A 57347-nucleotide genomic window follows, 5' to 3' on the forward strand; every position below is an offset into this window, starting at 1 on the left:
GACATGGGGCCCTTACGGGCACCCCAGGCAGGCCAAAGCCGGGCTGGCCTGGCGGAAAAAGCACCCGCCAGGCCTGCCCGGCTTCGTCCAGCCTATGGCACCCGAACCCATGTCAAATCGGGCCTCTGCGGAAGCCTTCGGGCCCGCCGCGCCCCATTTCCACCGACCCGCGCCCATCCCCCCTGCCACACCCCGGCCCACCGCCACACCCCGGCCCACCGCCACACCCCGGCCCACCGCCACACCCCCGCCCCCCTGCCACACCCCGCCCTCACCCGTCCACTTCACCGCCCTTCCCTAAATGAAGGGCTTCGTGTCATCCCGCCGACCTGGCGCAGCCCTACCGCACGTGTCAAGGGGGGCGCTGTTCACCGATGCCCGCACCGTCCACTGTTGCCGCCCCCCTTGATACGTGTGGTAGCCCTTGTGGAGGTCGGTGGGATGACACGAAACCCGCACCACAACGGACCCGCCGCCGAACCACCCACCCCGCCGTCATCCTGCTGATCTGCCCGTCCGGCGAGGACAGTCTTTAACGCTCTGAAACCCCAACACCTTCGATCGCCTAACCCAACACCTCCCGCAACAACCGCGCCGTCTCACTGGGCGTCTTCCCCACCCGAACCCCCACCGCCTCCAACGCTTCCTTCTTCGCCTGCGCCGTCCCTGTCGACCCGGACACGATCGCCCCCGCGTGCCCCATCGTCCGCCCCTCCGGCGCCGTGAACCCGGCCACGTACGCCACCACCGGCTTCGTCACGGACGACCTGATGTACTCGGCCGCGCGCTCCTCCGCGTCCCCGCCGATCTCACCGATCATCACGATCGCCGACGTCTCCGGATCCGCCTCGAACGCCGCCAGCACATCGATGTGCGTGGTCCCGATCACCGGATCGCCACCGATCCCCACCGCCGTCGTGAACCCGACGTCCCGCAGCTCGTACATCAACTGGTACGTCAACGTCCCCGACTTCGACACCAACCCGATCGGCCCGGGTCCACAGATGTCATCCGGGATGATCCCGGCGTTCGACTTGCCCGGACTGATCACCCCGGGGCAGTTCGGCCCGATGATCCGCGTCCGACCGCCCGACGCGACCGCGTGCGCCCAGAACGCCGCCGTGTCGTGCACCGGCACGCCCTCCGTGATCACGACCGCCAACCCGATCCCGGCGTCGACGGCCTCGATCACCGCGTTCTTCGTGAACGCGGGCGGCACGAACACCACCGTCGCGTCCGCGCCCGTCGCCGCCATCGCCTCCGCCACACCGCCGAACACCGGCAGCACGTGACCGTCGAAGTCGACGACCTCACCGGCCTTGCGGGGGTTCACCCCGCCGACGATCCGGGTGCCCGCCTTGAGCATCCGCTTGGTGTGCTTCGCGCCCTCCGCCCCGGTCATGCCCTGCACGATCACGCGAGTTCCCGACGTGATGAAGACGGCCACCTCACACCTCCGGCGCAGCGAGTTCGGCGGCCTTGTCGGCCGCGTCGTCCATCGTGTCCACCACGGTCACCAACGGGTGCGCGGCCTCGGCGAGGATCCGCCTGCCCTCCTCCACGTTGTTGCCGTCCAACCGCACCACCAACGGCTTGGTGGCCGCGTCGCCGAGCATCCCCAGCGCCGCCACGACCCCGTCCGCGACCGCGTCGCACGCCGTGATGCCGCCGAAGACGTTGACGAACACCGACCGCACGTCCGGGTCGTTCAGGACGATGTCGAGCCCGTCCGCCATGACCTGCGCGGACGCGCCGCCGCCGATGTCCAGGAAGTTCGCCGGCCGCACCCCTCCACGCCGCTCGCCCGCGTACGCGACGACGTCCAATGTGGACATCACCAGCCCGGCCCCGTTCCCGATCACGCCGACCTGGCCATCCAGCTTCACGTAGTTGAGCCCGCGCTCCCGCGCCGCCGCCTCCAGCGGATCTTCCCCGAACCCGTCCGCCAACCCCTCGTGCTCCGGGTGCCGGAACCCCGCGTTCGAGTCCAGCGTGATCTTCCCGTCCACCGCGAGCACGTCACCCGACCGAGTCCGCACCAGCGGGTTCACCTCGACCAACGTGGCGTCCTCCGCCACGAACGCCTCCCACAGCCTCACGATCACGTCCGCGACCCGATCGGCCACCTCCGGCGGGAACTTCGCCGCCGTCACGATCTCGTGCGCGACGGCCAGGTCCACCGACGTCACCGGCACCCGCGCCAACGCGTCCGGCCGCCGGGCCGCGACCTCCTCGATGTCCATGCCGCCCTCGACCGACGCCATCGCGAGGAACGTCCGGTTCGCCCGGTCCAGCAGGAACGAGAAGTAGTACTCCTCCGCGATGTCGCTCGCCTCGACCACGAGCACCTTCCGCACCACGTGCCCCTTGATCTCCATCCCGAGGATGTCGGACGCGGCCTCCCGCGCCTCCTCCGGCGTCCGGGCGAGCTTCACACCGCCCGCCTTGCCCCGGCCGCCGGTCTTCACCTGCGCCTTCACCACGACGGTCCCGCCGATCGACGTCGCCGCGGCGTGCGCCTCGTCCGGTGTCACGGCGAGCAGGCCGTGCGGCACCGGGACGGCGTGCGCCGCGAACAGGTCCCTGGCTTGGTGTTCGTGCAGATCCACGGCAGAAGGTCCTCTCCGCGCGGTGGGGCGCCGATGGCGGGCGCTGAAGGCCCGATCGTTGCGAGCTCTGGACATCGGCGCGAACAAGGCGTAACTATATGGGCTACCCCATACGGTATGCAATCTACAACCGGGCCGGTTCCAGGGTCGGGACCCCACCTCTGGAGAGGCGGGCCGACCGCGATCGAAGGAGTTGACCAGCACATGGCGCGGACAGCGACCGAGGCCGCCACGGGCAACAGCGCGGGGCCGGCGGGAGATGCCGACACGGGCCCGGAACTGATCTCCGGCGGGCACCTGGTGGCCAAGGCCCTCAAGGCCGAGGGCATCGACACGATCTTCACCCTGTGCGGCGGCCACGTCATCGACATCTACGACGGTTGCGTGGACGAGGGCATCGCGGTGATCGACGTGCGGCACGAGCAGGTGGCCGCGCACGCCGCCGACGCCTACGCCCGCGTCACGGGCAAGCCGGGCTGCGCCGTGGTGACCGCGGGTCCGGGCACGACCGACGCGGTCACCGGCGTGGCGAACGCGTTCCGCGCGGAGAGCCCGATGCTGCTGATCGGCGGCCAGGGCGCGTTGAGCCAGCACAAGATGGGCTCACTGCAGGACCTGCCGCACGTCGACATGATGACCCCGATCACGAAGTTCGCCGCGACCGTGCCGTCCACCGCGCGCATCGCCGACCTGGTGTCGATGGCGTTCCGCGAGGCGTTCAACGGCGCGCCGGGCCCGTCGTTCCTGGAGATCCCGCGCGACGTGCTGGACGCGTCGGTGCGCGTGGACCAGGCGCGGATCCCGGAGGCCGGCCGCTACCGCGCGTCCACCCGCAACGCGGGCGACCCGGCGGCGGTCGAGCGGCTGGCCGACCTGCTCGTGCACGCGAAGAAGCCGGTCGTCCTGTTCGGCAGCCAAGTGTGGACCACCCGCGCCACCGGTTCGGCGATCGAGCTCGTACGCGCGCTCAACATCCCCGCGTACATGAACGGCGCGGGCCGCGGCACGCTGCCGCCCGGCGACCCCCACCACTTCCAGCTGTCCCGCCGGTACGCGTTCGACAACGCCGACGTGATCGTCATCGTCGGCACGCCGTTCGACTTCCGGATGGGCTACGGCCGCCGCCTGTCCGCCAAGGCCACCGTCGTCCAGATCGACCTCGACTACCGCACCGTCGGCAAGAACCGCGACGTCGACCTGGGCATCGTGGGCGACGCGAACCTGGTCCTCGACGCGGTCACCCGGGCAGCCTCGGGCCGCACGGACAACGGCGCGGTGGCCCGCAAGCCGTGGCTGGAGGAACTCCAGGCCGTCGAGGAGAAGGCGCGCGAGAAGCGGCTGCCGCAGCTGCTCTCCGACGCGACCCCGATCCACCCCTACCGCCTGGTGCACGAGATCAACGAGTTCCTGACCGAGGACTCGATCTACATCGGCGACGGCGGCGACATCGTCACGTTCTCCGGCCAGGTGGTGCAGCCGAAGTCGCCCGGGCACTGGATGGACCCCGGTCCGCTGGGCACGCTCGGCGTCGGCGTGCCGTTCGTGCTGGCCACCAAGCTGGCCCGGCCGGACAAGGAGGTGGTGGCGCTGTTCGGCGACGGCGCGTTCAGCCTCACCGGCTGGGACTTCGAGACCCTGGTGCGCTACAACCTGCCGTTCGTCGGCATCGTCGGCAACAACTCGTCGATGAACCAGATCCGGTACGGCCAGGCGCAGAAGTACGGCGTGGCGCGCGAACGGGTCGGCAACACCCTCGGGGACGTCCGCTACGACGAGTTCGCCCGGATGCTCGGCGGTCACGGCGAAGAGGTCCGCGACCCCAAGGACATCGGGCCGGCCCTCCGACGCGCCCGCGAATCGGGCCTGCCGTCATTGATCAACGTCTGGGTGGACCCCGACGCCTACGCGCCCGGAACCATGAACCAGACCATGTACAAGTAACGCTCCCGTTATACGCCAAGGAGTTTGCTCGGGGAGCACTCCCTCTCAACCAACACACAGCCGGCCCACAGCACACACCAGCCAGCCGGCACACACCAGCCAGCCGGCACACACCAGCCAGCCAGCACGGAACAGCGAGCACACACCACAGTCAAAGGAGGACGTGCCATGGGCAAGGCTCTCGACGGCGTCCGGGTCCTGGACCTGACGCATGTCCAATCCGGACCGTCGGCGACGCAGATCCTCGCGTGGCTGGGCGCGGACGTGATCAAGGTGGAGGCGCCGGGCCGGGGCGACATCACCCGCGGCCAGCTCCGCGACCTGCCCGGTGTGGACAGCCTGTACTTCACCATGTTGAACGCGAACAAGCGCAGCATCACGCTGAACATGAAGAGCGACGAGGGCAAGGCCGTGTTCGGCCAGCTCGTCACCACCGCGGACGTGCTGGTGGAGAACTTCGGCCCCGGCGTGGTCGACCGGTTCGGGTTCACCTGGGACCGGCTCCAGGAGCTCAACCCCGGCCTGGTCTACGCGTCGATCAAGGGCTTCGGCGCGGGCCGGTACGCGCACTTCAAGGCCTACGAGGTCATCGCGCAGGCCATGGGCGGCTCGATGAGCACCACCGGCTTCGAGGACGGCCCGCCGCTGGCCACCGGAGCCCAGATCGGCGACTCGGGCACCGGCATCCACCTGGTCGCGGGCATCCTCGCCGCGCTCTACCAGCGCACGTCCACCGGCCGCGGCCAGCGCGTGCAGGTGGCCATGCAGGACGCGGTGCTCAACCTGTGCCGCGTGAAGCTGCGCGACCAGCAGCGGCTCGCGCACGGCCCGCTCGGCGAGTACCCGAACGAGACGTTCGCCGACGAGGTGCCGCGGTCGGGCAACGCCTCCGGCGGCGGGCAGCCGGGCTGGGCGGTGCGCTGCGCGCCCGGCGGTCCCAACGACTACATCTACGTGATCATCCAGCCGGTCGGCTGGCAGCCGATCACCGAGCTGATCGGCAAGCCCGAGCTCGCCGACGACCCCGCCTGGGCCACCCCGGAGGCCCGGCTGGACAAGCTGGACAAGGCGTTCGCGCTGATCGAGGAGTGGACCGAGCGGCACACCAAGTGGGAAGTGATGGACGCGCTCAACGCCCACGACATCCCGTGCGGCCCGATCCTGTCCACCCGCGAGCTGATCGAGGACGAGACGCTGGCCGAGCTCGGCACCGTGGTCGAGGTCGAGCACCCCGAGCGCGGCGCCTACAAGACCGTGGGCAGCCCGCTGAAGCTGTCCGACTCGCCGGTCGACGTCCAGCGCTCACCGCTTCTCGGCGAGCACAACGGCGAGGTGCTGGCCGAGCTCGGCTACCTGCCCGAGCAGCTGACCAAGCTCAAGGCGATGGGCGCGATCTGAGGTCGAGCCGCGCCCGCCACCCCACTCACCCGCACCCCCACACCCGCAATCCGGACGGGACCCGACCACCGACCGCGATCAACCCAAGGAGACGTCATGCCGGACTACGACCGGGCAGCGGTCGAACGGATCATCGCGGCGGTCACCGCCGAGGGCCGCGCCTCGCTGACCGCGCCCGAGGGCAGGCTGGTGTGCGAGGCCTACGGGATCACCACCCCCGCCGAGGGCCTGGCCGCCTCGCGGGACGAGGCCGTCGCGCTGGCCGCCGACATCGGCCTGCCGGTCGTGCTCAAGATCGTCTCACCGGACATCCTGCACAAGACCGAGGCGGGCGGCGTGCTCGTCGGCCTGGCCACGCCCGAGGAGGTGGCCGCGGGCTTCGACACGATCATCGCCAACGCCGTCGCTTACCAGGCCGACGCGGACATCGTCGGCGTGCAGGTGCAGCGGCTGATGACCTCCGGCCACGAGGTCATCGTCGGCGCGACGACGGACGAGACGTTCGGCAAGGTCGTCGCCTTCGGCCTGGGCGGCGTCCTGGTCGAGGTGCTCAAGGACGTCACGTTCCGCCTCGCCCCGACCACCGCCGCCGAGGCCGCGTCCATGGTGGACGGCATCGCCGCGGCCGAGATCCTGCGCGGTGTGCGCGGCGCGCCGCCGGCCGACCGCGACGCGCTCGCCGACCTGATCCGCCGGGTCGGCGACCTGGTCACGGACTTCCCGGCGCTGGCCGAGGTGGACCTCAACCCGGTGCTGGCCACACCGGACGGCGCCACCGCCGTCGACGTGCGGATCCTCGTCGACCACGAGGCCGCGCGCGAGCCGGTGCGGTTCAGCCAGGAGGACATCCTCGCCTCGATGAACCGGATCATGAAACCGGCCGCGGTCGCCGTGATCGGCGCGTCCAACGAGACCGGCAAGATCGGCAACTCGGTGATGCGCAACCTGGTCGACGGCGGCTACCGGGGCGAGATCTACCCGATCAACCCCAAAGCGGACGAAATCCTCGATCGCAAGGCCTACCGCAGCATCGCGGACGTGCCCGGCGACGTGGACGTGGCGGTGTTCGCGATCCCGGCGAAGTTCGTGCCCGCCGCGCTCGAGGAAGTCGGCGCGAAGGGCGTGGCGGGCGCGATCCTCATCCCGTCCGGCTTCGGCGAGACCGGCAACCACGAGTTGCAGGACGAGGTCGTGGCCATCGCGCGCAAGCACGGCGTGCGCATCCTCGGCCCGAACATCTACGGCTACTACTACACACCCGAAAACCTTTCAGCTACGTTTTGCACCCCGTACGACGTGAAGGGCGGGGTCGCCCTGTCCTCGCAGAGCGGGGGCATCGGCATGGCGATCCTCGGGTTCAGCCGCTCCGCCCGGATGGGCGTGTCCTCCATCGTCGGTGTCGGCAACAAGGCGGACATCGACGAGGACGACCTGCTCACGTTCTTCGAGCAGGACGAGAACACCCAGCTCATCGCCATGCACCTGGAAGACCTCAAGGACGGCCGCGCGTTCGCCGAGACCGCCAAGCGCGTGTCGGCGAAGAAGCCCGTCGTGGTCCTCAAAGCCGGCCGCACCGCCCAAGGCGCGAAAGCCGCCAGTTCGCACACGGGCGCACTGGCCGGTAACGACAAGGTCTACGACGACATCCTGCGGCAGAGCGGCGTCATCCGGGCGCCCGGCCTCAACGACATGCTGGAGTACGCGCGCGGCGTGCCCCTGCTGCCCGCGCCGAAGGGCGAGAACGTCGTCATCATCACCGGCGCGGGCGGCTCCGGCGTGCTGCTGTCCGACGCGTGCGTCGACAACGGGCTCTCCCTGATGGAGATCCCGTCCGACCTGGACGCGGCGTTCCGCGAGTTCATCCCGCCGTTCGGCGCGGCGGGCAACCCCGTCGACATCACCGGTGGCGAACCACCGTCCACCTACCGCAACACCATCGCGCTCGGCCTGGAGGACGAGCGCGTGCACGCCCTGATCCTCGGCTACTGGCACACCATCGTCACCCCGCCGATGGTGTTCGCCGAGCTCGTCGTCGAGGTCGTCCGGCACTACCGGGACCAGGGGATCCACAAGCCCGTCGTCGCCTCACTCTCCGGCGACGTGGAAGTCGAAGAAGCCAGTGAACACCTGTACCGGCACGGCATCGTCGCCTACCCGTACACCACGGAGAAGCCGGTCGCCGTGCTCGGCGCCAAGTACCGCTGGGCCCGCTCCGCCGGGCTGCTGTGAAGGGGGAGCCCCGCCTTTAGAACGCTGTAACTCACCGGGAGGTCCGTTGTGGATACACCCAACTCACCCGCCGAACCGCGGTCGGGCGCGGACGTCACCGCACCTCCGCCGGAGGAACGCGTGTGGCGGGCGGGGCGGCTGGAAGCGATGCCCATCAGGAAACTGCCCGACGCCCCGCCCTCCATCCACATCCTGGGCCCGACGGTGTTCCTCGTCGCGCTCGGCGTCGGCATGGGCGAGTCCTACATGTGGCCGCGGCTGGTGCTGCTGTTCGGCCCGGAGATCCGATGGCTGTTCCTCATCGGCGTGACGCTGCAGGCCGTGGTCATGCTGGAGATGGCCCGCTACGCGATGGCGACCGGTGAGAGCATCTTCTTCGGCGCGGCCCGCGTGTTCAAACCGATCATGTGGTTCTTCTTCACCGTCGCGATCCTGGTCTACATCTGGCCCGGTCACCTCTCCGCCGGGGCCGCCGCCCTGGAGGAGCTCACCGGCATACCGTGGACCGTGTCGGCGTGCGTCGGCCTGATCCTCGTCGGCGTCCTGTTCAGCATGGCCAAGGTGATCTACAACCTGCTGGAGAACGTGCTGTCCCTGCTCATCGGGCTGCTCGTGGTCGGCACCGCCGTAGTAGCCGCGATGGTGGGCACCTGGTCGGACGTGGTGTCCACCATCACCGGCATGTTCCACTTCGGCTACCTGCCGCCCGAGGCGCTCAGCGCGGCCTGGTTCCCGATCATCGTCGGCTCCATCGCGTTCGCCGGCCCGTCGGGCATGCAGCAGATGTGGTACACGTTGCACCTGCGCGACAGCGGCGCCGGGATGGGCGCCCACATCCCCCGCATCCGCGGCCTGCGCCACGCCGGCGAGGAAGAGGCCATGCCCGCGCGCGGGTTCATGTTCGACACCGACGACCCCGCCGAGATGGCGAAGTGGCGCGGGTGGCGGCGCTGGGTCACGTTCGACGCGCTGCTGCTGTTCTGGGGCGTCACGATGCTGGTCACCGTGTCGTTCACGGTGCTGGCGCAGGCCGCCAGCCGCACCAGCCCCGACGTCAAGGCGCTGCTGCACGCGGGGGAGCGGGAAGCCGCGCTCAACGCCATGTCCGACTCGTTCGCCGCGGCGGGCGGCCCCGTCCTCGGTGGCGTGTTCCTCGGGTTCATCGCGCTCATCGGCCTCAACGCCACGCTCGGCCTGTTCGACTCGTTCTCCCGCGGCCAGGCCGACATGACCTACCACTTCGTGCCCGGCGCGAAGCGGTTCCGCATGTCCCACCTCTACGCCGGGTTCCTGTGGGGCGTCATCGCGTTCGGCATCGTCATCCTGCTGTTCGGACCCGCCGACGGACCTGGCGCGATCCTCGACATCCTCGCGTTCCTGTCCACGTTCGCCATGGGCGCCTACTGCGTCGTCCTGCTGCTGGTGAACAACCGCATGCTGCCCAAACCCATCCGACCCAGGCTGCTCACCAACCTGATCATCGGGTTCGGCGCGGTGTTCTACCTCGGCATGCTGATCTACAGCCTGTTCCGGTTCGGCGTGGTGGTGGGGTGATGCGCGACCGGCTGGAGTTGGCGGTGCCGGGCGCCGTCGTCGGCGCGGTCGGCGGCCTGATCGCCGGGGCGCTGTCGGCGTTCGTCGGCCACCCCGCCGCCTGGGCGGCGGCCACCGCGCTGGCCATGGCCGTGCCGCTCGGGCTCCTCGGCGGCGGCTTCGGCCTGCTCGTCGGCGGCGGGCGGTTCCGGCTCGGCGTGTTCGCACCGGCCGCCCTGTACTGGCTGGTGGGGTTCCCGGCGGCCAGGCTGGTGGCGGAGACCTCGACGGGTTTCCTGCTCGGCGGCGGGTTCACCCCGCCCGACGACGTGCTCGGTTTCCTGGCCTACCAGGGCATCGTCAGCTTCGGCTGGGCCATCGGCTTCCTGTGGCTGCACGAGCGGATCGCACCGCACTGGCTCGACAAGGTGCGTGCGCGCAACCCGTTGGCGCAGCAGTGGTACGAGCGCTACGTGACGCACGCCCGCGTGCTGCGGGAGTCGTCGGCACGCGCCCGACGGAGGCGCGCCGACCGGGAGACGACGGCACGGACGAAGTGACCGCCTAGCGAAGGGCTCGCACAGATGGTTCTCCCCACCTGGGTCTGGATCGCGACGTTGATCGGGATCGCCGCGGTGATCGCGTTCGACTTCTACCTCGTGGCGCGCAACCCGCGCGACCCGTCGTTCTCCGAATCGCTGGTGTCGGTCTCGGTGTACGTCGGGCTGGCCGTGCTCTTCGGGCTCGGCGTGCTCGCGTTCGCGGGTCCTCGGTACGGCGGCGAGTTCTTCGCCGGGTGGATCACCGAGTACTCGCTCAGCGTGGACAACCTGTTCGTGTTCGTGCTGATCATGGGTCGGTTCGCGGTGCCGCGCGAGTACCGGCAGAAGGTCCTGATCGTCGGCGTGGTGCTGGCCCTGCTGCTGCGCGCGGTGTTCATCGCGCTCGGCGCCGGGGCGATCGCCCGGTTCGACTGGCTGTTCTACGTCTTCGGCGCGTTCCTGATCTTCACCGCCTGGAAGCTGCTGAAGGAAGGGCCGGGCGAGGACGAGGGCGAGTTCCACGAGAACGCGGCGCTGCGCGCGGTGCGCCGCGTGCTGCCGACGTCCCCGCGGTACGACGGCGCGGCGTTGACCACCCGCGTGGACGGGCGGCGGGTGGTCACGCCGATGCTCATCGTGATGGTCGCGGTCGGCACCACGGACCTGCTGTTCGCGGTGGACTCGATCCCGGCGATCTTCGGCCTGACCAAGGAGCCCTACCTGGTGCTCACCGCCAACGCGTTCGCGCTGATGGGGTTGCGCCAGCTGTTCTTCCTGGTCGGCGGCCTGCTCGACCGGTTGGTCCACCTCGGCAAGGGTCTCGCGGTGATCCTCGCGTTCATCGGGGTGAAGCTGATCCTCGAAGCACTGCACCACCACGGCGTCGACTGGGCGCCGGAGATCCCGATCCTGCTGTCCCTCGGGGTCATCGTCGTGGTGCTGCTGATCACGACCGCGGCGAGCCTGCTGGCGTCGCGCCAGGCCCGGGTGCGGGCCGAGCGGGACGTGCGGCGGGAGGGCGCAGCCGGGTCGTGAGCCGGGGCGCCGGGCGTTGCTGTGGGCTTCGTCCGGCTCCCTCGTCGGGCCTGACCACGGCCGTCAGGAGACGGTGGTGGTCTCTTCGCCCTTGCTGCGCCGGTCGTTCGCGTACTGCTCGATGTCCGCGACGGCGTGGTCGGTCTCCCGGCGCTGGGCGTCCATCGCGGTGTCCAGGCCGAGGCCGATGCGCCTGCCGTCGGCGGAGAACCCGGCGGGACGGGTCAGGGCGTTCTTGAGCTGCTGCCATCCGGGCATGCCTGTGCTCATCTGGTTCGAGTCCTTCCTTGCTCATTCTCGGGTTTGAGCGTTCCTCGGAGTCCGCCCGCGCCATCGCGGAGCGGCTCCACGATCCAGTAGACCGCACGTGCACCAGGTGTACCGGCCGGAGGTGCTACATCCAGAATACAGACTATCGTATACAAAACACTCAAAGCGTGAGGGCCGTCACCTGTACTCGATTCAGGTGGCCTGACCAGGGGTTGGGTGCTCCGAACCGGGGCCAGGGGTGGTGGGCCCCGTCACTCTCAGCGGCCCTCGCTGCCCTCGAGGTGCGCGCGGTAGGCCGTCCGGGTGCGCTCGGTGTGCTGGTTCATCACCCGGCCGGCGGCCTCGGCGTCGCCCTCGGCGATCGCCTTGATCAGCTCGGCGTGCTCGCTCCACGCGTCCTTGCCGCGGGTCAGCGCCAACGGCGCGTAGTACCAGCGGACCCGGCGGTCGACGGTGGCGATCATCTCCGCCAGCACGGCGTTGCCGGACAACCGGGTGATGCGCGCGTGCAGGGCGGCGTTGGCCGCGACGACCCGTTCCACGTCCTTCTGCTTGAGCGCCTCGACGCCCTCGCGCTGCAGCGCCTTGAGCTCGGCGACGTCCTCGGCCGTGGCGTGCTCGGCGGCGAGCTTCGCGGAGTGCGTCTCCAGGACGTTGCGCACGGACAGGAGCTGGTCGGCCTCTTCGTCGGTCGGCGTGTGCACGAACGCGCCCTGGGCCGGGCGCAGGTCGACCCAGCCCTCGGTCTGCAGGCGCTGCAACGCCTCGCGCACCGGCTGGCGGCTCACGCCGAGGTGCTCGGCCAGCTCGATCTCGACCAGGTGCTGACCGGGCTTGAGGGTACGGTTGACGATCAGGTCGAGCAGGGCCTCGTAGACGGCCTGGCGCAACGGTGCGGGCCGCTCGACCTTCCGGGAAGCGGCACTGCTCAGCGATTCGCGGGCCGCGCGACGGGTGGTTCCCGCGCCGATCAGCGGCGCGTTGGGCTGGCTCACGGTCGCCTCCTCGGGCAGGTGTCGGGAATGCCCGATCTTCAGCATACAGATTTTCGTATGCAAAAAGCAATCTGAAGTCACCCGGTCGGGGCGGACGTCACCTCGTGGTGCGCATCGGCCGCCCGGTTGGGCTATCGCTCCCGTAGTTCATACAACATACTGTATGCAATCATTGCGAAGGCGAGGGACGTCATGAAAGTCGCAGTTCTCGGGGCCGGAGCCATCGGCGCTTACGTCGGCGCGGCGCTGCACCGCGCCGGGGTCGAGGTGCACCTCGTCGCACGAGGGGCGCACCTGGAAGCCATGCGCCGCCACGGTGTCCGGGTCCACAGCCCTCGCGGCGACTTCACCGCCGCGCCGCACGCCACCGACGACCCGGCCGACATCGGCCACGTCGACTACGTGTTCCTCGGGCTCAAAGCGCACCAGTACGCCGCCTGCGGCCCGCTCATCACACCCCTGCTCGGCCCGGACACCGCCGTCGTGGCCGCGCAGAACGGCATCCCCTGGTGGTACTTCCACGGGCTCGCCGGCCACCCCCTCGAAGGCGCCCGCGTCGAGGCCGTCGACCCGGGCGGCAGCGTCAGCGCCGTCCTCGACACCCGACGCGCGATCGGGTGCGTCGTCTACTGCTCCACCGAGATCGAGGCGCCGGGCGTCATCCGGCACGTCGAGGGCACCCGCTTCGCCCTCGGCGAACCCGACCGCACCGCCTCCAAGCGCTGCGCGGACCTCAGCGGGGCCATGGTCGCCGGCGGCCTCAAAGCGCCCATCGAACCCGACCTGCGCGACGACATCTGGGTCAAGCTGATGGGCAACGTCGCGTTCAACCCGCTCAGCGCGCTCACCCGCGCCACCATGGCCGAGATGTGCGAGCACCGCGACACCCGCGAGCTCGTCGCCCTCATGATGGCCGAGACCATCGCGGTCGCCCGCGCCGTCGGCTGCCACCCCCGCGTCTCCATCGAGAAGCGCATCGACGGCGCCCACCGCGTCGGCCACCACAAGACGTCGATGCTCCAGGACCTCGAAGCGGGCAAGGCGCTGGAGACCGACGCGATCATCGGCGCGGTCGTCGAGATCGCCCGGCTCACCGGCGTCGCCGCGCCCACCCTGCGCAGCGTGTACGCCGCCATCGACCTGTTGGGGCGCAAGGCACTCACCGCCGCTAGCTGAGAGGACCGACATGTCCCCGATCCTCAAGCCGGGCACCTCGTGGCCCGAGCTGTACGACCGGTGCGCCAAGGCCGCGCCCGAGGCGTTCCACCGCGACCGGCTGCTCAACCACGTCGCCGGCACGTGGCAGCGCATCGGCACGCCCGGTCACGCGACGTCACCCGTGGACGGCTCCACCATCGCCGGACCACCCCGGCTCGACGCCGCACAGGCCGAGCACGCCGTCGCGGCCGCCGTCGACCAGCACCGCGCGTGGGCCGCCGTGCCGTTGAAGGAGCGCAAGGCCCGCACCCTCGCCGCCCTGGCCGACCTGCACGCCCACCGCGACCTGCTCGCGTTGCTGCTGGTGTGGGAGATCGGCAAGCCGTGGCGGCTGGCGACCGCCGACGTCGACCGGTGCCTCGAAGGCGTCGAGTGGTACGTCGAGCAGATCGACCCCATGCTGCACGGCCGGACGCCGCTGCACGGCCCGGTCAGCAACATCGCCAGCTGGAACTACCCGATGAGCGTGCTGATGCACGCCATGCTCGTGCAGGCGCTGGCGGGCAACGCGGTCATCGCCAAAGCGCCCACCGACGGCGGCGTCGGCTGCCTGACCCTGGCGTGCGCCCTCGCCGTGCGGCACGCCCTGCCGCTCACCCTGGTCAGCGGCGGCGGGCGCGAGCTGTCGCCGGTGCTGGTCGGCTCGCCGGACATCGGCTGCCTGTCGTTCGTCGGCGGGCGTGGCGTCGGCGGCGAGATCGTCACCGGCCTCGACGCCACCAAGCGGCACGTCCTGGAGCAGGAAGGGCTGAACTGCTGGGGCGTGTGGGAGTTCGGCGACTGGGAGGCGCTGCGCCCGCAGCTGCGCAAGTCGTTCGACTACGCCAAGCAGCGCTGCACCGCCTACCCGCGGTACGTGGTGCAGCGGTCGTTGTTCGACTCGTTCCTCTCGGTGTACCTGGAAGCCGTCCGCGAGGTGACGTTCGGCCACCCGCTGGCCGTCACGTCACCGGACGACGACCTGCCGGACCTCGACTTCGGCCCCCTGATCACCGACGCCAAGGCCAAGGAACTGGGCGACGTCGTCGACGAGGCGATCGCCAAGGGCGGCGTGCCGCTGTACCGGGGCTCGCCGGACTCCGGCCGGTTCCTGCCCGACCAGCAGACGTCGGCGTACTTCGCGCCGGTCGCGATCCTGGCGCCGCCGCCGTCCTCGCCGCTGCACCACGCCGAGCCGTTCGGACCGGTGGACACGATCGTGCTGGTCGACACGGAAGCCGAGCTGCTGGCCGCGATGAACGCGAGCAACGGCGCGCTGGTGGCGTCGCTGTCGTGCGACGACGAGGCGGTGGCCCGGCGGCTGGCGGGTGAGGTGAACGCGTTCAAGTTCGGCCACAACAAGGCGCGCTCGCGCGGCGACCGGGACGAGGTGTTCGGCGGACGTGGGGCGTCGTGGCGCGGCGCGTTCGTCGGCGGTCCGTTGCTGGTGCACGCCGTCACCGAAGGCCCGCCCGGCGAACGGCTCTACGGCAACTTCCCGTCGTACTCCCTGTACCCGCCCACCTGAGTCGGAGGCTCGGATGTCTGTCGGCGTGGACCGGATCGTCCGCGACGTGGTCGCGCCCGCCGCTTCGTCCGTCGACCGCGACGGCGCCTTCCCCAGGGCGTCGGTCACGGCGTTGGGCGGGCTGCTCGGCATGACGATGTCCCGTGCGGTCGGCGGGCGCGGGTGCGGGTTGGCCGAGGTGGCGGACGCGGTCGAGCGGGTCGCGGCGGCGTGCGGCAGCACGGGTGCGGTGCTGCGTTCGCACTTCGCGGCGGTGGCGGCGGTGGATCGCCTGGGCGATCGGGCCTCGCGTGCTGCGGTCGCGGCCGGCGGGCATCTGAGCACGGTGGCGGTCTTCGGGCCGGGGTCGCACTTCCTGCTGCCGTCGGGCACGGCTTCGCGTCGTGGTGACGTGGTGGACCTGCGTGATCGCAAGAGCGGTGTCGTGGCGGCGGGGGAGGCCGACAGCTACGTGTGGTCGAGCGAACCCCTCGCCGCCCACGGCACCACCACGTTGTGGCACGTGCCGGCGAACGCCCCGGGCTTGTTGGTGCCCACCAATCGCCCGGGCCTCGGCCTGCGCGGCACGTCCACCAGCACGGTCTGGGCGGATCCGGCCCACGTCCCCGCGGACCGCCTGCTGGGTTCGGACGGTCGCTCCTTCGACACCGTCGTGCACCACGTGCTGCCTTGGCACGTCGTGCTCGGCGCGTCGGTGGCGTTGGGCGTCATGGGCGGAGCCGTCGACGCCGTCGCATCACACATCGACCCCACCGAGCTGCTCCGCCTGCGTCTGCGCGCGGACGCCGTGCGCGTGCTGCAAGCAGACGCGGTCGCCGCCGTGGACTGGGAACCGGATAGGGCGAGACGCAAGCTGTGCCAGTTGGCGGTGCACGCCGCCGAAGCCCTGGCCTCGGTCACCGACCTGGCGCTGAAGGCGTCGGCCGAGATGCCCTGGCCCACCCGGTCCGCCGTGGAGCGCCACTTCCGCGAGGCGAGGGCCCTGAACGCCCACCCGCCGACCGCCGACGCCTTCACCGAGTTCACCGCCCGCGCCGAGCCGGACCACCCCAAGGCGACCCGGCTCGGCGCTTGACCTGCGCTTATCCTGTCCGCTCGATTCACGAACGGGTGAACCTGAAACTCCGCATCAACCAAAACGCCGTTATCGAGGCCGTCGAACGTCGGTTGAAACGAAGAGGAGGCCCGACCAACCCACGGAACGCGCTCAGTGGCCAACCCACGGAACGTGCTCAGTGGCCAACCCGCAGAAGGCGCGTCCGTGACCAATCCGCGGGAGGCACCCGCGGAAGGCGCGTCAGTGCACCCCGAGCACGCCGTCCACCCGCCGCGGGATGCCCAACGGGTTGCCCTCGCGCAGCTCGGCGGGCAGCAGGGCGTCCGGCCAGGACTGGTAGGTCACCGGTGCCACCCACCGCCGGATCGAAGTCGCCCCGACGGACGTGTGGAGCGGGTTGGTGGTGGCCGGCCACGGGCCGCCGTGGTGCATGCCCCAGGCCACCGCGACACCGGTCGGCCAGGCGTTGAAGATCAGCCGACCCACGACCGGCCGCAGCGCCTCGGCGACGCGCCCCGCGTGCTCGTGCTCGGACTCGGCGGCGTGCACGGTGCCGGTGAGCGTGCCCGGCAGCCGGGGGAGGACCAACGCCAGTTCGGCCGGATCGGTGTAGGTCACCACGACCGCCGCCGGGCCGAAGTGCTCCTCGGTCAGCTTCTCGAGGTTGTCCGCGAACGTCGCCAGCGGCACCTGGAAGAGGCGCGGTTCGACGCTCCAGCCCTCGGTGGGCGCGGTGCCCTCGGCCACCAGGTCGGCCAGGCCGGAGGCGGCCAGGCCGTCGGTGCCGGAGCGGTACGAGTCGCGCATCCGCTCGTTCAGCATGGGGCCGCCCGCGGCGGCCGAGACGGCGTCCGCCAGGGCCGGGACGAGGGAGGCCGGGGCGAAGAGCAGGCCCGGGTTGGTGCAGAACTGGCCCACGCCCATGGTCAGGGAGCCGACGAACTCGGCCGCGAAGCCCTCGGGCCGCGCGGCGGCGGCGTCGGGCAGCACCACGGTCGGGTTGACGCTGCCCAGCTCGCCGTAGAACGGGATCGGGTCGGGACGGGCGCCGGCCAGGTCGTACAGGGCGCGGCCGCCCGCGGTGGACCCGGTGAAGCCGACCGCCTTGATCGCGGGGTGCTTGACCAGCGCCACCCCGGCCTGCTGACCGTGCACGATCCCGAACACGCCCGCCGGCACGGCGGAGGCCACGATCCGCGCCGTCTCCCGCGACGTGCCGGGGTGCGACGGGTGCGCCTTCACGATCACCGGGCAGCCCGCGGCCAGCGCGGACGCCGTGTCACCGCCCGCCACCGAGAACGCGAACGGGAAGTTCGACGCGGCGAAGACGCCCACCGTCCCGAGTGGACGGAGCATGCGCCGCAGCACGGGCCGCGGCGGGATGATGCCCGGGTCCGCCGAATCCAGCGTCGCCTCGACGTAGCTGCCCTCGCGCAGCACCTCGCCGAACAGCCGCAGCTGGTTCGTCGTCCGCTTCAGCTCACCGGTCAACCGCGGCACGCCCAGCGCCGTCTCCGCGTCCGCGAGCTCCACCAGCGCGTCGGCCGAAGCGTCCAGGGCGTCGGCCACGGCGTCGAGCACCGAAGCCCGCTCCACCGCCGGCAACGACGACCAAGCCGGGAACGCCGCCGCGGCCGCCCGGGCCAGCGCGTCCACCTCGCGGTCCGACGTCTCCGGCACCGCCGCGCCCACCGGCTCACCGGTCCGCGGGTTGTAACCCTGCTCGCTCATCGGCCCGCCTCCTTCACCGCGGTGTCGAACTCGGGCGTGCACCACACGCCGCCCAAGTACGTCATGGCCGGGGAGCCGGGATCCGGCGCGCCCGCGGCCAGGACCTCCTCCGCGTACACCTCGGAGTCGTCGGCGGACTTGTACCCCAACGCCTCCGCCTCGCTCAGCGAGAACCACCGCCGCGTGTTGTCCGACACGCCCCACACCACCCGGAACCCGGGCGACGGCGCCGACAGGCACGCCTCGAACAGCCGCGCGCCGTCGTCCGGCGACAACCACGTCGACAACATCCGCGCGTCACGCGGCTTCTCGAAGCACGACCCGATCCGGACCGCGATCACGTCGAGCCCGTACCGCGACGCGTACAGGCTGCCCAACGCCTCCAACGCCACCTTGCTCACGCCGTAGTACGTGTCCGGCTGCGGGAACAGGTAGTCGCCCGCCTCACCCGACCCGCGCTCGTAGTACCCGACCGCGTGGTTGGAGCTGGCCAGCACCACCCGGGACACCCCGGCCCGCCGCGCCGCCTCCAGCACCACGTGCGTGCCGTTGATGTTGACGTCCAGGATCTCCGCCCACGGCCGCTCCAGGCTGTGCCCACCGAGGTGGATCACCGCGTCGACGCCCGCGCACGCCTCCTCCATCGCGGCCTGGTCGGTCACCGACGCCGTGACCAGCTCGACCCGCTCACCGTCGGCGGCGGCCGGCAGCGGCGCGATGTCGAGCAGGCGCAGGGTCCGGTCCGGCGCGGCCAGTCGGGTGCGCATGAGCGTGCCGACTATGCCGGCGGCGCCGGTGATGAGGATTCGCTCGGTCACGTCGAGCCCTTTCGGAATCGGAACGGGAATCAGCGGCCGAACTGGCGCAGCAGTTCGGTGATCGTGCGGGCCGCGTGCAGCAGCGCTTCGACGACCTGGCGCTCGTGGTCCGGGTCGAGCCGACCCAGCGGCACCGAGCAGCTCATCGCGTCGAGCACGGGATTGCGGTAGGGCAGGGCGACGGCGAAGCAGCCGAGGCCCGGCGTGTTCTCCTCGCGCTCGTGCGCGTACCCGACCGCGCGGAACCCCGCGAGCTGGGCGTGCAGCGCCGGGCGTTCGATGATCGTGTTCGGCGTCAACGGCGTCAGCCGCGCGGGCAGGATCGCGTCGACCTCGGCGGGCGTGCGGGCGGCGAGCAGCGCCTTGCCCAGCGACGTGGAGTGCGCGGGCAGCCGCCGTCCGACGCGGGACACCACGCGCAGGTGGTGCTCGGACTCGCGGCTGGCGAGGTAGACCACGTCCGCGCCGTCGAGGCGGGCCAGGTGGACCGTCTCGTTGATCTCCCGGCGCACCTGCTCCATGACGCGGATGGCGACCTGCACCACCGGGTCGTGGTCGAGGTACGACGTGCCGACGAGCAGGGCGCGCACGCCGATGCCGTACGTGCCGCGGGTGGGGTCGAGCTCCACCCACCCCCTGGCGACGAGCGTCTGCAAGAGCATGTAGAGGCTCGACTTCGGGTAGCTCAGCTCGCGGTGCAGTTCGGTCAGGGTCAGCGGGCGGTCCGACGCCGACAGCACTTCGAGCAGTTCCACAGTCCGATCGGCCGACTTGACCGCGTTCGGCCGAGCGGGTGACGCGGGTCCAGTCACCAAGTCCTCCACGGGAAACGTTCCGGCAACACGCACTTGACACGTCGCTGCGCCGATTCTTACAGTCCGCCCAACACGTTCACAAGTACGACCCTAATTCATATATATGAACAGTACGGCCGTGAACAGGAGTCGCCGTCCATGACACTCTCCCGCCGGTGCGCCACGGCCGTCGCTGTAGTGACCGTTGCGGGTCCGATCACGCACCCGACCTGCGGCTACCGGCCGTCCGACGGAGCGGCGCACCGCCACGCGCCGCCCTCGGCTCGAACGCGCCGCGCGGCGAGGTCGCCCGAGGTCCGCACCAAGTCTCCCGGCGCACGGCTCGGCGTCGAGGCAGACCCCGCCGGAACGACGGCATCCGCCGAACCGGTGAACTCCCGCGAACGGCCCGGGTTGCGCAACTCCTGGACTCGGACCGTCCATTCGCTCAGGGTGTCCCGGTGACACCGGTGGACACCGCCTTGGACGTGGGTGCGACGGCCAGTGGCGGCGGTGCCGTCGCGGCCCACCCCGTGGGGCGATCCCGACCTCGGGGTCGCCCCACGGAACCACACCCGAACCATTGTCACGTCGGCGGGGACTCGCTCATCAGCGCCGATGGTGCCCCTGCTGCTCCACTTCGCCGCCAGTGCGCTCGCCGCCTGCGCGCTGCCGCGCGAGGAAACGCAAAAGTCCTTCCTGCGTGGGATCACCACGGGAGCGATCAAGGGATGAAGGTCTGGGTATGCAACTGGATGGGGTGCTGTTCTTCCCGGTGACGCCGTTCGACGCGGACGGCGCGCTCGCGGAGGACGTGCTGGCCGAGCACGTCGAACGAGGGGTGGCGGCGGGCGCGGGCGGCGTGTTCATCGCCTGCGGCACGGGCGAGTTCCACGCGTTGGAGCCGTCGGAGGTCGAGCGGGCGGTGGCCGTCGCGGTCGAGGCGACCGCCGGGCGGGTGCCGGTGTTCTCGGGTGTCGGCGGCCCGCTGCCGACGGCCAAGCTGATCGCGCGCGCCGCCGAACGGGTCGGTGCGGACGGTTTGCTGCTGCTGCCGCCGTACCTGGTGACCAACCCGCCGAAGGGCCTGGTCAGGTACGTGACGGAGGTGGCGGGCGCGTCGGACCTGTCGCTGATCGTCTACCAGCGCAACAACGCGGTGTTCACGCCGGAGACGGCGGTGGAGGTCGCGTCGCTGCCGACCGTGGTCGGGTTCAAGGACGGGCTCGGGGACATCGACCTGCTGCACCGCATCGTGCTCGCGGTGCGCTCGGGTGTCGACAAGCCGTTCCAGTTCTTCAACGGCCTGCCGACCGCGGAGCTGACCGTGCCCGCGTACCGGGGCATCGGCGTGGACCTGTACTCGTCCGCGGTGTTCTGCTTCGCGCCGGAGATCTCGCTCGGCTTCTACCACGCGGTGCGCAGTGGTGACGACGCGTTGGTCAACCGGTACCTGCTGGAGTTCTACAAGCCGCTGGTCGAGTTGCGCGACAAGGTGCCCGGCTACGCCGTGTCACTGGTGAAGGCGGCCGTGCGGGCCACCGGGCTCGACGTGGGCGGCGTCCGCGCGCCGCTGCTCGACCCGACGCCCGAGCACGTGGCGGAGCTGGAGAAGGTCGTCGCGGCCGGTCGGAGCCTGGCCGAATGAAGATCACCGACATCACCATCACCCCCGTCGCCTTCCGCGACCCGCCCCTGCTGAACTCGGTGGGCGTGCACGAGCCGTGGGCGCTGCGCACCATCGTGGAGGTGCACACCGACGAGGGGATCTCCGGGCTCGGCGAGAGCTACGGCGACATCGGCCACCTCACCCGGATGCGCACGGCCGCGCCCGCGCTGGTCGGCCTGGACGTGCACGCGCTGAACGACATGCACTCCCGGATCGCGGCGGCGCTCGGCGGCGAGGCGGGGTCGGACCGGCACGGGCTGACCGGGCCGCTGACCGTCGAGTCCACTGTGGACCGGGTGTTCTCGCCGTTCGAGGTGGCGTGCTGGGACATCCGCGGCAAGGCCCTCGGCCGCCCGGTGAGCGACCTGCTCGGCGGCGCCGTGCGCGACGCCGTGCCGTACAGCGCGTACCTGTTCTACAAGTGGGCGGGCCACCCCGGCGCGGAGCCGGACGAGTTCGGCGAGGCGCTCGACCCGGCGGGCATCGTGGAACAGGCCCGGCTGCTGATCGAGCGGCACGGGTTCGGCTCGATCAAGCTCAAGGGCGGCGTGTTCCCGCCCGAGCAGGAGATCGAGGCGATCCACGCGCTGCGCGAGGCGTTCCCCGACCACCCGCTGCGGCTGGACCCCAACGCGGCGTGGACGCCGGAGACGTCGCTGAAGGTCGCCGAGGAGCTCGACGGCGTGGTCGAGTACCTGGAGGACCCCGCGCCGGAGATCGACGGGATGGCGGAGGTCGCGGCCCGCGCGCCGATGCCGTTGGCGACGAACATGTGCGTGATCGCGTTCGAGCACATCGCCCGGTCGGTGGAGGTGGACGCGGTGCAGGTCATCCTGTCCGACCACCACTACTGGGGCGGCCTGTCGCGGTCCAAGGAGCTGGCCGGGATCTGCCGGACGTTCGGCATCGGCCTGTCCATGCACTCCAACTCGCACCTGGGCATCAGCCTGGCCGCGATGACGCACCTCGCCGCGTCCACGCCGAACCTGAACTACGCGTGCGACACGCACTACCCGTGGAACGTCGCGGACGACGTGATCACCACGCCGTTCACGTTCGTGGACGGCGCCATCCCGGTGCCGACCGCGCCGGGGCTGGGCGTCGAGCTGGACCGCGACGCGTTGGCCCGGCTCGCGGAGAACTACCGGACGTGCGGCCTCGTGCAGCGCGACGACACCGGTTACATGCAGGAGCACGACCCGTCTTACGAGAGGAAGCGCCCCCGGTGGTGACCACCGTTGCGCACTTGTACCCCTGGGATGTCGTGGGGGACCCGTCCGCCGTCGAACGGGTCGCGTCGTTGGGGGTGGACGCGGTGGCCCTCGCCGCGTCCTACCACACGGTGCGGGCCGCGACGCCGTTCCACCCATCGCACCGGATGGTGGACGCGCGGCACGCGGCGTTCTACCTGCCCGTGCGGGAGGAGGCGTGGCGGGACAAGCGGTTGGTGCCCGCCGAACCGTCGTGGATGGGCGGTTCGGACTCCTACACCGAGGCTTCGGACGCCCTGCGGGCGGCCGGGTTGCCGGTGTACGCGTGGACCGTGCTGACGCACAGCAGCCGGCTGGGTGACGCTCATCCGGACGTGGCGGTGCGTAACGCTTTCGGTGACCTGTACCCGTACGCGCTGTGCCCGTCGAACGACGACGTGGTCGAGTACGCCCGGACGCTGGTGTCCGAGGTGCTCTCGCTCGGGCGGCCGGACGGGATCGTGCTGGAGGCGTGCGGGCCGCTGGGGTTCTTCCACGGCGGGCACCACGAGAAGACCGACGGCGCGGACTGGTCGGCCGTGCAGCAGAAGCTGCTGTCGCTGTGCTTCTGCGGGGCTTGCGCGCGGCGTTATGACGACCCGGAGGGGTTGCGCGCGCTGGTCCGCGCTGGGGTCGACAACGGTGTCGGCAGCGTGGACGAGGCGTTGGGGGATCGGACTGCCGACGTGCGCGCGGTGCGCACGGAGATCTCCCGTTCGCTGCGGCGCGACCTCGTGGGGTTGATCAGGTCGACGTCGCCGGGCACGCGCATCGCCGCGCACGCGACGGCCGACCCGTGGGGCACCGGGCCGTTCGCCACGGTGGCCGGGGGCGTCGACGCCGACGTCGACGTGCTGACGTTGACGTGCTGGCCGGGCGTGGACGCGTCGCTGCCCGCGATCCGCGCCTTGCGCGCGGAGACCGACGTGCGCACTGCCGCGTACGTGCTGGCCCTGCCGCCGAAGCCGGCGGACGGCGACGAGCTGCTGAAGGAGTGGCTGGCCTACGCGGAGGCCGGCGTCCAGGAGTTCCACCTCTACCACGCGGGCCTGGCCTCCGAACCCCGCCTGGCCGCCCTCCGCCACGCCATCACGGGCCTCGACCAAGCCCTCCGCTGACCCGCGTGTCGAACGTTCAGGTACCCCGAGTTCAACGCTCACGTCGGTCATCCAGGGCGCTGAGCGTTGAATTCAGGGGGTCCTGAGGGTTCGACACGCGGGACCTGGAGGTTCGGCGCGCGGGTTCACTGGATCGGGTAACTGTGAAGAAGGGTGGGCAACCCGCGGGGTGGGTTGGTCCGTCCTTGGGGCATGAGAAGCCTTGGAACCGCTATCGGCGCGGGTGTGCTGCTGGTCGTGCTCGCCGCCTGCGCAACGTCCACGCCCGTCGGTCCGGGCAACGGGCCGACGTTGACCACCTCGGCCGAACCCACCTCGCCCAGCGTCGAGGAGCCGGAGTTCGAGAGCCCCGTGCCGCCGGGCGGCCAGGAAGTGCCCGAGAACCGGATCGACGCGGCCGCCGTCCCCGAGGGCAACCCCACCACCACCTGGACCGAGGGTGACGGCAGCGTGCTCGGCGTCATCGCCCAGGAAGCCGGCTGCGGCAAGGCGAGCGTCGAGATCGCCGAGCAGAACGCCCAGGTGGTGAAGGTGGTGCTGGTCGAGACCACCCCGCTCGACCAGCCGGTCTGCACGATGGACATCCGCTACCCGCCGCTGACCGCGAAGCTCGACGCGCCGCTCGGTGACCGCACGGTCGTCCTGAGCACCCGGCAGGACCAGAAGTAATCCCCTCCGGTGCCCGGTCGGCCTGCCCCCGGTCGGCCGGGCATCGCCCGCTTTGCAACCTCACGACCCCGAGTACCGTCCTCCAGCTATGAGGAACGTCAAGGTCGCCGTCGCCTTCTCCCTGCTCGCGCTCGCGGGGTGCAGCACCACCACCGACACCGCCCCGCCCGGCGGGTCGTCCACCACGGTCACCACGACGGGTTCGTCGTCTGCCCCGACAACGTTGTCATCCACCGCCGACGCCCAACCGACCGCACCGCCGCCGCAGACCAGCGCCGCGCCGCTGGCCGGCGGGCCGACCGAGGTGTCGGCCACCCAGGTCGACGGCGGCACGCTGCCCGACCACTACAAGCGGCAGGCGTGGACGTCGGCGGACGGCCGCACGGTCCAGGTCGTCGGCGTCGCGGGCGGCTGCCGGACGGCGAGCGCCGAGGTGACCGCCCAGTCCGGCGACCAGGTGTCGATCACCCTCGTCACGACCTACTACCCGCCGCCCGAGGGCGTCCAGTGCACGCAGGAACTGCGCGACGTGCCGCTGAACGTCACCCTCGACGCGCCCCTCGGCTCACGCCGCCTCGTCCTGGAGGCCCGCCAGGACCGGGCTTGACCTTCACGCGGACGTGAAGCTCTACGTTCGGTCCCCATGACGATCTTCACCGGCAAGGCAGTGGTCGTGACGGGCGCGGGCACGGGGATCGGACGTGCCGTCGCACGCGGGTTCGCCGCACAGGGCGCGTCCGTGCTCGCCGTCGGACGGACCGCCGAGACCTTGGCCGAGACCGCCGCCGACCACCCCGGGATCCGCCCGTTCACCGCCGACGTCTCCGCCGCCGAACGGGTGGTCGACGCCGCCGTCGCCGAGTTCGGCCGGCTCGACGTGCTGGTCAACAACGCCGCCGTCCCCCCGGGCGACGCGATGGTCGCCACCAACCTGGTCGCCCCGATCCGCCTGGTCGAGGCGGCCCTGCCGCACCTGGAGGACACGCGCGGCGTCGTGGTCAACGTCAGCACGGCCATCGGTCAGCGCGGCTGGCCGATGCCCGGCGGTGAGCTGTACGCGGCGCTGAAGTCGGCGCTGGACTCCCTGACCAGGAGCTGGGCCGTGCAGTACGCGCCGCGCGGCGTGCGGGTGGTGGCCGTCGCGCCGGGTCCGATCGCGACGCCGATGCAGCACGACGAGGCACGGCGCGCAGCGCTGATCGCCCACGTGCCGCTGGGCCGGGTCGGGCAGCCGGACGAGGTCGCGTTCTGGGTGATCCAACTCGCCCGACCCGAAGCCGCGTACACGACCGGTGTGGTGCTGCCCGTCGACGGCGGCGCGCTGGTCGGGTGACTACCCTGCGACGGGTGCGGATCGGCGAACTGGCACGGGCCACCGGCACCTCCACGCGGGCGCTGCGGTTCTACGAGGAGCAAGGCCTCCTCGACTCCGAACGCGCGTCCAACGGGTACCGCCGCTACGGTCCCGACGCGGTCGCCCGCGTGCGAGCCATCCGCTACCTGCTCGACCACGGCCTCACGCTGGAGGACGTCGCCCACTTCCGGCACTGCCTGCACGGCGACGTGGCGAACGCCGAGCCGGCCCCGGAGCTGGTCGCGGTCGCCGAACGCAGGCTCGCCGTGCTGACCAGCCGGATCGACGCGCTGATCGAGGTGCGCGACCACCTCGCGGACGGCGTGCGGCGGGCGCGGGCGGCCGAGCGGGTGAATACCTGAGAAACTTTCGCGTCACGGCTTCCGGTCGGACGGCGGGGCCGCCAGACTCCGATGACGTGAGACGACCTCTCGGCCTGGTGCTCGCCGTCGTGCTCGCGACGACCGCCACCCCCGCGCTGACCGCCACCGCGCTGACCACCCCCGCGTCCGCCGACACCGCCACGTCCGCCGACACCGCCGGGCAGTTCTCCGTGCTGACGTACAACGTCGCCGGCCTTCCGGAACCGCTCTCCGGGTCCGACCCGGCCGAGAACACGCCGCTCATCGGCGCACGCATCCGGGACTACGGGGTGGTCAACGTCCAAGAGGACTTCAACTACCACGCCGCCCTGTACGCCGCCGACAACCACCCGCACCGCACGCCCACCAGCGGGGGAGTGCCGTTCGGCGACGGCCTGAACACCCTCTCGGCCTACCCGTACAGCGACTTCACGCGGGTGAAGTGGGACAAGTGCAACGGCACGGACTGCCTCACGCCCAAGGGCTTCACCTACGCCCGCCTCCACCTGGCCGAAGGCGTCCACGTCGACCTCTACAACGTCCATGCCAACGCCGGCAGCACGGACGCCGACCTGGCCGCCCGCCGCGCGAACATCACCCAGCTGTCCCAGTACGTAGCCCGGAACTCCGCCGGCAACGCGGTGATCATCATGGGCGACACCAACACCCGCTACACCCGCACCGGCGACAACATCCGCGACCTCGTCCGCGCCAACGGCCTCACCGACGCCTGGGTGGAGCGCGTCCGGGGAGGCGTCGAACCCGCCCTCGGGGCGCCCGCGCTGGTGTGCGACCCGGCGAACGTCACCGACACGTGCGAGGTCGTGGACAAGGTCTTCTACCGCGACAACGCCCACGTCGACCTCACCGCCACCGCCTACCGCAACGACCACGCCTCCTTCCTCGACCCGGACGGCGAACCGCTGTCCGACCACTACCCGCACGCCGTCGGCTTCTCCTGGCGGCTCGCCGACCACCTGCGCCTGAGCGAGGAGTTCGGCGGCCCGCACGGCACGCCGTTCACCGACGTAGAGGCCATCCGCTCCGGCACGACGGTGCGCGAGGTGACGCTGAGCGGCGGCGCACGCCTCGACCGCATCGGCCTCACGCTCGCCGACGGCACCGCGCTCGCGCACGGCGGCACCGGCGGCACGCCGACCACGCTCACCCTCCAGCCCGGCGAGCACCTGACGACGGCCACGCTCACCCGAGGTCAGCGCGACGGCCGCACCCGGGTCTTCTCCGTCCGCATCACCACCACCCTCGGCCGAACCGTCACCGCCGGCACGCCCACCGCCGACCAGGTCACCTTCACCGCGCCCGCGGGCTGGCACATCGCCGGCTTCACGGGCCGTTCCGGGGCCGAGGTCGACCGGCTCGGCGTGGTCTACACCCGCTGACCCCTCACTCGGCGGTCGCGAAGGACGCCACCCCGTCCCACGCCAGCCACAGGTCCGCGTCGACCTGGTCCTCGTCCGCGACGATCGTGCCCGTCTCGCCGACGTAGAGGCCCAGGTCGCACCGGTGCGCCAGCAGCACCCGGGTCATCCACGCGTGCAGGTCCTCCTTCTCGTCGACGAGCTCCCGCGCGACCGTCCGGAAGTACACCCCGGTCCCGGACGTCTCGATCAAGCTCACCTGGTGGAAACGCGACCCCATTCGCACTCACTCCCCGCATGTGGTTGTATACTCTCTGAATTTGGGACGACTATCTCGTACGTACAGGATGTGCACAAGTCCCGATCGGGTGATGATCGAGGAGAGCGATGACCAGCCCACACCGCAGCGCCGCCCGCATCCAGATCGGCACCACGCTGCGCCGCATGCGCGAAGAGGCGGGCGTGCCCCGGGAGAAGGTGGGCGAGGTCCTGCACTGCACGATGACCAAGATCAGCAACATCGAGAACGCGATCAGCGGCGTCAAGCAGGCCGAGCTGGAGAAGCTCCTGGACCTCTACGGAGCCGACGAGGCGACCCGCGAGGACCTGCTCGCGCTCAACTCCGAGGCGCACCGCCGTCGGCCCAAGAGCAAGATCGGCGGCACGATCCAGCCCTGGCTGCGCCGCATCCTGGACGTGGAGGCGATCGCCACCGAGGCCCTCTACTCGTCGTTCGAGCTGATCCCGGCCGTGCTCCAGACCGAGGAGTACGCCCGCACGCTGATGACCGGGATCGGCCTCGATGGCGAGGTCCTGGAGAAGAACCTCCGACTGCGCATGGAACGACGAGCGCTGCTGACCGACCGCGAGCCGCCGCTGCGGTTGTGGGCGGTGATCGCGGAGCCGGCGTTCCGGGCCAACGTCGGCGGCCCGGAGGTCATGCGCGACCAGCTCAAGCACGTGCTCGCCCTGACCGGGCTGGACAACGTCGTGGTGCAGGTGATGCCGCAAGGGGCCGGGGCCCACGCGTTGACCGGTACTACGCTGACCTTGTTCCGGCTGCCCGAGAAGCTGCCGTCGCTGATCAGCGTCGACACACCGTACGGTGCCCAGTTCGTGGACGGGGTCGACCAGCTGGAGAAGACGAGCCGGTGGTTCGACTACACCCGGGCGAAGGCGTTGGGGGTGGAGGAAAGCCGCGAACTCCTGACCCGGATCACGGAGGAGACCACATGACCCTGAAGCCCGGCGAGTGGACGAAGTTCAGCGGCGGCGGCGACAACTGCGTCGAGGTCATGCGCACGGCCGACGAGGTGCTCGTCCGCAACAGCAACCGGCCTGAAGAAGTCCCACAGCGCTTCACCCACAGCGAGTGGGACTTCTTCACGCGCGGCGCCAAGCTCGGCGTCTTCGACCTGTAGAGGGCTACTTCCGGAACGAGATCTGGAGGGTCGGGGCGGAGGTCTCGGCGAAGAAGTCGTTGCCCTTGTCGTCCACCACGACGAACGCCGGGAAGTCCTCCACCTCGATCTTCCAGACCGCTTCCATGCCCAGCTCGGGGTACTCCAGCACCTCGACCTTGCGGATGCAGTCCTGGGCCAGCCGCGCGGCCGGGCCGCCGATCGAGCCCAGGTAGAACCCGCCGTGCGTGGCGCACGCGGACGTCACCTGCTTGGAGCGGTTGCCCTTGGCCAGCATCACCAGCGACCCGCCGGCGGCCTGGAACTGCTCGACGTAGGAGTCCATCCGACCGGCCGTCGTCGGCCCGAACGACCCGGAGGCGTAACCCTCGGGCGTCTTGGCCGGTCCGGCGTAGTACACCGGGTGGTCCTTGAGGTACTGCGGCATCGGCTCGCCCGCGTCCAGCCGCTCCTTGATCTTGGCGTGCGCGATGTCCCGCGCCACCACCAACGGGCCGGTCAACGACACGCGCGTCTTCACCGGCAACGCCGACAGCGTCGCGCGGATCTCCGCCATCGGCCGGGTCAGGTCGATGTTCACGACCTCGTCGGACAGGTTCTCGCCGGTCACGTCGGGCAGGAAGTGCGCCGGGTCGCGTTCCAGCTGCTCCAGGAAGATGCCCTCGGGGGTGATCTTCGCCTTGGCCTGCCGGTCCGCCGAGCACGACACCGCGATGCCGACCGGGCAGGACGCGCCGTGCCGGGGCAGCCGGATCACGCGCACGTCGTGGCAGAAGTACTTGCCGCCGAACTGGGCGCCGATGCCGAAGTTCCGGGTCAGCTCCAGCACCTGCTGCTCCAGGTCGACGTCCCGGAACGCGTGGCCCGCGGCGGAGCCCTCGGTGGGCAGGCCGTCGAGGTAGCGGGCGGACGCGAGCTTGGCGACCTTCAGGTTCTGCTCGGCCGACAGACCGCCGACGACCACGGCGAGGTGGTACGGCGGGCACGCGGCCGTGCCGAGCGAGCGCAGCTTCTCGTCCAGGAACTTGGCCAGCCGCGAGGGGTTCAGCAGCGCCTTCGTCTCCTGGTACAGGAACGTCTTGTTGGCCGAACCGCCGCCCTTGGCCATGAACAGGAACTCGTACTTCGGCTCGACGCCGGGCGCGGTGAACAGGTCGATCTGCGCGGGCAGGTTGGTGCCGGTGTTCTTCTCGTCCCAGAAGGTGACCGGCGCCATCTGCGAGTACCGGAGGTTCAGCTCTTGGTAGGCCTCGAAGATGCCGCGCGACAGGGCCTCTTCGTCGGTCCCGCCGGTGAGCACGGACTCGGTGCGCTTGCCCATCACGATGGCGGTGCCGGTGTCCTGGCACATGGGCAGCACGCCGCCGGCCGAGATGCACGCGTTGCGCAGCAGGTCCATCGCGACGAACCGGTCGTTGCCGCTGGCCTCGGGGTCGTCCACGATCGCGCGCAGCTGGGCCAGGTGCGAGGGCCTCAGCAGGTGCTGGATGTCCCGGATCGCCTCCTTGGCCAGCAGCGTCAACGCCGAGGGCTCGACCTGGAGGAACGTCCGGCCGGCGGCCTCGACGACCGACACCCCGTCCGGCGTCACGAGCCGGTACTCGGTGTGGTTGTCCTTGGCCAGCGGCAGGACGTCGGTGTACTGGAACGTCGGTCCCAACAGGTTCGACGAGGTCACGTCGCGGGCTCCCTTGCGCGCTTCGGGTTCCGCCGAACTTATACCGATCGCGCTCCCGAGTCCGCACGACGTGGTGTGATTCGCGTCGTGGTCGACAGCCTCACCAAGCGCCGGCTCTCCGCCGCCGCCCTCGACGCGTTGGTCCGCCGGGCCCTCGGCGTCCCGCTCGCCGCGCACGTCGAGCTGACCGACGGCATGTTCAACACCGCGTACCGGCTCACCGCGGCCGACGGTCGAGAGACCGTGCTGAAGGTCGCGCCACCGCCGGACGTGCCGCTGCTCACCTACGAGCGGGACCTGATGCGCACGGAGGCGTTGGCGTTCGGGCTGATGGCGGCACGCGGCCTGCCCGTGCCGGAGGTGCTGCTCCACGAAGACGACTTCCTGCTGATGACGGCGCTCAAGGGCGAACCGTGGTCGGCCGCGCGTCCCCGGCTGACCGACGCCGAGCACGGTGCGCTGCGCCGTGAGCTGGGCGCGATCGTCCGCGAGCTGCACACCATCCGGGGTGACGTGTTCGGCTACGCGCAGGGGCCGAACGCGGCGACGTGGCGCGAGGCGTTCACGAAGATGGTGGACGCGGTGCTGGCCGACGCGGACCGGTTCGGCGTGGAGCTGCCCGACGTGCGACCGGCGGTCGAGGCTCGCGCGCACCTGCTGGACGAGGTCACCGAGCCGGTGCTGGTGCACTTCGACCTGTGGGAGGCGAACATCTTCCTCGCCGACGGCCACGTCGAGGGGATCATCGACCCGGAACGGGCGTTGTTCGGCGACCCGTTGGCGGAGATCGCGACGCTGGCGCTGTTCACCGACCTGGACGACGACTTCAAGGCCGGTTACGGCTACGCGGGGTTCAGCGGGGCCGAGGAGACCCGGATCGCGCTCTACCGCGCGTACCTGTGCCTGGTGATGATCGTGGAGGGCGTGCCGCGCGGTTATGCCGGCGAGGAACGCGAGGCGCACGTGCGGTTCTTCCGCGAGAAGCTCGCGGAGTACCTGGAACTGTAGAGAAATGCGGAAGGCCGGGCCGGCCCCCGACCGCCCCGACCTTCCTCAGCGTGCGAGCACCTCCGCGCAATGGGGCGGAGGTGTCGCTTGGCTCGTGTAACGCACGACCGTGCCGTGACTGGCGTCACAAGTCAATCCCGCGCAGCGGTGACCGACCCCTGAATCGTCGCTGTATCGCGTCAGCTCAGCTCGCGTAGGCCCGCAGCTTGGCGGCCCGCTCGCCCTGCCGCAGCTTCGACATGACCTCCCGCTCGATCTGCCGCACCCGCTCCCGCGACAGGCCGAACTGCTTGCCGATCTGGTCCAGCGTGCGCGGCTGGCCGTCCTCCAGGCCGTAGCGCAGCCGGATCACCGCCTGCTCGCGCGGGTCCAACGTGGCCAGCACCCGGCGCAGGTCGTCCTGCAGCAGCCCCGAGATGACCGCGCTCTCCGCGTCCGTGGCGTCGGAGTCCTCGATGAAGTCGCCCAGCGGGGCGTCCTCCTCGGTGCCGACCGGCATGTCCAGGCTCACCGGGTCGCGGGCGTGGTCGAGCAGGTCGACGACCTTCTCCGGCGTCAGGCCCGACTCCTTGGCCAGCTCCTCGTTGGTCGCCTCACGGCCCAGCTGCTGGTGCAGGTCGCGCTTGATCCGGGCGAGCTTGTTGACCTGCTCCACGAGGTGGACGGGCAGCCGGATCGTGCGACCCTGGTCCGCCATTCCCCGCGTGATCGCCTGGCGGATCCACCAGGTCGCGTAGGTCGAGAACTTGAAGCCCTTGGTGTAGTCGAACTTCTCCACCGCGCGGATCAGGCCCAGGTTCCCTTCCTGGATCAGATCGAGCAGCGGCATTCCGCGACCGGTGTATCGCTTCGCAAGCGAAACGACCAACCGGAGATTCGCTTCGAGAAGGTGGTTCTTTGCCACGTGGCCATCGCGGATCAAAGCGCGCAGTTCCCGCCGGCGGTCCTCCGGCAGCTCCGGATGCGTCTCCAGCTTGTGCTGCGCGAAGACGCCCGCCTCGATCCGCTTGGCGAGCTCCACTTCGTCCGCCGCGGTCAGCAGCGCTGTCTTGCCGATCCCGTTCAGGTACACCCGAACCAGGTCTGCGGCGGGTCCCTGGGCGTCGAGGTCCAACTCGGCGCTCGTGGTGGTCGTCTCGTTCCCGACCTGACGGTCGAGGAGCTTCGGGACGGTCATGGAGCTCCCTCCCCCTTGTGTCGCGGGCTGGCAGTGCGGTCGTGTCGCACACTCCGCGCTGCGCTGCGCGGCACACCTTTCGGTGTCTGACACTGGTGGAAACGCGAACCGGGGCGAAATGGTTCCCGCTTCCCACGACCAGAAGACGTCACTGCCGTCACAGCGGTTGCGCCGCGAATCCTGAGGATTGGCTGAGAAGGATCTAGAGTTCCACCAACACGGTGAACGGACCGTCGTTCACACTCCGCACCGACATCATCGCGCCGAACCGTCCCGTTTGTACTCGGGCGCCCTTCCGGCGCAGTTCCGAGACCACCTCCGCGACCAACGGCTCGGCGTGCGCGGGCCGTGCGGCGGCGGTCCACGACGGCCGCCGCCCCTTCCGCGTCTCTCCGTAGAGTGTGAACTGGCTCACCACGAGCAGGGGCGCACCGGTCGTGGCGCAGGACTCCTCGTCCCTCAGGACGCGCAGCTCGTAGAGCTTTCGGGCCATGACGTGCGCCTTGTCGGCGTCGTCGTCCACGTGGACGCCGAGCAGGACCAACAGGCCCGGTTCCTCGATCGCCCCCACGACCTCGTCGTCCACGGTGACCGACGCCTCTGTGACACGCGCCACAACCGCTCTCACGCGGGCACCACCATGCCGTGCCGGACGAGGTCGCGGACGATCGGGAGGGCCGACTCGGCGAGCGCGTCGGCGTCCAGGTCGTGGGCGTAGGCCAGCAGGGTGACCAGGTCCTCCAGCGGCAGCGCGCCCCGGAAGCCCGCGAGCAGCTTCGCCGCGGTCTCGTCCAGCTCGTGCTGCCAGCCGGGGCCGTCCACGCGGTGCAGGCGGCGCACGACCGCCTCCCAGCCCTCGTCGGTGGGGGAGGAGACCTCTTCCAGCAGCACGGTCTCGGGCACGGTGAAGCGGGTGCCCAGCAGCTGGGCGTTGTCGGTGGCGCGCAGCCAGGCGACGCGGTCCAGCCAGGCGGCGGACTCGGGGCCCAGCGGGTCGTCGAAGGCGTGGCGGAGGTCTTCGCACACGACCTCGGCGTGCTCGGTGTCCGTGCGGCGGAGCGTGACGAAGCCGAACCCGATGCCCTCGACCTCGTTCTCGGCGAACCAGTCCAGCCAGGCGGCGGCCTTGGCCCGGCCTTCGGCGCCGCGCGGGTCGACGCCCGCGTCACGCAGCCACGTGCCGACGTAGAGGGCGGGGTCGGCGACGTCGCGCTGCACGAACCAGGCGTCCACGCCGCCGCGCGGCAGCCACGCGGAGACCCGGTCGGCCCAGTCCTCGCCCTTGCGGTGCAGCCAGGAGGCCAGGAGCTGGCCCACGCCGCCCTCGTTGAGGAACGACGGCATCTGGCGCACGACCAGGGCGCTGGCGTCGTCGCCGGCGAGGCCGGAGTCGCGGTAGGTGTAGTCGACCCGGGGCGGGCCGACGACGAACGGCGGGTTGCAGACGACCTGGTCGAACCGCCGGCCGCGCAGGGGGCCGAACCACTCGCCCTGGCGGAGCTCGACGTCGACCTCGTTGAGCCGGAACGTGCCCGCGGCCAGGGCGAGCGCGCGCTCCGACAGGTCCGTGGCGGTGATCCTGCGCGCGTGCCTGCTCGCGTGCAGGGCCTGGACGCCGCAGCCGGTGCCCAGGTCGAGCAGGGTGTCGACCTGGCGGCGCGACGTGGCGCGGGCGAGGCTGATGGACGCGTGGCCGACGCCGAGCACGTGGTCGGCCGGGACGGGCCCGCCGCGCTGGTCGGCGTCCTGGTCGGCGACGACCCACCAGGAGCCCTCGTCGTCGCCGTAGGGGCGGATGTCCAGCCCGGCGCGCAGCCCGTCGCCGTCACCGCGCAGCACCTCGGCCTTGACGGCGGCGTCCAGGTCGACGTCCGGGAGCGCGGCCCGCACGGCGGCCTCGGGCTCGGTGTCGCCGAGCAGGAACAGCCGGACCAGGGTGCCGAGGGCGCCCGCGTCCCGGGTGGCCCGCCGGGCGGCCTCGGGTTCGCCGCGGCCGAGCGCGGCGTGGGCCTGGGGCCCGAGCACGTCGACCACCCCGTCCGCGTCGTAGTCGGCGGCTCGGAACGCCTCACGCAGCCGGGTGGTCAGGTCGGCAGAAAGATCAGGGAGCACGCCGTCATGGTCTCGCGCCCCACCCCCGGCCGCCTGACCAGCCCACCCGAACGCCCACCCCACCCGTTCCGAACGCAGGACACGCCGGACCTGAAGGTCCGACGCGCGGGCGCTGAGTGTCGACACGCGGGTGAGTCGGACGCTCAGGTCCCGCGTGTCGACCACCAGCCGCCCTGAGCGGCGACCGCCCGCACCTCGACCCGGCCGCGACCCGCCTCCCGGATCGCCGCCTCCACCCCGGCCGGCACGACGTCCGGCGCCGCGGCGACGGCCGAGGTCAGCTCGACGCCGAGCGGTTCGAGTTCGGCTTGGACCTGCTGCTCGGCGGGCCGGCGGCGCTCAGGGCGTGATCGCCAGCGTGATGGCCATGGCCAGCCGCTGCTCGGGGTCGTCCAGCGGCAGCGACGTCACCGCCGCCATCCGCTGCATCCGGTAGCGCAGCGTGTTCGGGTGCACCGACAGCACCCGTGCGGCCTCGCGCGAGTCGCCCTGAGCCGCCAACCACGCCCGCAACGTCGCGGCGTACTGCGTGCCGTGCTCGGCGTCGTGCCGCACGAGGTCGGCCACCGGTCCGCGCGACGGCAACCGCCCGGCCTCCGCCACCGCCGCCAACCGCCGCAACAGCACCCGCGCCCACGCCTGGTCGTACACGATGGGCTCGCCCTCGGACAGGGCCAGGCACTCGTCGGCCTCGCCCCGGGACGCGGGCAGCGACGCGGCGTCCGCCCTGCCACCCACCCCGGCCAGCACGACGGCCTCCGCGGGCAGCTCGCGCCCGAGCGCGCGCACCCAGTCCACCGCCACCGCCGGATCGTCCCCGCACGGCAGCACGGTGTAGAGCACGTTGCCGAACAACGCCGACCGCCCAGGCCGTGACCAGCCGAAACCCGCCGTCGCCCGGGAGAACGCCAGCAGGGCCGCCCCGTGCTCGCCCTCACCGGCGTGCGCCTGCACGGCGATCACCCGCAGGTCGGTCGACGGCAACCCCAGCCGGGCCAGGCCCGCGGGCGAGCCGGAGTCCAACGCCTCGATCACCAGGTCCGCCTCGGCCTGGCGCTCCAGGTCCGCCGACGCCCGCGCCCGCAGCAGGTGCAACGCCGCCGTCCGCGCGCCGTCCACCAGCGCCGCCGCGCGCACCGCGTCCACCGGGTCGTCCACCTCGACCCACACCGAACCGAGCAGCTCGCGCCCGGCCCGCACCGCCACCACCAGCCGCCCGCCGAGCTGGTCGGTCAGCTTCGGCACGAACAGCGGCTCGTCGGACCGGGCCAGGTGGGTGAACACGCCGTACGCGTCCAGGGCCTGCCAGGCCTCCTCCGGCACCCGCCTGCCCAGGATCGTCTGCACCCGAACCGGGTCGACGCCCTGCTGGCGGTAGGAGTACGCCAGCACCCGCGACTGCTGGTCCTCGATCGTCACGGGCCCGCCGACCACCGCCGCGATGACGTCCGCCACCGCGAACAGGTCGCCGGACCCCTGCCCGCCGAGCACGAGGGTCTGCGCGACGTTCGCCAACTGCCCCCACGGCACCGACGGGTCCACCAGCAGCACCGCCGCCCCGGACCTCTTCGCGGCGGCCAGCACCCGCTCGTCCAGCGGCGGCGCGCCGTGCAGCACGACCGCCGCCGCCGACGTGCCGCCGACCAACCGGGCCGCCGCGGCGGGGGAGGGCACGCCCAACCCGAGCAGCACGTCGTCCGCCGCGGCCGTGGTGTGCTCCGCCGGATCGTGCAGCGCCACCCCGCGCAACTCCACGTCACGCCCGCGTGGCGCGCAGCTCAGGTGCGTGCCGAGGCTCCCCAGCACGTCCACCAGGCGATCAAGGGCGACCACAACGGGATCCTAAGGTCACCGGCACGCCCGCGCGGCGGTTGCGGCGGGCCGGCGGAACAGCAAGCAAAAACACACCGGGCAGGTATCCGTCCGGCGCACGCGGTGGGACGATGGGGGCATGGTCAGTCCCGAGCGCGACGGCACACCGGTGCTCATCACCGAGGCGGCGCCCTCCTACGAGGAGCAGCACGCCGCGCGCAAGCGCAAGTACGCGATCATGATGGGCGCCCGCATCCCGTGCCTCATCCTGGCGATGGTCTTCTACCAGACCTGGTGGCTGGCCCTGGCCCTGATCGTGCTGTCCGTGCCGCTGCCGTGGATGGCCGTGCTGATCGCGAACGACCGGCCTCCCCGCAAGGCGGAGAAGGCCAGCCGGTTCGTCAAGGAGCACCGCGCCATCGAGGCGCGCCCGCATCACATCATCGAAGGCTGACGCGCCCCCGAGGGCTGCGCGCCGACCGCGGACACCGCCCGTGCCGCCGCGCGCACCCCGCCCAGCAGCGCGTCCACGCGTGACGCACCGGACAGCCACGCCGTGAGCAACCCGGCGTCGAACGCGTCACCGGCGCCCGTCGAGTCCACGCACTCGACGTCCTCGGCCGGCACGGACACCACGCCGTGGGAGTCCACCCAGCTCGCGCCGTCCGCGCCGGAGGTCAACGCCACCGCGCCCACCACGTCCAGCAGCGCCGCGGCCGACGACGGCTCCGCCGACCCGGTGAGCGCGACCAGCTCCTCGGTGTTGGGCAGCAGCAGGTCGACGCCGCGGATGTCGTCCAGGAACCCGTCGTAGATCAACGCCGACGACTGCGGGTCGACCGACGTGGTCAACCCCGCCTCACGGGCCGCGCGCAGCACCGCCAGCCCCGCGGGCCGCGACGACGCGTCCAGCAGCACGTACCCGGAAAGGTGCAGGTGGGAGGCGTCCCGCAGCAACCCCTCGTCCAGGTCGCCGGGCGAGAAGCGGGCGTTCGCGCCCCGGTCGGGCAGCATGCTGCGCTGACCGGTCTCGTCCACCAGCACCACCACGCAGCAGGTCGCCGCCTCCAGGTCCACGGCGAACGCGCACCGCACCCCCGCCGACGTCAGCTCGGCGTGCACCTGACGGCCGGCCGAGTCCGCGCCGACCCGCGCCACCAGCACCGGCGACGCGCCGCACGCGGCCAGCCACACCGCCGTGTTGGCGCCCGCGCCACCGGGCTCGATGGTCACGGCCGCCCGCGAGTCGCCGCCGTGCACGATCGGGCCCGCGTGCCGGGCCACCACGTCCAGCCCGGCGTCGCCGACGACGACGATCCCGTTCACGCCGCCACCTCGCCGAGGCTCGTCGGGACCACGAGCCCGCTCACGCCGCCAACTCCACGGCCACCGCCGCGGCCAGGGTGGCGTTCGACACGACCAGCGCCTCGTTGGCGTCCAGGCTCACCCCGCCGCTCGCGGTGTGGAAGTGCTCCAGCAGCACGGGCGTGACCTCCTTGCCGTGCACGTTGCGCTCGCGCAGCAGCTCCAAGCCCTCGGACAGCAGCCGTTCGTGCAGGTCGGCGTCCATCTCGAACTCGACCGGGATGGGGTTGGCCAGCAGCACGCCCGCCGTGCCGGGCGCCCCGCGGTGCGCCGCGACCACGGCCGCGGCGTCGGACGCCGAATCGACCCGCCACGGCACGCCGAACTCCGACTCCCGCCGGTAGAACGCGGGGAAGCGGTCCGTGCCGAAGCCGATCACCGGCACCGAACGGGTCTCCAGCAGCTCCAGCGTCGCGCCCATGTCCAGGATCGACTTCACGCCCGAGCACACCACCAGCACCGGCGTCGTGGCCAGCACGTCCAGGTCGGCGGACACGTCCCACGTCTCGCGCGCGCCCCGGTGCACACCGCCCAGGCCGCCGGTGGCGAACACCCCGATGCCGGCGGCGTGCGCCAGCGCGGCCGTGCTCGCGACCGTCGTCGCGCCGTCGCGCTTCAGCGCGTACGCCGCGCCCAGGTCCCGCCGCGACAGCTTGACCAGGTCGTTGGCCGGGTCGCAGACGTAGTCGAGCTCGGCGGGGGTCAACCCGATCTTGGGCACGCCGCCGAGCACGGCGATCGTGGCGGGCACCGCGCCCGCGGCGCGCACCACGCCTTCGAGTCGTTCGGCGACCTCGCGGTTGCGGCCGGGCGGTAGCCCGTGGGACAGGATCGTGCTCTCCAACGCGACCACCGGCCGGTTCTCGGCCAGGGCGGATCGGACCTCTTCGGTGACGCTCGGCTTGCTCACGAGGGGCCATCATCCCAGGTACGCTGTTCGCGTGAGCACGCAGACTCTGCCCGAGGTGGAGACCCGGCCGGAAGGCACGGACCACACCGGGGACGACACCCCGAAGATGTTCCACTACGTGCGCAAGGCCAAGATCGCGGAAAGCGCGGTGATGGGCACGCACGTGGTGGCGTTGTGCGGCGAGGTGTTCCCGGTGACGAAGTCGCCCAAGCCGGGCTCCCCCGTCTGCCCCGAGTGCAAGAAGATCTACGACGGCCTGCCCAAGGGCGGCGGCGAGTAGGACCCGCTAGGACGGCCCCGGCGTCGAGCCGCCGGGGCCCGACCCGTGCCCGCTCACCGGCGTCTCGCGCGCCGCTCGGCGCTCCACCGGCAACGGCACGGTGTGGTTCGCGTCCGCGGGCGACGGCGCGGTGTGCCTGACCTCCGCCGGAGGCGGCGGACCCGGCCGCGCCCGCTTGTCCTCGTCCGAGCGGATCCGCTCGGCGACCCGCTCCAGCTCCAGCCGCTGCCACCGCCGCCGCTGGCGCCGGGTCATCCTCGCCGGCCACATCTCCTGCAACGCGCTGTTGAAGTACGCGCCCAGCGTGATCGCCAGCCCGATCAGGTAGGCGAACAGCAGGAACGCGATCGGCGTCGCCAACGCCCCGTAGGTGTACCCGGTCGTCGTGATCCACCGGATGTAGAGCCGCAGCCCGATGGACGACAGCAGGAACACCGCCATCGCCAGCACGGCGCCCGGCACGAGCCGGTGCCACGGCAGCTTGTTCGGCAGCGACAGCTTGTACAGCGTCGCCAGCGCCAGCACCAGCAGCACCGCCATGCCCGGGTAGTAGAACGCGCTCAGCCACGACTCGATCGTCGGCTGCCAGGAGTCCGGGAACACCTGCGGCAGCAGGTCCGGCCCCAGCGCCACCACCGGCAGGCCGATGATCAGCAGCACCAGGCTCGCCATGTACAGCAGCAGCGCGAAGATCCGCTGCCACACCTCGTTGCGCACGCCGTACTGGTCGTGCGCGGCGGTGATCGCGTCCACGAACGACGACATCGCCGACGAGCCGGCCCACAGCGAGATCAGGAACCCGACCGAGACGATCTCGCCCTTGCCGGTGGTGAGGATCTGGTCGACGGTGGGCACGATCACCCCGTTGACCACGTCCGGGCTGAAGATCGTCCGGCAGGTGGAGATGATCCGGTCCTTGACCGCGCTGACGACCTCGGGCCCGAACCAGTCGCCGAGGTAGCCCAGGCTGCCCAGCAGCCCGAGCAGCAGCGGCGGGAACGACAGGACCTGCCAGAACGCCGCCTCGGCCGCCTCGGAGAAGATGCTGCCGTCCCAGGCCTTGGACAGCGTGCGCGCCAACAGACGCAGGGGCCCCTTGCGACCCGCGCTGCGTGCTGTCTCGTCCCTCGGCGAACCCATCGCAACATCAAGCATGGTGCATGCCGGGTGATTTCGCGGCATCGGCGACCGTGCGTCGCGGGCGGAGCGGGTAGGCTGTCGATGCCCTCGACGGTCACCCGCACCGAGGGCATTTGCGTGTCCACCACCGCAACACCGCCGCACGGTCCCGCGGCACCGCCGCTGATCAGCGCAGAAAGGGTTCGAGGTTGTCGCAACCGCAAGTCGCCACGACCCGTCCCCTTCGTGCCTGGCAGCGCCGCGCGCTGACCAAGTACCTCGCCGCCCGGCCCAAGGACTTCCTGGCCGTCGCCACGCCCGGCGCGGGCAAGACGACGTTCGGCCTGCGCGTCGCCGCCGAGCTGCTGGCCGACCGCACGGTCGAGGCCGTCACGATCGTCACGCCCACCGAGCACCTCAAGCACCAGTGGGCGCAGGCGGCGGCCGAGGCGGGCATCGCGATCGACTCGAACTTCCGCAACACCAACGCGATGACCTCCCGCGACTACCACGGCGTCGCGCTGACCTACGCCCAGGTCGCCGCCCACCCGATGCTGCACCGGGTGCGCACGGAGAACCGCAAGACGCTCGTGCTGCTCGACGAGATCCACCACGGCGGCGACGCCAAGTCGTGGGGCGACGCGATCCGCGAGGCGTTCACGCCAGCGGTGCGGCGGATGTGCCTGACCGGAACGCCGTTCCGCTCGGACGACTCGCCGATCCCGTTCGTCAACTACGAGCCGGGCCCCGACGGCGTGCAGCGCAGCCGCGCGGACCACTCCTACGGCTACTCCGACGCGCTGCGCGACGGCGTCGTCCGGCCGGTGATCTTCCTCGCCTACTCGGGCGAGGCCCAGTGGCGCACCAGCGCGGGGGAGGAGTTCTCCGCCCGGCTCGGCGAACCGCTGACGCAGGAGCAGACGGCGCGGGCGTGGCGGGTGGCGCTCGACCCGACGGGCGAGTGGATGCCGTCGGTGCTCAAGGCCGCCGACATGCGCCTGACCCAGCTGCGCCAGGGCGGCATGCCGGACGCGGGCGGCCTGGTGATCGCCACCGACCAGACCGTGGCCAAGGCCTACGCCGAGATCCTCAAGCGCACCACCGGCCACGACGCCACCCTCGTGCTGTCCGACGACCCGAAGGCGTCCGGCCGGATCGCCGAGTTCGCCGCCTCGCAGGACCGCTGGCTGATCGCGGTCCGCATGGTGTCCGAAGGCGTGGACGTGCCGCGGCTGGCCGTCGGCGTGTACGCGACCAGCGCCTCGACGCCCCTGTTCTTCGCCCAGGCCGTCGGCCGGTTCGTGCGGCAGCGGGCCAGGGGCGAGACGGCCAGCGTGTTCCTGCCCAGCGTGCCGGTCCTGCTCGGGCTGGCCAGCGAGCTCGAGCAGCAGCGCGACCACGTGCTCGGCAAGCCGCACCGGGAGAAGGACGGCTGGGACGACGAGCTGCTGGCCCAGGCCAACCAGGCCAAGGACGAGCCGGGCGAGGAGGAGAAGGCGTTCACCGCGCTGGGCGCCTCCGCCGAGCTCGACCAGGTGATCTACGACGGCTCGTCGTTCGGCACGGCCGCGTTCGCGGGCAGCGACGAGGAGCAGGAGTACCTGGGGCTGCCGGGCCTGCTGGAGCCCGACCAGGTGCGCGCCCTGCTGCGGCAGCGCCAGGAGAAGCAGCTGGTCGAGGCCAGCAAGCGCCAGGTCGCCGCGCCGGCGCCGCCACCGGCCGCGACCCGCCCGGCGAGCGTGCAGGAACGGCTGGCGCAGCTGCGCAAGGAGCTCAACACCCTCGTGGCCATGCACCACCACCGCACGAAGAAGCCGCACGGCAAGATCCACAACCAGCTGCGCGAGTACTGCGGGGGCCCGCCGACGGCGATGGCCAGCATCGAACAGCTCGAGGAGCGGATCGCCACGCTGCGCTCGTGGTGACCTTTGTTGTGACCTGCCGTAACCGGTTACTGCATTAGACGTAGTCAGATGTCCGTTCGGTTACCTCGTCGTTAGCGCATCGTGCCTACTTTACCGGTCAAGTGTGCTTCCGGTCACCGCCTGTCCCGGCATACGTTGTGCGCCACAACATTTACGCTCCTGCGTGAAAGGGATGGCGGATGCGCAGCAAGAGCCTCGCTCTCATCGCCCTTGGCACCGGCCTCGCCGTTGCCATGACGGCATGTGGCGCCAACACGTCCGGCGGGAACACCCCCGCGTCGGACACCAACACGAACAGCGGCTCGGGCGGCGCGAAGGTCGGCGTCATCCTCCCCGAGACCGCCAGCTCCGCGCGCTGGGAGGGCTTCGACAAGCCGCTCCTGAAGAAGGCGCTGGAGGCCGAGGGCCTCCAGGCGGACATCCAGAACGCCCAGGGCGACGTGCAGAAGTTCTCCACGCTCGCCGACGGCATGATCAACGCCGGCGTCAAGGTGCTGATCATCGCCACGCCGAACAGCGAGATCGGCGCGACGGTCGCGAAGAAGGCCGAGGCGCAGGGCATCCCGGTCATCGACTACGACCGGCTGAACCTGGGCGGCAGCTCGAAGTACTACGTCTCGTTCGACAACGAGAAGGTCGGCGAGCTGCAGGGCCAGGGCCTCGTCGAGGGCCTCGCCGCGCTGGCGCCGGGCAAGAAGCCGGCCGAGATCATCGAGATCGAGGGCGCGCCGACGGACAACAACGCGACGCTGTTCTACAACGGCCAGCAGAAGGTCCTCAAGCCCAAGTACGAGGCCGGCGACCTGAAGCTCGTCCAGTCGAAGCCGATCGACAAGTGGGACAACCAGGTCGGTGGCACCACCTTCGAGCAGATCCTGACCGGCAACGGCCAGAAGGTGGACGGCGTCGTCGCCGCGAACGACGGCCTCGCGGGCGCGATCATCACCGTGCTGAAGAAGTACGGCCTGAACGGCAAGGTCCCGGTCACCGGCCAGGACGCCACCCCGGAGGGCCTGCAGGCCATCCTGCGCGGCGACCAGTTCATGACCGTGTTCAAGCCGATCAACGAGGAGGCCGAGGCCACCGCCAAGCTGGCCGCCGCGCTGGCCAAGAACGACACCGCCGCCGCGGACAAGATCGCCACCGCGTCCGTCAACGACCCCACGGGCAAGCGTGAGGTCAAGTCCGTGCTGCTCACGCCGCAGCTGATCACCAAGGACAAGGTCAAGGTCGTCATCGACGCCGGCTTCGTCAAGGCGTCGGAGGTCTGCGTCGCCGACCTGGCCGCCGTCTGCACCGAGCTCGGCATCAAGTAAGTCAAGGCTCGCGCCGGGGCGGGGTGTGCCAGACGCACCCCGTTCCGGCGCGCCCACCCACGTGTGGGGCTGCACCCGAGAACGGGTTGGACCCCTTCAGACGGGTTAGACGGAGGAATTCCAGTGAGCGAGCCGATCCTCGAGCTGCGCGGCATCAACAAGAGCTTCGGTCCCGTGCACGTCCTGCACGACATCGACTTCGACGTGCACCCGGGCCAGGTGACCGCCCTCGTCGGCGACAACGGCGCGGGCAAGTCGACGTTGGTCAAGTGCATCGCGGGCATCCACCCGACCGACTCCGGTCAGGTCCTGTTCGACGGCGAGGAAGTGCACATCCACGGCCCGCGTGACGCCGCGCACCTGGGCATCGAGGTCGTCTACCAGGACCTCGCGCTGTGCGACAACCTCGACATCGTGCAGAACATGTTCCTCGGCCGGGAACGCGGCAAGCTGGGCATGCTCGACGAGGCCGACATGGAGCAGGCCGCCCGCAAGACGCTGACCTCGCTGTCGGTGCGCACGGTCAAGTCGGTGCGCACGCAGGTCGCGTCGCTGTCCGGCGGCCAGCGGCAGACCGTGGCCATCGCCAAGGCCGTGCTGTGGAACAGCAAGGTCGTGCTGCTGGACGAGCCGACCGCGGCGCTGGGCGTCGCGCAGACCCGCCAGGTCCTCGACCTGGTGCGCCGGCTGGCCGAGCAGGGCCTGGGTGTCGTGCTGATCAGCCACAACATGAACGACGTGTTCGAGGTCGCGGACCGCATCGCGTGCCTGTACCTGGGCCGGATGGCGGCCGAGGTCAACACCAAGGACGTCACCCACGGCCAGGTGGTCGAGCTGATCACCGCCGGCCGCTCCGGGGACCTGGGCATCGCCCGCCCCGAAACCGCGATCATCTGATGCCTGCCTCGGATCGACACCGGCACAGCAAAGCTCCCCACGACGAGGAACGCAGCATGTCCAACACCACGAGCGAGACCGCACCGGACGCGCCCCAGGGCGCGGCGATCTCCGACTTCGGCATCGACACCACGTCCCAGTCCACCGGCGAGGCGGTGCGCGACTACGCGGCCCGGCTGCGCGGCGGCGAACTCGGCTCCCTGCCCGCGCTGCTCGGCGTGGTCGTGCTGCTGATCGTGTTCAGCTCCCTCGCGGACACCTTCCTCACCCTGGGCAACATCGCCAACCTCCTCGCGCAGGGCGCGAGCGTCGTGATCATCGCCATGGGCCTGGTGTTCGTCCTGCTCCTGGGCGAGATCGACCTGTCCGCGGGCACCGCGTCCGGCGTCACCGCCTCGGTGATGGCGCTGCACCTGATCCACGGCGGCAACCTGCTCGGGGGCATGGGCGACACCGTCTTCTACCTCTTCTGCGGCCTGCTGGCGCTGGCCGCCGTGCTGGCCGGGATCATGCGCATCTGGGCGGGCGTCGCCCTGTCGGTGGTGGCACTGGCCGTCGCCCTGATCGGCGTGCCCGCCAACCCGTGGGTCGAGATGCTGCTGGCCGTCTGCGTCGGCGCCGCCATCGGCTGCATCACCGGCTTCCTCGTCGCCCGCGTCGGCATCCCGTCGTTCGTGGTGACCCTGGCGCTGTTCCTGGCCTGGGGCGGCGTCATCCTCCAGTTCATCGGCGAGGGCGGCACGCTCGGCCTGCGCGACGACATCATCTTCAACGTCGCCAACGGCAACCTGAGCACGGCGGGCTCGTGGGCGCTGTTCGTCCTCGCTGCGGGCGGCTACGGTGCGGTCGTGCTCGGCCGCCACTTCAGCAGGTTGCGCCGCGGCCTGGTCGCGTCGCCCACCCCGATCGTGCTGGTCAAGGTCGGCGCGGTCCTCGTGCTGGGCGCGGTGGCCACCTACGCGCTGACGCTCAACCGCTCCAAGAGCGACCTCGTGGTGATCACCGGCGTGCCGTTCGTGGTGCCGATCGTGCTCGTGCTGCTGGTCATCGGCACGTTCGTGCTCGAACGCACCCGCTACGGCCGGCACGTCTACGCCGTCGGCGGCAACCAGGAAGCGGCCCGCCGCGCCGGCATCAACGTGGCGCAGATCCGGATGAGCGTGTTCGTGATCGCCTCCTCGATGGCGGCCATCGGCGCGATCGTCTACTCCTCGAAGGTCGGCTCGGTCGACCCGAACGCCGGTGGCGGCAACACGCTGCTGATGGCGGTCGGCGCGGCCGTGATCGGCGGCACGTCGCTGTTCGGCGGCAAGGGCAAGCTGCGCGACGCGGTCATCGGTGGCGCGGTGCTCGCGATCATCCAGAACGGCATGGGCCTGCTCGACCAGCCCGCCGCCGTGGTGTTCATCGTGACCGGCCTGGTGCTGCTCCTGGCCGCGAGCGTCGACGCGCTGTCCCGCCGCCGGGCGGCGTCCGCCGTCCGCTGACGTGAGCACACCGACCGCGGGAGCCCGACCCGACGAGGTCCGCAGGCACAACCGAACGGCGCTGCTGCGCCGACTGCACGTGGACGGGCCCTCCACCAGGGCGTCGCTGGCGGCTGAGCTGGGCCTCAACCGCAGCACGATCAAAGCCCTGGTGGACGGCCTGGCCGAGTCCGGCGTGGTGGCCGAACGCGTGCCGGCGCAGCGCTCCGGCGCCGGCCGGCCGTCACTGCTCGTGCTGCCGCAGCCGCACGCGGCCGTGGTGATGGCCATCGACGTCCGCGTCGAGCAGGTGGCGATGGCCATGGTCGGCCTCGGCGGCGACATCCTCGGCCGGGACTCGTGGAACCTGCACCACCGGTCCCGCGACCCCGGCGAGGTGATCACGCACATCGCCGACTCGGCCAAGCTCCTGGCCGACGAGCTCGACGTGCGGGCGGTCGGCGTCGGCGTCTCGGTGCCCGGTGTGGTGCGCCGCGCCGACGGCCTCGTGCACGAGGCGCCGAACCTGCACTGGACCGACGTGGCGTTGGGCGAACGGCTGTCGTCGGTGCTCAAGGTCCCCGTCCAGGTCGGCAACGACGCCGAGCTGGGCGCCTTGGCCGAGCACGTGCGCGGCGCGGCCCGCGGTTCGTCGGACGTGGTCTACATCTCCGCCGACGTCGGCATCGGCGGCGGCGTGATCTCCAGCGGCCAGCCGCTGCGCGGCACCGGCGGGTACGTCGGCGAACTGGGGCACATGGTCGTGCGCCCCGGCGGCCGTCGGTGCTACTGCGGCTGCCAGGGCTGCTGGGAGACCGAGGTCGGCGAGGCGGCGCTGTGCCGTGCCCTGTCCCTGCCGGAGGACGCGCCGCGCGGCACGGTGGTGGCGGAGCTGCGGTCGCTGGCCGGCTCGCCGGACAGCGTCGCGCACCGGTTGGGCGAGTTCACCGAGTGGCTGGCCATGGGGTTGATCACGGTGGTCAACATGCTCGGGCCGGAACTGGTGGTGCTGGGCGACTTGTTCACCGCGCTGCCGGAGTCGTTGGTGGACCAGCTGCGGCGCACCGTGCAGCAGCGGTCGTTGGTGTCACGCGCGGTCGGCGGCACCAGGATCGTCTCGTCGCCCCTCGGCCGTGACGCCAAGCTCGTCGGCGCCGCCGAGCTCGCCTTCGAGCCCGTCCTGGGCGAGGTCTGACCACTCCCGGACCGCTCGTCGGATGATCACCGTCTCGGGGTGGTCGGGCCCGAGCACCCTGACGTGGTCGGCGAGCAGTTCCCGCGTCTCGGCCACCGCGGTCGCGAGGTCCCCGGACTTCAAGCGGGCGAGCGCGAGGTTGAACCGGGTCATGAGGGTGTCGGGGTGGTCGACGCCCAGGACGCGCCCGCGATCGACGACGAGCCGGCCGAACTCGCCGACGACCCGATCGTGCTCGCCCGCCATCCCGCGCCACGCGGCCAGGTTGTAGCGGGCGGTGAGGGTCTGCGGGTGGTCCGGCCCGAGCGCGCGGACGTGGTCGGCCACCACCCGTTCGAACTCGGCGATCGCCCCCGCGTGGTCGCCCGCCGCGGCCCGCCACCCGGCCAGGTTGTGCCGGGTGCCGAGGGTGTGCTGGTGGTCGGGGCCCAAGACCTCGATCCGGTGGGCGAGGATCCGTTCGAGCTCGGCGATCGCCCCAGCGTGATCGCCGCTCCGGGCGAGCCAGTGCGCGTGGTTGCTGCGCGCGGCGAGGGTGTTCACGTCGTCGGGACCCAGGATCCGGGTCGTGTCGGCCACCAACCGCTCGTCCTCGGCGACGGCCTCGTCGTGCCGCCCCGCCCGGCCGGTCCAGGTGGCGATCTCGTTGCGCGCGGCCAAGCCGTCCCCGTGGTCGGGCCCGAGGTGGTGCTCAGCCTGTCGTCGCAGCTCGCGGAAGTAGTCGATGGCGTCGGTGTGCAGGCCCGCCTCGCCCAAGGACCTGCCCGAGTGGAACAGGATCGCGTGGCCCGTGGGCTGCCAGAGCGCCGGTGTGGTGTTGGTGTGGAGGGCTGCCGCGGCGGACCGCAACGTGCCGGCCAGCGCGCTGTTCGCCTCGTACCCCGGCCAGGTCAGCAGGAGCGCGTCCGCGGCGAGGTGGGCCAGGGGAGTGAGGCGTGCCGGCTCGACGGTGTCGCGGACCGCGCGCTGGAGCAGGGCGTGCGCCTGGATCGTGCTGCTGTCGAGCGTGATGAGGCTCAGCCGGTGCAGGCAGCCGAGAGCGTCGTGGACGTCGTCGGCGCCGGCGGCCAGGTGCGCCAGGACGTTGCCGGCCGTGAGCACGGCGACCGGGGTGCCTGCCGGGTCGAGCAGGCTGACGATCTCCAGCAGTGGCCGCGCGAGCCCTGCCGGGCGCAGCGCGTCGGCGCGTTCGATCGACAACGACCAGGTCGCCGCGACCGTGGCCCGGTGCTCGTCGGGCAGTTCGCCCTCCTCCGGCAGCACCTGGGCCAGGGAACGGCGGTCGGCCAAGCGCTTGCGGTAGTCGGCGACGGTGAGCAGCGGCTTGTCCGCGATGAACGCCGCCGCCTGCGCCAAGGCCAGCGGCAGGTGGCCCAGGTCGTCCGCCAGGGCCGCGAGCTGGTCGTGGCCGGGTAGCTTCGCGGTCAGGTAGGCCAGTGACTCGGCCTCGGTGAACACGCCCACCTCGACCAACCGGCGGTCGTCGCGGGACAGCGCGGCGTCACGGCGCCGGGTCGTCACGACGACCTGGCCGGTCGGGGTGTTCGGCGGCCACAAGCCCTTGAGGTCGGCGGGATCCTGGACGTCGTCGAGGACGACCAGCCACCGCCGGCCGGTCGAGCTGAGCCACGTCTGGAAGGCGGCCGCCGCGTCCTCGGGCGTGCCACCGGGATCGAGCCGGACCCGGCCGGCCGCGTCCGCGTAGGCGCTGATCACGGCGACCCGCGTCACGGCGGCGATCCACACCACCAGGTCCACCGACTCGTCCCGCCACACCGCGTGCGCGTGGCGTGCGGCCACCTGGGACTTGCCCACACCGCCCAAACCGGACAGCACCGCGGACGTCCCGGCCAACCGGGACTCGGCTTCCCGGTGCTGGTACCGGTCCGCGACCGGCGGCAGCACGCCGACCCGCACGGGCCACGTCACCGGCGCTGCCGGCGGCAGGTGGAGGTGCTGGGTGTTCCCGTCACCGACCTGCACGCCGACGTTGTCGTGGACCTGCACGGCGGAGCTACTCGCGGCCGAAGTTCAGCGTCATCGTGTTGCCGTCGCCGACCTGCACGCCCTGGTTGTCGTGCACGTCGATGCGGTACTTGGCCGCGGCGTCGGGGTCCGCCAGCGCCAACACCTCGCGTGCGGCGGCGACCAGCTCGACGTCCGACCCGGCGTCCGCGGCCGTCAGAGCGGCCGTCAACTCCTCCGGATCGGTCGGCACCTCCGTCACCCCACCGCGGCGCAACGCGCGCCGTGTCAGCGACTTCAGGCCCTGGTACGCGTCTTTCACGGCGGTCGAGGCCGTGTCCGTCACGCCCGCCACCGCACCGGCGGCCAGCGCCGCCACCACCAGGTCGACCGACTCGATCACCACGCACCACTCCCGCCCGCGTCCGTCACCACCAGTATCGGCGAGACCACGGCGAGCGCGTCCGCCGAAATGAGGGGGGCGGGGATCCTCTCGGATCCCCGCCCCGGACGGCTAGGGTGCTACGGGTCCCGTGCCTGGGACCCGTGGTGTTCAGCCCTGCTGCAACTCGGCAGCGAGCTCACGCAGCTTGGTGCTGTGCTCACGGGCGTGGTGCCCGCAGAACAGCAACTCGCCCCCGGAGGGGAGCACGGCGCGAACCTGGGCAGCAGCCCCGCAGCGGTCGCAGCGGTCGGCAGCGGTCAACGCGGGGCGGGTGAGCGTCGTAGTCATGGAAATCTCCCTCCGTCCCGGCACCGGGGATCGGTGCCCTCACACCTAGCTGCGACCACTTCGCATCTGGCGGGTGCGCCGTGTTCGCTGCCTTCACTCTTGCAGACGTTCGGGCGGAAGTCAGTGTTCCCCTGACCGTGGCGACCCGCGTCACTCCTCATTTACCCGGCGCCCGGGTGGTCGGAACCTGTCGGTTCCACCGGTTCGATCCGCCCGTGCTCACGTTCCGCTGTCGTGGCAACGGATTTCCGACCTGCGAATACGGCGTTCGACGCACCCTTGATGCTCCAGAAGGGCGGTTCGCGGCCGGCGGCGCTGTGACGGGTAACACTTTGGTCAGCCCAGAGCGAACACGGCCTCGCGTTCCACGATCCGGACATGATCCGTCCGGTTCACGGGCCGCTTCACCGACCGTTCAGATGGTCAGGCGCCGCCCGTCGAACCGGGTCAGGCCGAACGACGCGTCCTCGTGGTTGACCCGGACGTGGTCCCGCAGGATCCCGATGCCGACCGCCTCGCCCAGGAGCACGGCCTCGGTGAAGTCGGTCCGCCAGTGCACGCCGGCCATGTTCCGGGCGGTCGCGATGTTCGCCGCCACCTTGTCCAGCTCGCCGCCCACGGTGAGCGCCTCGCCACCGGTGAAGGGCACGAGGGCGGTGCCGTCGGCGTTGGCCACGACGGGGTCGGGCAGCACCCACGACTCGTCGAACCACGCCTTCAGCACCGTGACGCACGCGCCGGCGACGGTCGCGTGACCCGAGCCGTAGGACGGGTGCGTCGGCGAGCCCTCCGGGAACGCCTGCGGCAGCAGGTACGAGCCGTGCTTCTCGTAGGAGAGCTTGACCGCCTCCGAGTCCAGCACCTCGCGGTCGATCATGGCGTAGTCGCGCATCCCGGACAGGTGCGCGTGGACCCGGCCGCCGAACGCCTCCGGCCGCAGCCTGCGGTGCACGTACCACTTCTGGAACCACATCGCCTTCAACGCCCGCGTCGCCACCTCGGTCACCAGCGACAACAGGTGCGGCGCGCCGTAGGTGCCGAAGCCGACCTGGTTGGCCGAGTGCCGGTACGGGTTGCCCGCGTCGACCGGCGCGCCCAGGTCCAGCAGGATCAGCGCCGCGTTGAGGTAGGCCTCGTACAACGCGTCGAAGTGCACGTAGTTGGCCACGTCACGGCCGTTGCGCAGGTACCGGCGGTTGACGTGGTCCCGCTTGATCGGCTTGGTGGTCGCGCCCTCCTGCACCGCGCGCCACGCGTCGAAGTCGGTCAGGAAGTCGCGGTTCGGCCGCACGGTGTCGTGCAGCTGCTGGACGCGCAGCGTGCCGTACTGGATGTCGCGCAGCAGGAACTGCGACAGGAACGGTCCCCGCAGGTCACCGCGCGTGCCGCCGCGGAAGATCGTGGCGGGCGTGACGCGGCCGTCGACCTTCGGCGCCCGGTAGTCGCTCAACCGCGACAGCTCGTCGGCCGCCTGCGCGATCAAGGGGTGCCGGTCGTACTCGCCGAACGGGACGTCCCTGGTCAGCGCCATCCAGTACAGCTCGACCGCCTCGGCCGAGTTGCGCGCGCTGTCGATGCGCGGCGCGGGCGGCAGGGCCAGCGACTGCGGGTCCGGGCCCTCCAGGTCGAACGCCAGGCCGGCCTGCGGGTTGGTGAGCTTGACGCCCCGGCCCAGCGGGATGCGCTCGAAGTCCTCCGTCCGACCCGTGGACAGGGCCCTGAGCAGCGTGTTGTACGCCTCCGGGCGCACCTCGCCCGCCTCGTCGTGCGGCAGGCCCTTGCTGTAGTTGGCGACGTGCGGGTAGTCGCCCTCCTCGCCGTTGTTGACGTGCTCCGGCCACGGCTGCCGGTCCAACGCCTCGGCCGAGGCCAGGCGCGAAAGGCGTGCTTCAGTGCGACGTTCACTCATGCGAATTCCCCCTGCTTCGGCGCGCCCCGTGCCGCCCCCCGGCGGCCGCGCCACACCCAGGACACCACGGAGAGTGATCGACGGCAGCGGCCATTCGGGTGAAGAAGCGCACAAAAACCAGGGCCCCTCGACCGAACGGTCGAGGGGCCCTGGCTCTGCGTGATCTTCAGCCCGGGTACTAGTCCAGGTAGTCGCGCAACACCTGCGACCGCGACGGGTGGCGCAGCTTCGACATCGTCTTCGACTCGATCTGCCGGATCCGCTCGCGCGTCACGCCGTAGACCTGGCCGATCTCGTCCAGCGTGCGCGGCTGGCCGTCGGTGAGGCCGAACCGCAGCCGCACCACACCCGCCTCGCGCTCGGACAACGTCGCCAGCACCGACTGCAGCTGGTCCTGCAGCAGCGTGAACGACACCGCGTCCACCGCCACCACGGCCTCGGAGTCCTCGATGAAGTCACCGAGCTGGCTGTCGCCCTCGTCGCCGATCGTCTGGTCGAGCGAGATGGGCTCCCGGGCGTACTGCTGGATCTCCAGCACCTTCTCCGGGGTGATGTCCATTTCCTTGGCGAGCTCCTCCGGGGTGGGCTCGCGGCCCAGGTCCTGGAGCAGTTCGCGCTGGATGCGACCCAGCTTGTTGATGACCTCGACCATGTGCACCGGGATGCGGATGGTGCGGGCCTGGTCGGCCATCGCGCGGGTGATCGCCTGGCGGATCCACCACGTCGCGTACGTGGAGAACTTGTAGCCCTTGGTGTAGTCGAACTTCTCCACCGCGCGGATCAGGCCGAGGTTGCCCTCCTGGATCAGGTCCAGGAACGCCATGCCACGACCGGTGTAGCGCTTGGCCAGCGAGACCACGAGCCGGAGGTTCGCCTCCAGCAGGTGGTTCTTGGCCCGCTCGCCGTCCCGCACGATCCACCGCAGGTCGCGGCGCATCTGGGGGGTCAGCTTCTCCTGCTCGTCCTCGGCGCGGCGCACCCGCTCGGCGGCGTAGAGGCCGGCCTCGATGCGCTTGGCGAGCTCGACCTCCTCCTCCGCGTTGAGCAGGGCGACCTTGCCGATCTGCTTGAGGTAGGCGCGGACCGAGTCGGCCGAGGCGGTGAGCTCGGCGTCCTTGCGGGCCTGCCGCAGGGCCTCCGACTCCTCCTCGTCCCAGACGAAGTCGCCCTCGCCGGGCTTGGCCTCCTCCTCGGCGGGCTCCTCCTCGACCGGCTCGTCGATCAACTCGACGTCGTCGACCAGGTCTTCGGCGTCTGGAGCGCCTTCGAGGTCCTCGGGCTCCTCGCCGTCCTTCTTCACCTTGCCAGGCGCGGCAGCGGCGGCCTTGGCGGCCGTCTTGCGCGGCGCCCGCGTGGCCGTCTTCCCCGCCGCGGCGGTCTTCGCCGCCGGCTTCTTCGCCGGGGCCTTCCTCGCCGAGGTGGCCTTGGGCGTCTCCTCGGCGTCAGCCTTAGCTGCCTGAGTCGTCTTCGCGGCTGCCACGTACGCCCTTTCGCGACTGTCGATCAAGGCCGACCGAAGGGCGCGAACCTCGGTCGCCTGAGTACGGGGGATCCCCCGCCGGATCGTTCGTCAGCGGGGCACCGTTCCATTGTAACGACGAGAATCGCGTGCCGTTGCCCCCCGGCGTCATCCGAGGTGGTCCGGCACGCGTTCTCGCAGGTGGAACGCCGCGTAAATCAGTGCCGGAGACCTTGCGCGGCGGCCACGGCGGCGCCCACGATGCCCGCGTCGTTCTTCAGCGCGGCGGCCACCACCTCGGTGCGCACCTCGAGCAGCGGGAGCCACTTCTCCGCCTTCTTGCTGACACCGCCGCCCGCGATGACCAGGTCCGGCCAGATCAGGTCCTCCAGCACGTTGATGTACCGGGACACGCGGGGCGTCCACTCGGCCCACGTCAGGCCCTTGTCCTCCTTCACCGAGGCCGCGGCGCGCTTCTCCGCGTCGTGGCCGTCGACCTCGAGGTGGCCGAACTCGGTGTTGGGCACGAGCTTGCCGTCCAGGAACAGGGCGCTGCCGATGCCCGTGCCGAACGTCAGCAGGACCACCAGGCCGTCCCGGTCGACACCGGAACCGAACCGCATCTCGGCGATGCCGGCCGCGTCGGCGTCGTTGAGGACGACGACCTGGTCGGTCGGCCGGCCGAGCCGCTCGGCGAACAGCGCCGCGGCGTCCGTGCCGATCCACCCCTTGTCGACGTTCGCGGCGGAGTGCGCGACACCGTGCTTCACCACGCACGGCAGGGTGACGCCGACGGGACCGTCCCAGTTGAACTTCTCGACGATCTCGGCGACGACGTCGGCGACCGCGTCCGGGGTCGACGGCTGGGGCGTGGTGATGCGCAGGCGCTCACCGTCCAGCGCCCCCGCTTCGAGGTCCACGAGCCCGCCCTTGATGCCGGAACCGCCGATGTCCACGCCGAACCCGCGGGTCATGCCCATCCCCGTGGCCCTTCCTACTCGATTCAGTAACCGTGGCCGCAGACATTAGCCTGCAGGTCTCCGATAGTCCCGTGAGAGTGACGCAGGAGGAACAGTTGCGTTTCGATCCGCGCTCATTGGTCGATGTCGCCGTGCTCGTGGCCCGCGAGGCGGGCGAGCTGGTCGTGACCACGCGCGATGCCGCCGTGACCGATGTCGACACCAAGAGCAGCGCCACCGACGTGGTGACCGCGGCCGACCGCGCGGCCGAACAGCTCGTCCGGGAGCGGCTCGCCGAGTTGCGGCCGGGTGAGCCCGTGATCGGGGAGGAGGAGGGCGGCAGCGCCGCTCTCGAGGGCCTGACCTGGGTCGTGGACCCGATCGACGGCACCGTGAACTACCTCTACGGCATCCCCCAGTACGCCGTGTCGATCGCCGCGCAGGTCGACGGCGAGTCCGTGGCCGGTGCGGTGGTGGAACCCGTCGGCGGTCGGGTGTGGACGGCGGCGCGGGGCGGCGGGGCCTGGTTGGACGGTCGGCGGCTCCGGGTCTCCGACGCCACCCGATTGGACCTGTCCCTTCTGGGTTACGGCTTCGCCTACCGGGCGGAGCGGCGGCAGCGGCAGGCGGACGCGTGGGCGGGCCTGGCGACCAGGGTGCGGGACATGCGGCGGGCCGGTGCGGCGTCGTTGGACCTGTGCGCCGTGGCGGCGGGCCGGCTGGACGCCTACGCCGAGCACGGCCTCGGCCGGTGGGACTGGGCGGCGGGCGCGCTGGTGGCCCGTGAGGCGGGCGCGGTCGTCCACCTGGCGGGTGAGGCCCCGGAGCTGGGCGCGGACGCCACCTTCGCCGCCGCGCCGGGCATCGCCGACGCCCTCTTCACCGCTCTCGTGGAGTGCGGCTTCGGCAAGGTCTGACCACCCCGCGTGTCGAACCTCCGCGTCCCTCGGGCGCTGAGCGTTCGACACGCGCGGGGTGGCGTGGTCAGCAGGTGATGTCGCGGGCGCCCTTGAGGTTGTCGGCGTTCAACGAGAGCGGGGTGGAGCCCTCGGCCGCCTGGCCGCCCTGCTGCTCCGGCTGCTGCATCGCCCACTCCGCGAGCTGGTCGAGCACCTTGCGGGCGTCGCTGTTCGGCTTCACCTCGCTGAACTTCTGCCCGATCGCCACGTCCACCGTCGCGTCCTGGCGCTCGTCGCGCACCAGCTCGAGGCAGGGCTCGACCAGGCTCAACGTCCGCGCCGCGCCCGCGCCGGGCGCGCCGAACCGGATCTGGCCGCGGCAGTCCATGTCCTGCGCCGGGTACACCGGGTCGTTGCCCGGCTCGGCCGCCTGCTTCATGCCCAGCTCGGCCAACGTCGTCGCCACGAACCGCGCCTGGTTGCGCTGCGTGCTCGCGTTGAACACGCGGAACTGCACGCTGCCGACCGGCACCGGGTCGGTCCGGTCCAGGGCGTCGTGCGCCAGCACCGTCCCCAACGCGGGCACCGGCTCGGCCGCCGGCGCGACGGGCGCGCCCGACGACGGCGCCGGCACCCCGCCGGGCGGGTTGCACTTGATCGCCGCGTCCACGTCGCCCGCGTCCGTCAGCACGCGGTTCCACACCACGACGGCGGTCACGGCGAGCACCAGGAACAGGACGAGCGCCGGCAACGGTCGCCGCTTCCGGTACCGCGACGACCCGCTGCTCCCCGTACCGGGTCGTCCCACGTCCGTCGACCTCCCCTGGCGCAGTGTTGACAGTGATCAGGCTATGCCGCTCCCCACCGCCCCGCGTCTCGGGCGGGGTTGTGGCGGGGTGCGATCACCCGGTCGCGGACGGTCAACGCCCTGGTCTGGCGGCGGAGCACGGGAGGACCGGGTGGGTGGTGCCCGTCCAAGCCTATCTGGCCAGCGTGGGAAGGGCCTGTCACCCGTCTGCTCAATTAGGGGGAACCCGCTGCGCGACCGCCCGATCAATGAGCTACCCTCTCGGCGCTCCGCGCACCGCCGGACACCGGAAAGCGTCGACGAACAGGGGGTTGGCGCCCGGCCGCACGAGCGAGACCTCCGTCACTGGGGACGGAGGGCACAAATAGGGGCGCTGGTGCGTTAACCAGCGACACGAACAGTCTCCGTTGACCGCAGGGGTGAAAGAAGTATGGCGACCGACTACGACGCACCGCGTCGCAGCGAGGCGGACGAACTCGCTGAGGACTCCCTCGAGGAGCTGAAGGCGCGGCGCAATGAAACGCAGTCCGGGGTCGTCGACATCGACGAGGACGCGACCGCCGAGAACTTCGAGCTGCCGGGCGCCGACCTGTCCGGTGAGGAGCTCACGTTCAAGGTCCTGCCGAAGCAGGCGGACGAGTTCACGTGCTCGAAGTGCTTCCTGGTGCACCACCGCAGCAGGCTGGCCGAGGAAGTCAACGGCCAGTACATCTGCCGCGACTGCGCCTGAGGCACGTCCACCGGGCACGAACCCGCACGACACCGCACGACCAGCACCACCGCCGGATCGACCGGCACGGCGCCACCGCACGACCGGCGCCGCGGCACGACCGAACACGCACCTACGACCAGACCTGGGCGCTCACCCCCACCGCCGGGGTGGCGCCCAGTCCCCGTTGCCGACCCACGTCACCGATCGCGCAGCAACGCCGCCAGCTCCTCCGCCGAACGCACGCTGAACAGCCAGTACGGCGTCGGGTCCGCCGGGTCGCGCAGCTCGACCTTCACCATCGGCCCGACCCAACCCCGGTGCGTGACGAACGCCATCGGGTCCAGGTTCGGGCCCATCGCCTTCCGCTTGTCCTTCGAGTCGAACACCTCGACCTCGCCGAGCAGCTCCAGCGGCACGTGCGCCGAGGCGACCCGCAGCTCGCCGCCGGACACCTCCACCTTCGCCGAGCCCATCCGCACGATCAGCAGCACGGCCAGCGGCACGGTGATCACGTACGGCAGCCACGACCGCACGCCGGGGAACCCCATGTGGATCTCGGCGGCCAGCAGCACGGCCGCGGCCAGCGGCAGCGGCCAACCCCACCAGGGCACGTACAACCGCTCGCGGAACGCGATCGGGGCGGTCACAGCAGTCTCGCTCACGCCACCAGGGTAGTCTCGCGCGCCGTGCCCAGCGTCGAGGTCCTGTTGTCCCGGCTCGATCCCGCCGTGCCGCTCCCGGCCT

54 protein-coding genes (1 of these 54 running past the window's edge) are annotated in these 57347 nt (G+C 71.4%); 30 read left to right on the top strand and 24 right to left on the bottom strand.

Annotated features, from left to right (window positions below; translation table 11 throughout):
• Nucleotides 1-565 precede the first annotated feature (565 nt).
• Entirely contained in the window at nt 566-1447 is an 882-nt protein-coding gene (sucD, locus tag ABTZ99_RS26950; RefSeq protein WP_499615034.1) for a succinate--CoA ligase subunit alpha, read from the bottom strand.
• Nucleotide 1448: 1 nt separating this feature from the next.
• The gene (sucC, locus tag ABTZ99_RS26955; protein WP_499615037.1) at nt 1449-2609 is read right to left on the bottom strand and encodes an ADP-forming succinate--CoA ligase subunit beta; all 1161 of its coding nucleotides are present in this window, start codon (nt 2607-2609) and stop codon (nt 1449-1451) included.
• A gap of 204 nt (nt 2610-2813) precedes the next feature.
• Here sucC and ABTZ99_RS26960 point away from each other — a divergent pair, with 204 nt between their 5' ends.
• From ABTZ99_RS26960 to ABTZ99_RS26985, 6 genes are all read left to right on the top strand, one after another.
• Nucleotides 2814-4550: a thiamine pyrophosphate-binding protein gene (locus tag ABTZ99_RS26960; protein ID WP_499615039.1), complete on the top strand. Its 1737-nt coding sequence runs from the start codon at nt 2814-2816 to the stop codon at nt 4548-4550.
• Nucleotides 4551-4718: 168 nt separating this feature from the next.
• Complete coding sequence (frc, locus tag ABTZ99_RS26965; RefSeq protein WP_499615041.1) at nt 4719-5948, top strand: formyl-CoA transferase; 1230 nt, start codon at nt 4719-4721, stop codon at nt 5946-5948.
• Nucleotides 5949-6044: 96 nt separating this feature from the next.
• On the top strand, nt 6045-8177 hold the full coding sequence (locus ABTZ99_RS26970) for an acetate--CoA ligase family protein (RefSeq protein WP_498773965.1): 2133 nt from the start codon (nt 6045-6047) through the stop codon (nt 8175-8177).
• Between the two features lie 48 nt (nt 8178-8225).
• A complete protein-coding gene (locus tag ABTZ99_RS26975; RefSeq protein ID WP_498773967.1) occupies nt 8226-9731 on the top strand; it encodes an Nramp family divalent metal transporter in 1506 nt (501 codons plus the stop codon).
• The gene (locus ABTZ99_RS26980) at nt 9731-10270 is read left to right on the top strand and encodes a hypothetical protein (RefSeq protein WP_499615044.1); all 540 of its coding nucleotides are present in this window, start codon (nt 9731-9733) and stop codon (nt 10268-10270) included. Before ABTZ99_RS26975 ends, ABTZ99_RS26980 begins: the two co-directional genes overlap by 1 nt.
• 24 nt (nt 10271-10294) lie before the next feature.
• A complete protein-coding gene (locus ABTZ99_RS26985) occupies nt 10295-11287 on the top strand; it encodes a TerC family protein (protein WP_498773971.1) in 993 nt (330 codons plus the stop codon).
• Nucleotides 11288-11350: 63 nt separating this feature from the next.
• On the opposite strand, the gene ABTZ99_RS26990 is transcribed toward ABTZ99_RS26985, so the two are convergent.
• Nucleotides 11351-11557 (bottom strand): hypothetical protein, encoded by a 207-nt coding sequence (locus ABTZ99_RS26990; protein WP_230566596.1) that lies wholly within the window; start codon nt 11555-11557, stop codon nt 11351-11353.
• 257 nt (nt 11558-11814) lie between these two features.
• Nucleotides 11815-12552: a GntR family transcriptional regulator gene (locus ABTZ99_RS26995; protein ID WP_498773974.1), complete on the bottom strand. Its 738-nt coding sequence runs from the start codon at nt 12550-12552 to the stop codon at nt 11815-11817.
• Between the two features lie 192 nt (nt 12553-12744).
• Here ABTZ99_RS26995 and ABTZ99_RS27000 point away from each other — a divergent pair, with 192 nt between their 5' ends.
• From ABTZ99_RS27000 to ABTZ99_RS27010, 3 genes are read left to right on the top strand one after another with little or no spacing between them, the layout of a single operon-like run.
• Nucleotides 12745-13728, top strand: coding sequence for a 2-dehydropantoate 2-reductase (locus ABTZ99_RS27000; RefSeq protein WP_498773976.1), 984 nt, complete (start codon nt 12745-12747; stop codon nt 13726-13728).
• A 10-nt stretch (nt 13729-13738) separates the two neighbouring features.
• Nucleotides 13739-15277 (top strand): aldehyde dehydrogenase family protein, encoded by a 1539-nt coding sequence (locus ABTZ99_RS27005; RefSeq protein ID WP_499615048.1) that lies wholly within the window; start codon nt 13739-13741, stop codon nt 15275-15277.
• Between the two features lie 13 nt (nt 15278-15290).
• Entirely contained in the window at nt 15291-16352 is a 1062-nt protein-coding gene (locus ABTZ99_RS27010; protein ID WP_499615051.1) for an acyl-CoA dehydrogenase family protein, read from the top strand.
• 222 nt (nt 16353-16574) lie between these two features.
• On the opposite strand, the gene ABTZ99_RS27015 is transcribed toward ABTZ99_RS27010, so the two are convergent.
• Genes ABTZ99_RS27015 through ABTZ99_RS27025 form a run of 3 tightly spaced genes read right to left on the bottom strand, consistent with a single transcriptional unit; the run spans nt 16575 to nt 19695 of the window.
• On the bottom strand, nt 16575-18065 hold the full coding sequence (locus ABTZ99_RS27015; protein WP_499615054.1) for an aldehyde dehydrogenase (NADP(+)): 1491 nt from the start codon (nt 18063-18065) through the stop codon (nt 16575-16577).
• The gene (locus ABTZ99_RS27020) at nt 18062-18883 is read right to left on the bottom strand and encodes an NAD-dependent epimerase/dehydratase family protein (protein ID WP_498773984.1); all 822 of its coding nucleotides are present in this window, start codon (nt 18881-18883) and stop codon (nt 18062-18064) included. Before ABTZ99_RS27020 ends, ABTZ99_RS27015 begins: the two co-directional genes overlap by 4 nt.
• Nucleotides 18884-18912: 29 nt before the next feature.
• Nucleotides 18913-19695, bottom strand: coding sequence for an IclR family transcriptional regulator (locus tag ABTZ99_RS27025; RefSeq protein WP_073895339.1), 783 nt, complete (start codon nt 19693-19695; stop codon nt 18913-18915).
• A 727-nt stretch (nt 19696-20422) separates the two neighbouring features.
• On the opposite strand from ABTZ99_RS27025, the gene ABTZ99_RS27030 reads away from it, so the two are divergent.
• From ABTZ99_RS27030 to ABTZ99_RS27065, 8 genes are all read left to right on the top strand, one after another.
• The gene (locus tag ABTZ99_RS27030; RefSeq protein ID WP_499615057.1) at nt 20423-21325 is read left to right on the top strand and encodes a 5-dehydro-4-deoxyglucarate dehydratase; all 903 of its coding nucleotides are present in this window, start codon (nt 20423-20425) and stop codon (nt 21323-21325) included.
• On the top strand, nt 21322-22578 hold the full coding sequence (locus tag ABTZ99_RS27035) for a glucarate dehydratase family protein (RefSeq protein WP_498773988.1): 1257 nt from the start codon (nt 21322-21324) through the stop codon (nt 22576-22578). The genes ABTZ99_RS27030 and ABTZ99_RS27035 overlap by 4 nt, the downstream gene beginning before the upstream one ends.
• Before the next feature lie 14 nt (nt 22579-22592).
• Nucleotides 22593-23714 carry a hypothetical protein gene (locus ABTZ99_RS27040; protein ID WP_499615060.1) on the top strand — a complete coding sequence of 374 codons (1122 nt, stop codon included), beginning with the start codon at nt 22593-22595 and terminating at the stop codon, nt 23712-23714.
• A gap of 192 nt (nt 23715-23906) precedes the next feature.
• Nucleotides 23907-24383, top strand: coding sequence for a hypothetical protein (locus tag ABTZ99_RS27045; protein ID WP_498773992.1), 477 nt, complete (start codon nt 23907-23909; stop codon nt 24381-24383).
• Between the two features lie 88 nt (nt 24384-24471).
• Nucleotides 24472-24990 carry a hypothetical protein gene (locus tag ABTZ99_RS27050; protein ID WP_498773994.1) on the top strand — a complete coding sequence of 173 codons (519 nt, stop codon included), beginning with the start codon at nt 24472-24474 and terminating at the stop codon, nt 24988-24990.
• A 36-nt stretch (nt 24991-25026) separates the two neighbouring features.
• Nucleotides 25027-25716 carry an SDR family NAD(P)-dependent oxidoreductase gene (locus ABTZ99_RS27055; RefSeq protein WP_499615062.1) on the top strand — a complete coding sequence of 230 codons (690 nt, stop codon included), beginning with the start codon at nt 25027-25029 and terminating at the stop codon, nt 25714-25716.
• Between the two features lie 14 nt (nt 25717-25730).
• Entirely contained in the window at nt 25731-26099 is a 369-nt protein-coding gene (locus ABTZ99_RS27060; protein ID WP_498773998.1) for a MerR family transcriptional regulator, read from the top strand.
• A gap of 56 nt (nt 26100-26155) precedes the next feature.
• Nucleotides 26156-27499, top strand: a complete 1344-nt coding sequence (locus ABTZ99_RS27065; RefSeq protein ID WP_499615065.1) for a jacalin-like lectin — start codon at nt 26156-26158, stop codon at nt 27497-27499.
• A gap of 4 nt (nt 27500-27503) precedes the next feature.
• Here ABTZ99_RS27065 and ABTZ99_RS27070 read toward each other — a convergent pair whose 3' ends face one another.
• Nucleotides 27504-27737 carry a hypothetical protein gene (locus ABTZ99_RS27070; RefSeq protein ID WP_498774002.1) on the bottom strand — a complete coding sequence of 78 codons (234 nt, stop codon included), beginning with the start codon at nt 27735-27737 and terminating at the stop codon, nt 27504-27506.
• Nucleotides 27738-27865: 128 nt separating this feature from the next.
• Here ABTZ99_RS27070 and ABTZ99_RS27075 point away from each other — a divergent pair, with 128 nt between their 5' ends.
• On the top strand, nt 27866-28714 hold the full coding sequence (locus tag ABTZ99_RS27075; RefSeq protein WP_499615068.1) for a helix-turn-helix domain-containing protein: 849 nt from the start codon (nt 27866-27868) through the stop codon (nt 28712-28714).
• Nucleotides 28711-28899: a DUF397 domain-containing protein gene (locus ABTZ99_RS27080; protein ID WP_499615071.1), complete on the top strand. Its 189-nt coding sequence runs from the start codon at nt 28711-28713 to the stop codon at nt 28897-28899. Before ABTZ99_RS27075 ends, ABTZ99_RS27080 begins: the two co-directional genes overlap by 4 nt.
• 4 nt (nt 28900-28903) lie before the next feature.
• On the opposite strand, the gene ABTZ99_RS27085 is transcribed toward ABTZ99_RS27080, so the two are convergent.
• On the bottom strand, nt 28904-30562 hold the full coding sequence (locus ABTZ99_RS27085) for a fumarate hydratase (RefSeq protein WP_498774094.1): 1659 nt from the start codon (nt 30560-30562) through the stop codon (nt 28904-28906).
• A 102-nt stretch (nt 30563-30664) separates the two neighbouring features.
• On the opposite strand from ABTZ99_RS27085, the gene ABTZ99_RS27090 reads away from it, so the two are divergent.
• Nucleotides 30665-31585, top strand: a complete 921-nt coding sequence (locus ABTZ99_RS27090; RefSeq protein WP_498774008.1) for a phosphotransferase family protein — start codon at nt 30665-30667, stop codon at nt 31583-31585.
• Nucleotides 31586-31769: 184 nt separating this feature from the next.
• On the opposite strand, the gene ABTZ99_RS27095 is transcribed toward ABTZ99_RS27090, so the two are convergent.
• From ABTZ99_RS27095 to ABTZ99_RS27110, 4 genes are all read right to left on the bottom strand, one after another.
• Nucleotides 31770-32762, bottom strand: a complete 993-nt coding sequence (locus ABTZ99_RS27095) for a sigma-70 family RNA polymerase sigma factor (RefSeq protein WP_498774010.1) — start codon at nt 32760-32762, stop codon at nt 31770-31772.
• Between the two features lie 202 nt (nt 32763-32964).
• Nucleotides 32965-33390: a D-aminoacyl-tRNA deacylase gene (dtd, locus tag ABTZ99_RS27100; protein ID WP_498774012.1), complete on the bottom strand. Its 426-nt coding sequence runs from the start codon at nt 33388-33390 to the stop codon at nt 32965-32967.
• Nucleotides 33387-34874, bottom strand: a complete 1488-nt coding sequence (locus ABTZ99_RS27105) for a DUF7782 domain-containing protein (protein ID WP_499615074.1) — start codon at nt 34872-34874, stop codon at nt 33387-33389. Before ABTZ99_RS27105 ends, dtd begins: the two co-directional genes overlap by 4 nt.
• A 339-nt stretch (nt 34875-35213) precedes the next feature.
• Complete coding sequence (locus ABTZ99_RS27110) at nt 35214-36707, bottom strand: PucR family transcriptional regulator (protein WP_498774016.1); 1494 nt, start codon at nt 36705-36707, stop codon at nt 35214-35216.
• 118 nt (nt 36708-36825) lie between these two features.
• Between ABTZ99_RS27110 and ABTZ99_RS27115 the strand changes: the two genes are divergently transcribed.
• Nucleotides 36826-37140, top strand: coding sequence for a DUF3099 domain-containing protein (locus ABTZ99_RS27115; RefSeq protein WP_230566574.1), 315 nt, complete (start codon nt 36826-36828; stop codon nt 37138-37140).
• On the opposite strand, the gene ABTZ99_RS27120 is transcribed toward ABTZ99_RS27115, so the two are convergent.
• A complete protein-coding gene (locus ABTZ99_RS27120) occupies nt 37122-38012 on the bottom strand; it encodes a carbohydrate kinase family protein (RefSeq protein WP_498774018.1) in 891 nt (296 codons plus the stop codon). The genes ABTZ99_RS27115 and ABTZ99_RS27120 overlap by 19 nt on opposite strands.
• 40 nt (nt 38013-38052) lie before the next feature.
• Nucleotides 38053-38961: a pseudouridine-5'-phosphate glycosidase gene (locus tag ABTZ99_RS27125; RefSeq protein ID WP_498774020.1), complete on the bottom strand. Its 909-nt coding sequence runs from the start codon at nt 38959-38961 to the stop codon at nt 38053-38055.
• Between the two features lie 31 nt (nt 38962-38992).
• Between ABTZ99_RS27125 and ABTZ99_RS27130 the strand changes: the two genes are divergently transcribed.
• A complete protein-coding gene (locus ABTZ99_RS27130) occupies nt 38993-39241 on the top strand; it encodes a DUF3039 domain-containing protein (protein ID WP_141978007.1) in 249 nt (82 codons plus the stop codon).
• A gap of 6 nt (nt 39242-39247) precedes the next feature.
• Here ABTZ99_RS27130 and ABTZ99_RS27135 read toward each other — a convergent pair whose 3' ends face one another.
• Complete coding sequence (locus ABTZ99_RS27135; protein ID WP_498774022.1) at nt 39248-40396, bottom strand: YihY/virulence factor BrkB family protein; 1149 nt, start codon at nt 40394-40396, stop codon at nt 39248-39250.
• Nucleotides 40397-40569: 173 nt separating this feature from the next.
• On the opposite strand from ABTZ99_RS27135, the gene ABTZ99_RS27140 reads away from it, so the two are divergent.
• The 5 genes from ABTZ99_RS27140 (at nt 40570) to ABTZ99_RS27160 (ending at nt 47159) form a co-directional block, all read left to right on the top strand.
• The gene (locus tag ABTZ99_RS27140) at nt 40570-42285 is read left to right on the top strand and encodes a DEAD/DEAH box helicase (protein ID WP_498774024.1); all 1716 of its coding nucleotides are present in this window, start codon (nt 40570-40572) and stop codon (nt 42283-42285) included.
• A 179-nt stretch (nt 42286-42464) separates the two neighbouring features.
• Nucleotides 42465-43601, top strand: a complete 1137-nt coding sequence (locus tag ABTZ99_RS27145; RefSeq protein ID WP_498774026.1) for a sugar ABC transporter substrate-binding protein — start codon at nt 42465-42467, stop codon at nt 43599-43601.
• 123 nt (nt 43602-43724) lie between these two features.
• Entirely contained in the window at nt 43725-44498 is a 774-nt protein-coding gene (locus ABTZ99_RS27150; RefSeq protein WP_499615081.1) for an ATP-binding cassette domain-containing protein, read from the top strand.
• 56 nt (nt 44499-44554) lie between these two features.
• The gene (locus tag ABTZ99_RS27155; protein WP_498774029.1) at nt 44555-45985 is read left to right on the top strand and encodes a sugar ABC transporter permease; all 1431 of its coding nucleotides are present in this window, start codon (nt 44555-44557) and stop codon (nt 45983-45985) included.
• A gap of 1 nt (nt 45986) precedes the next feature.
• Nucleotides 45987-47159 (top strand): ROK family protein, encoded by a 1173-nt coding sequence (locus tag ABTZ99_RS27160; RefSeq protein WP_498774031.1) that lies wholly within the window; start codon nt 45987-45989, stop codon nt 47157-47159.
• Here the strand turns inward: ABTZ99_RS27160 and ABTZ99_RS27165 are convergent.
• The 6 genes from ABTZ99_RS27165 to ppgK form a co-directional block, all read right to left on the bottom strand.
• Nucleotides 47052-49166, bottom strand: coding sequence for a tetratricopeptide repeat protein (locus ABTZ99_RS27165; RefSeq protein ID WP_499615084.1), 2115 nt, complete (start codon nt 49164-49166; stop codon nt 47052-47054). The two genes, ABTZ99_RS27160 and ABTZ99_RS27165, sit on opposite strands and share 108 nt — an antisense overlap.
• A 7-nt stretch (nt 49167-49173) precedes the next feature.
• On the bottom strand, nt 49174-49530 hold the full coding sequence (locus ABTZ99_RS27170; RefSeq protein WP_498774035.1) for an RIP homotypic interaction motif-containing protein: 357 nt from the start codon (nt 49528-49530) through the stop codon (nt 49174-49176).
• Between the two features lie 147 nt (nt 49531-49677).
• Nucleotides 49678-49857: a DUF7455 domain-containing protein gene (locus tag ABTZ99_RS27175; protein WP_015800348.1), complete on the bottom strand. Its 180-nt coding sequence runs from the start codon at nt 49855-49857 to the stop codon at nt 49678-49680.
• Between the two features lie 415 nt (nt 49858-50272).
• Nucleotides 50273-51766: a vanadium-dependent haloperoxidase gene (locus tag ABTZ99_RS27180; RefSeq protein ID WP_498774037.1), complete on the bottom strand. Its 1494-nt coding sequence runs from the start codon at nt 51764-51766 to the stop codon at nt 50273-50275.
• 178 nt (nt 51767-51944) lie between these two features.
• On the bottom strand, nt 51945-53273 hold the full coding sequence (locus ABTZ99_RS27185) for an RNA polymerase sigma factor (RefSeq protein ID WP_211363475.1): 1329 nt from the start codon (nt 53271-53273) through the stop codon (nt 51945-51947).
• 170 nt (nt 53274-53443) lie between these two features.
• Nucleotides 53444-54205 (bottom strand): polyphosphate--glucose phosphotransferase, encoded by a 762-nt coding sequence (gene ppgK, locus ABTZ99_RS27190; protein ID WP_499615089.1) that lies wholly within the window; start codon nt 54203-54205, stop codon nt 53444-53446.
• A gap of 95 nt (nt 54206-54300) precedes the next feature.
• On the opposite strand from ppgK, the gene ABTZ99_RS27195 reads away from it, so the two are divergent.
• Nucleotides 54301-55101: an inositol monophosphatase family protein gene (locus ABTZ99_RS27195; RefSeq protein WP_499615090.1), complete on the top strand. Its 801-nt coding sequence runs from the start codon at nt 54301-54303 to the stop codon at nt 55099-55101.
• Nucleotides 55102-55168: 67 nt separating this feature from the next.
• On the opposite strand, the gene cei is transcribed toward ABTZ99_RS27195, so the two are convergent.
• Complete coding sequence (gene cei, locus ABTZ99_RS27200; RefSeq protein WP_498774043.1) at nt 55169-55891, bottom strand: envelope integrity protein Cei; 723 nt, start codon at nt 55889-55891, stop codon at nt 55169-55171.
• 430 nt (nt 55892-56321) lie between these two features.
• On the opposite strand from cei, the gene ABTZ99_RS27205 reads away from it, so the two are divergent.
• The gene (locus tag ABTZ99_RS27205; RefSeq protein ID WP_053717171.1) at nt 56322-56621 is read left to right on the top strand and encodes a DUF4193 domain-containing protein; all 300 of its coding nucleotides are present in this window, start codon (nt 56322-56324) and stop codon (nt 56619-56621) included.
• 179 nt (nt 56622-56800) lie between these two features.
• Here ABTZ99_RS27205 and ABTZ99_RS27210 read toward each other — a convergent pair whose 3' ends face one another.
• The gene (locus ABTZ99_RS27210) at nt 56801-57265 is read right to left on the bottom strand and encodes a DUF3093 domain-containing protein (RefSeq protein WP_498774045.1); all 465 of its coding nucleotides are present in this window, start codon (nt 57263-57265) and stop codon (nt 56801-56803) included.
• Between the two features lie 24 nt (nt 57266-57289).
• Here ABTZ99_RS27210 and dut point away from each other — a divergent pair, with 24 nt between their 5' ends.
• On the top strand, nt 57290-57347 hold the 5' end (the start) of the coding sequence (gene dut / locus ABTZ99_RS27215) for a dUTP diphosphatase (RefSeq protein WP_053717169.1). It continues 410 nt past the right edge of the window; only the first 58 of its 468 coding nucleotides appear in the window; it begins with the start codon at nt 57290-57292; its stop codon lies beyond the right edge, outside the window.

It is taken from the genome of Actinosynnema sp. NPDC002837 (assembly GCF_040295345.1).
Lineage (GTDB): Bacteria > Actinomycetota > Actinomycetes > Mycobacteriales > Pseudonocardiaceae > Actinosynnema.

Coding starts and splice junctions, on each gene's coding strand:
- ABTZ99_RS26960 (WP_499615039.1), top strand. CDS start 2,814: ATGGCGCGGACAGCGACCGAGGCCGCCACGGGCAACAGCGCGGGGCCG.
- frc (WP_499615041.1), top strand. CDS start 4,719: ATGGGCAAGGCTCTCGACGGCGTCCGGGTCCTGGACCTGACGCATGTC.
- ABTZ99_RS26970 (WP_498773965.1), top strand. CDS start 6,045: ATGCCGGACTACGACCGGGCAGCGGTCGAACGGATCATCGCGGCGGTC.
- ABTZ99_RS26980 (WP_499615044.1), top strand. CDS start 9,731: ATGCGCGACCGGCTGGAGTTGGCGGTGCCGGGCGCCGTCGTCGGCGCG.
- ABTZ99_RS26985 (WP_498773971.1), top strand. CDS start 10,295: ATGGTTCTCCCCACCTGGGTCTGGATCGCGACGTTGATCGGGATCGCC.
- ABTZ99_RS26990 (WP_230566596.1), bottom strand. CDS start 11,557: ATGAGCACAGGCATGCCCGGATGGCAGCAGCTCAAGAACGCCCTGACC.
- ABTZ99_RS27000 (WP_498773976.1), top strand. CDS start 12,745: ATGAAAGTCGCAGTTCTCGGGGCCGGAGCCATCGGCGCTTACGTCGGC.
- ABTZ99_RS27005 (WP_499615048.1), top strand. CDS start 13,739: ATGTCCCCGATCCTCAAGCCGGGCACCTCGTGGCCCGAGCTGTACGAC.
- ABTZ99_RS27010 (WP_499615051.1), top strand. CDS start 15,291: ATGTCTGTCGGCGTGGACCGGATCGTCCGCGACGTGGTCGCGCCCGCC.
- ABTZ99_RS27015 (WP_499615054.1), bottom strand. CDS start 18,065: ATGAGCGAGCAGGGTTACAACCCGCGGACCGGTGAGCCGGTGGGCGCG.
- ABTZ99_RS27030 (WP_499615057.1), top strand. CDS start 20,423: ATGCAACTGGATGGGGTGCTGTTCTTCCCGGTGACGCCGTTCGACGCG.
- ABTZ99_RS27035 (WP_498773988.1), top strand. CDS start 21,322: ATGAAGATCACCGACATCACCATCACCCCCGTCGCCTTCCGCGACCCG.
- ABTZ99_RS27045 (WP_498773992.1), top strand. CDS start 23,907: ATGAGAAGCCTTGGAACCGCTATCGGCGCGGGTGTGCTGCTGGTCGTG.
- ABTZ99_RS27050 (WP_498773994.1), top strand. CDS start 24,472: ATGAGGAACGTCAAGGTCGCCGTCGCCTTCTCCCTGCTCGCGCTCGCG.
- ABTZ99_RS27055 (WP_499615062.1), top strand. CDS start 25,027: ATGACGATCTTCACCGGCAAGGCAGTGGTCGTGACGGGCGCGGGCACG.
- ABTZ99_RS27075 (WP_499615068.1), top strand. CDS start 27,866: ATGACCAGCCCACACCGCAGCGCCGCCCGCATCCAGATCGGCACCACG.
- ABTZ99_RS27080 (WP_499615071.1), top strand. CDS start 28,711: ATGACCCTGAAGCCCGGCGAGTGGACGAAGTTCAGCGGCGGCGGCGAC.
- ABTZ99_RS27095 (WP_498774010.1), bottom strand. CDS start 32,762: ATGACCGTCCCGAAGCTCCTCGACCGTCAGGTCGGGAACGAGACGACC.
- ABTZ99_RS27115 (WP_230566574.1), top strand. CDS start 36,826: ATGGTCAGTCCCGAGCGCGACGGCACACCGGTGCTCATCACCGAGGCG.
- ABTZ99_RS27135 (WP_498774022.1), bottom strand. CDS start 40,396: ATGCTTGATGTTGCGATGGGTTCGCCGAGGGACGAGACAGCACGCAGC.
- ABTZ99_RS27145 (WP_498774026.1), top strand. CDS start 42,465: ATGCGCAGCAAGAGCCTCGCTCTCATCGCCCTTGGCACCGGCCTCGCC.
- ABTZ99_RS27155 (WP_498774029.1), top strand. CDS start 44,555: ATGTCCAACACCACGAGCGAGACCGCACCGGACGCGCCCCAGGGCGCG.
- ABTZ99_RS27175 (WP_015800348.1), bottom strand. CDS start 49,857: ATGACTACGACGCTCACCCGCCCCGCGTTGACCGCTGCCGACCGCTGC.
- ABTZ99_RS27180 (WP_498774037.1), bottom strand. CDS start 51,766: ATGAGTGAACGTCGCACTGAAGCACGCCTTTCGCGCCTGGCCTCGGCC.
- ppgK (WP_499615089.1), bottom strand. CDS start 54,205: ATGGGCATGACCCGCGGGTTCGGCGTGGACATCGGCGGTTCCGGCATC.
- ABTZ99_RS27205 (WP_053717171.1), top strand. CDS start 56,322: ATGGCGACCGACTACGACGCACCGCGTCGCAGCGAGGCGGACGAACTC.